This window comes from Pseudomonas sp. 43NM1 (genome assembly GCF_002836905.1).
Lineage (GTDB): Bacteria > Pseudomonadota > Gammaproteobacteria > Pseudomonadales > Pseudomonadaceae > Aquipseudomonas > Aquipseudomonas prosekii.
In genome coordinates, this window is record NZ_MKGS01000137.1 from 1 (window position 1) to 56300 (window position 56300).

Below are 56300 nucleotides of genomic sequence, written 5' to 3' on the forward strand. Positions count from 1 at the left end.
ACCCAATTTGCTGAAGCGAGGCCATCTGGCCACGGTTCGGTACCCGAATTTCTTGACGACCATAGAGCCTTGGAACCACCTGATCCCATCCCGAACTCAGTAGTGAAACGATGCATCGCCGATGGTAGTGTGGGGTTTCCCCATGTGAGAGTAGGTCATCGTCAAGATTAAATTCCGAAACCCCTATCTGCGTATGCAGGTAGGGGTTTTGTTTTGCCCGAAGAAAAATCCGACCATCAGGGTTTCTATGCAACGGCTCGGGGCATGGCTATCATTCGGGCCTCATTGTGAGGCGAGACTTGCATGCTGACGTTGTTAAAACTTCTGAAGGATGGGCGATTCCATTCCGGTCAGGCCTTGGGCGCAGCTCTTGGCATCAGTCGTACTGCCGTATGGAAACAGCTACAGCACCTGGAAGCAGAGTTGGGTCTTTCCATTCATAAGGTGCGCGGCCGCGGATACCAATTAGCTGCACCGCTGACGCTGTTGGATCCTGGAGAAATCGATGCCAAGCCTTCTGCCAATAGCTGGCCTGCGCAGGTCTTTGATTCCATCGACTCCACCAATGCCGAAGCCTTGCGCGCAATCGAGCGAGGCCAGGCTGCGCCATTTCTCATACTTGCGGAAAGACAGACTGCTGGTCGTGGCAGGCGAGGTCGCAAATGGGTTAGCCCGTTTGCAGAAAACCTCTATTACAGTCTGGTACTGCGCATTGAGGGCGGGATGCGTCAGTTGGAAGGTCTGAGCCTTGTTGTCGGGCTAGCGGTAATGCAGGCGTTGCGCAACCAGGGTGTTTCAGGCGTGGGGCTCAAATGGCCTAACGATTTGCTTGTTGGTCAAAAGAAGATCGCAGGCATATTGCTGGAGCTAGTCGGCGATCCGGCGGATGTGTGTCATGTGGTGTTAGGTCTTGGGATCAATGTGAACATGCAGACCGCCGACGAGGTTGATCAGCAATGGACGTCCATGCGGCTTGAGTCCGGCAAGGTGTTTGATCGCAACCTTCTGGTAGCAGAGCTTGGTGTGGTCCTCCAGGCTTACTTGAATCGCCATCAAAGCGAAGGATTTGCGGCTATCCATGCTGAGTGGGAGCAAAACCATTTGTGGCAGGGAAGGGCGGTTTCATTGATTGCCGGCGTCAATCGTATTGATGGGGTTGTTGCGGGTATCGACAGTCAGGGTGCTCTGCGCCTACAGGTGGACGGTGTGGAAAAAGTCTTTAGTGGTGGTGAGCTCAGCCTGAGGTTGCGTGATGATTCTTGAGCTTGACTGCGGAAACAGTTTTATCAAATGGCGCGTGCTGGGTGCTGATGTTCGGATCGTGGTCGCCGAAGGCGTTGTCGATTCGGATCTTGCGCTGCTGCAAGGTCTGAAGCAGCTCGATGGTCTGACTCTAAAGCGGTGTCGATTAGTCAGTGTCAGAACGGGGGATGAAACGAGTGCGTTGATTGCGCTTCTGACTGATGCTTTTGGAGTGTCGGTAACCTGTGCTGCTCCTGCTCGTGAAATGTCCGGCGTTCGTAACGGCTACGAAGATTATGAAAAGCTCGGTCTCGATCGCTGGCTGGCGATGCTGGGCGGGTTCCATCTCGCTGGCGGTCCGTGCCTGGTGCTGGATTTCGGCACGGCTGTCACGGCTGACTTCATTGCAGCTGATGGAGAGCATATTGGCGGATTCATTTGCCCTGGAATGCCTTTGATGCGCAATCAGTTGCGCACTCACACTCGTCGCATTCGCTACGGCGATGTTGCCGCCGAGCGCGCTTTGGAAAGTCTTGTGCCGGGTCGAACAACCGTTGAGGCTGTCGAGCGAGGTTGTTCCTTGATGCTTCAAGGATTCGTCCTCACCCAGCTTCAGTTGGCGCACAGCTATTGGGGGGATGGTTTCACGGTCTTCCTCACTGGTGGAGATGCAGACTTGGTCCGCGGAGTCGTGCCTGCCGCCAGAGTCGTTCCTGACCTAGTGTTTGTAGGTTTGGCCATGGCTTGTCCTTTGCCTTGAGGTTTTTATGCGTTGGTTGTTTCTGCTGTTGCTTGTTCTTAATGTGTTTTATTACATCTGGCATCAACAAGAGGCGCCGCTTCGTGCGAAAGACGTCACCCCTTTAAGTTTGTATCGAGGTTCTCAGCAGGATATTCGCTTGTTGAGTGAAACCAATGATGCCGTTCGAGGCAAAGAAAAGCCTCGGCAGGAAAGTGAGTGTCTATATATAGGTGGTTTTTCTGGCCAGGAAGCCATGCAAGCCGTAGAGCGTCGGTTGAGTGGCTTGCAGATCACTGTTCAGTCATTGCCGCGGGATTCGTTCGATTCCGCTGGATTCTGGGTTCGCGTGGTCCCTGAAAGCCGACGTTTGCTGGACGACTCGAAGCTGCAAAACCTTTCCAAAGAATTCAATGAGTTAAAACATAAAATAATGCCGTGCGAGGGGGTTGCACCCGCCGAATAGTTTGCATAGAATGGCGCCCGCTTCGCAGTGAAGACCTTTACCGGTGAGCAGTGAGAAGCGAGGTCAACGCAGCTAACCTCAGGTTTTTAATGAGAAAATGCTTGACAGAAGGCTGGCATGATATAGAATGCCGGCTCGCTTAGGAGGGGTTCCCGAGCGGCCAAAGGGATCAGACTGTAAATCTGACGTCTACGACTTCGAAGGTTCGAATCCTTCCCCCTCCACCATTTTTAGCGAGAGCTGCAAGCTCCGCGGGTATAGTTTAGTGGTAGAACCTCAGCCTTCCAAGCTGATGATGCGGGTTCGATTCCCGCTACCCGCTCCAAGTTTGCAGGTCCTGCAAAGTGTTTTGCTCTTGTAGCTCAGTTGGTAGAGCACACCCTTGGTAAGGGTGAGGTCAGCGGTTCAAATCCGCTCAAGAGCTCCATATAACAAGGCAGATATGAAAATATCTGCCTTTGTTTTAATGGCTGATGTTACTTGCTCAATTCTTCTGCTGGGGGTTGTTTCGATGGCTAAGGAAAAGTTCGAACGTAATAAGCCGCACGTCAACGTAGGCACTATTGGTCACGTAGACCACGGTAAAACTACTTTGACAGCAGCCCTGACCCGCGTTTGTTCCGAAGTTTTCGGTTCCGCGAAGGTCGACTTCGACAAAATCGATAGCGCCCCAGAAGAAAAAGCACGTGGCATCACCATCAACACCGCTCACGTTGAGTACGATTCGGCAGTGCGTCACTACGCACACGTTGACTGTCCAGGTCACGCTGACTACGTAAAAAACATGATCACCGGTGCTGCTCAGATGGATGGCGCAATCCTGGTTTGCTCGGCTGCTGACGGTCCGATGCCGCAAACCCGTGAGCACATTCTGCTATCTCGCCAGGTTGGCGTTCCGTACATCGTTGTCTTCCTGAACAAGGCTGACATGGTTGATGATGCTGAGCTGCTCGAGTTGGTTGAGATGGAAGTGCGCGATCTGCTGAGCACTTACGATTTCCCAGGTGATGACACTCCGATCATCATTGGTTCGGCGCTGATGGCGTTGAATGGTCAAGACGACAACGAGATGGGCACCACTGCCGTCAAGAAGTTGGTCGAGACCCTGGATAGCTACATTCCGCAGCCTGAACGCGCTATTGATAAGCCGTTCCTGATGCCGATCGAGGATGTGTTCTCGATCTCCGGTCGCGGTACTGTTGTGACTGGTCGTGTTGAGCGTGGCATTGTCCGCATTCAGGAAGAAGTTGAGATTGTTGGTCTTCGTGACACTGTCAAAACTACTTGCACTGGTGTTGAGATGTTCCGCAAGCTGCTCGACGAAGGTCGTGCTGGCGAGAACTGCGGCGTATTGCTGCGCGGTACCAAGCGTGATGATGTTGAGCGTGGCCAAGTATTGGTCAAGCCGGGCACCGTCAAGCCGCATACCAAGTTCACTGCAGAGGTTTACGTTCTGAGCAAGGAGGAGGGTGGTCGTCATACGCCATTCTTCAAGGGCTACCGTCCACAGTTCTACTTCCGTACTACGGATGTGACCGGTAACTGCGAATTGCCAGAAGGCGTCGAAATGGTAATGCCAGGTGACAACATCCAGATGACTGTCACTCTGATCAAAACCATCGCGATGGAAGATGGGCTTCGTTTCGCTATCCGTGAAGGCGGTCGTACCGTCGGCGCAGGTGTCGTAGCTAAAGTCATCGAGTAAGTTGTTGTAATGTCTTTTTCGGGCCGGCATAATGGTCGGCCTGATTTTGTTTTAGGTCAGTAGCTCAATTGGCAGAGCGACGGTCTCCAAAACCGTAGGTTGGGGGTTCGATTCCCTCCTGACCTGCCAGATTCACTTGGTGTGTCTGGCTTTCTTTTCACAGGATCTTCATAGATGACTCCTAAAGCTGAAGCTCAAGGCTCTCGCTTCGATCTGCTCAAGTGGCTAGTAGTAGTCGCTTTGGTGGTTGTTGGCGTTGTTGGCAATCAGTATTACTCTGCTTCGCCGATCCTGTACCGCGTACTAGCATTGCTCGCTCTTGCTGCTGCAGCTGCCTTTGTAGGCCTGCAAACAGTCAAGGGCAAGTCTTTCTTTGTACTGGTAAAGGAAGCTCGCACCGAGATTCGTAAAGTCGTATGGCCAACTCGCCAAGAAACCACGCAGACCACGTTGATCGTTGTGGCTGTTGTACTGGTTATGGCGTTGCTGTTGTGGGGGCTTGATTCCCTGCTCGGCTGGCTTGTTTCCTTGATTGTCGGCTAAGGGTGTCCCGTGGCTAAGCGTTGGTACGTTGTGCATGCTTACTCCGGTTACGAGAAGCATGTCATGCGCTCGTTGTTAGAGCGCGTAAAGCTGGCTGGCATGGAAGATGGCTTCGGCGAAATTCTGGTTCCCACTGAAGAAGTGGTTGAAATGCGTAATGGCCAGAAACGCAAAAGCGAGCGCAAGTTCTTCCCAGGTTATGTGCTGGTTCAGATGGACATGAACGAGGGTACTTGGCACTTGGTCAAGGATACTCCTCGGGTGATGGGCTTCATCGGCGGTACCGCTGATAAACCTGCACCGATCACAGATAAAGAGGCAGAAGCGATTCTGCGTCGTGTCGCTGATGGTAGTGACAAGCCGAAGCCGAAGACACTCTTCGAGCCAGGCGAGTCGGTACGCGTCAACGATGGGCCGTTTGCTGATTTCACCGGCACGGTTGAAGAAGTTAACTACGAAAAGAGCCGGATCCAAGTGGCGGTGCTCATTTTCGGTCGCTCTACTCCGGTAGAGCTAGAGTTCAGCCAGGTCGAAAAGGTCTAGCTGAGCAAGCATCCCAACCCCGCAGCCCTAGGCTGTGGGGTTTTGTCGTCACTGGGATAAACGCGCAAGTAACCGGGGAGCCTTTCGAGGCGTTCGAACCCGTAATTGGAGTGCCTCATGGCCAAGAAGATTACCGCTTACATCAAGCTGCAAGTGAAGGCCGCTCAGGCTAACCCAAGCCCACCTGTTGGTCCTGCTTTGGGTCAGCACGGCGTGAACATCATGGAATTCTGCAAGGCTTTCAACGCCCGTACTCAGGGTATTGAACCAGGTCTGCCGACTCCAGTGATCATCACTGTCTACAGCGACCGTAGCTTCACTTTCGAAACAAAATCCACACCTGCTTCGGTTCTGCTGAAGAAAGCTGCTGGTCTGACTAGCGGTTCCGCTCGTCCGAACACCGTTAAGGTTGGCACCGTGACCCGTGCTCAGCTGGAAGAAATCGCGAAAACCAAAAACGCGGATCTGACTGCAGCTGATATGGACGCAGCCGTGCGTACTATCGCCGGTTCTGCTCGTAGCATGGGCCTTAACGTGGAGGGTGTGTAATGGCTAAGTTGACCAAACGTCAAAAGGCTATCGCCGACAAAATCGAAGCTGGCAAGTCCTACAACTTTGTAGACGCTGCTGCTCTGTTGGCTGAGCTGTCGACTGTCAAGTTCAGCGAGTCCTTCGACGTTGCTGTAAACCTGGGCGTTGACCCGCGTAAATCTGATCAGGTCGTTCGTAGCGCTACTGTGCTGCCACACGGTACTGGCAAGACTGTTCGCGTTGCAGTGTTCACCCAGGGTCCAGCTGCTGAGGCCGCTCTGGCTGCCGGCGCTGACCGTGTAGGTATGGACGATCTGGCTGCCGAAATGAAAGGCGGCGACCTGAACTATGACGTAGTTATCGCATCCCCGGATGCAATGCGCGTTGTTGGTCAGTTGGGTCAGATCCTCGGTCCACGTGGCCTGATGCCTAACCCTAAAGTCGGCACCGTAACTCCAGACGTAGCTACCGCGGTTAAAAACGCCAAGGCTGGTCAGGTTCGTTATCGCACCGACAAAAACGGCATCATCCACACTTCCGTTGGCAAAGTCGGTTTCGACGCTGTCAAGCTGAAGGAAAACGTTGAAGCCCTGATCGCTGATCTGAAGCGTATCAAGCCAGCTTCCTCGAAAGGCATTTACGTCAAGCGCGTTACCCTGAGCACCACCATGGGTCCAGGTCTGGTCATCGACCAAGGCTCGCTCGACGCGTAAGACAAAGGTTGGCGCAAGTGATTGCGCCAATTGAAAGATTGGGGTCCCTGCCTGGCGGGGGCTATCCAAGACCGTAGGCGACGCAAGTCTTAAACCTCAAGCCTACGCAGATGGTGCTCCCGGTTCCTTACCGAATCAGACACCAAAACGACATCCGGCTTCGGTTGGATGAAACGGTAACAAGCAGGAGTTAAACCCGTGGCAATTAAACTCGAAGACAAGAAGGCCATCGTCGCTGAAGTCAACGAGGCTGCCAATGTTGCCCTGTCTGCTGTTGTGGCTGATGCCCGCGGCGTGACAGTTGGCGCTATGACCGGACTCCGTAAAGAGGCTCGTGAAGCTGGCGTTTACGTACGTGTTGTACGTAACACCCTGCTCAAGCGCGCCGTTGCTGGCACTCAATATGACGTGCTCAACGACGTGTTCACTGGCCCGACCTTGATTGCATTCTCCAAAGAACATCCGGGCGCTGCTGCTCGTATCTTCAAAGAGTTCGCAAAAGGTCAGGATAAGTTCGAGATCAAGGCAGCTGCGTTCGAGGGCAAGTTCCTCGCAGCTAATCAGATCGACGTACTGGCAAGTCTGCCGACCCGTGACGAAGCAATTTCTCAGCTGATGAGCGTGATTCAAGGCGCAACCAGCAAATTGGCTCGTACTCTGGCGGCCCTTCGCGACCAGAAAGAAGCTGCCGCAGCCTAAGGCTGAGCGACTCCTTTCAGCGTTTATTGTTTATTTCGATGGCCGCGTAGGCTGTCACCCCAATACAGGAATTTATAGTCATGTCTCTGACTAACGACCAAATCATCGAAGCAATCGGCGAAAAATCCGTTCTGGAAATCGTTGAGCTGATCAAGGCCATGGAAGAGAAGTTCGGCGTTTCCGCTGCCGCTGCTTCCGCTGGTCCAGCTGCTGTTGCTGCCGTTGCTGAAGAGCAAACTGAATTCAACGTCATGCTGCTGGAAGCTGGCGAGAAGAAAGTTAACGTGATCAAGGCAGTACGTGAACTGACCGGTCTGGGCTTGAAAGAAGCCAAGGCTGTAGTTGACGGCGCTCCTGGCGTGGTTCTGGAAGCTGTATCGAAAGACGCAGCTGACAAAGCCAAAGCCACTCTGGAAGAAGCAGGCGCTAAAGTCGAGCTGAAGTAAGCATCGACTTTGCGTCTCCAGCCCGAGCGTTAAGCGAAAGGCTGATGGCTGGTGGCTCTTGCCACCGGCCTTTTTCCGTTATTGGCAGCCGACTGGGTCGGTGCTGATAACGAGCTGTAACCACCCGATGCGGTGGGGCAAACCATGGGGTTTGCACGATTTTCTGGCTGCTCCCGTCGGGAGGGGCCAAACAAGCAGGTGACCAAGCTGGGGAACGCTGATGGCTTACTCATATACTGAGAAAAAACGTATCCGCAAGGACTTTAGCAAGTTGCCGGACGTCATGGATGTGCCGTACCTCCTGGCCATCCAGCTGGATTCGTATCGTGAATTCTTGCAAGCGGGAGCGACTAAAGATCAGTTCCGCGACGTGGGCCTGCATGCGGCCTTCAAATCCGTTTTCCCGATCATCAGCTACTCCGGCAATGCTGCGCTGGAGTACGTCGGTTATCGCCTGGGCGAACCGGCATTTGATGTCAAAGAATGCGTATTGCGCGGTGTAACTTACGCCGTACCTTTGCGGGTAAAAGTGCGCCTGATCATTTTCGACAAAGAATCGTCGAACAAAGCGATCAAGGACATCAAAGAGCAAGAAGTCTACATGGGTGAAATCCCCCTGATGACTGAGAACGGTACCTTCGTAATCAACGGTACCGAGCGTGTAATCGTTTCCCAGCTGCACCGTTCCCCGGGCGTGTTCTTCGACCACGACCGTGGCAAGACGCACAGCTCCGGTAAACTGCTGTACTCCGCGCGCATCATTCCTTACCGCGGTTCGTGGTTGGACTTCGAGTTCGACCCGAAAGACTGCGTGTTCGTGCGTATCGACCGTCGTCGCAAGCTGCCGGCATCCGTGCTGCTGCGCGCACTCGGCTATACCACCGAAGAAGTGCTGGACGCGTTCTACACCACCAACGTTTTCCACCTGAGCGGCGAAACCCTCAGTCTGGAACTGATTGCTTCGCGTCTGCGTGGTGAAATCGCTGTTCTTGATATTCAGGACGAGAAAGGCAAGGTCATCGTTGAGGCGGGTCGTCGTATTACTGCGCGCCACATCAACCAGATCGAAAAAGCCGGTCTCAAGACCTTGGAAGTGCCTCTGGACTACGTCCTGGGTCGCACTACCGCCAAGGCCATCGTGCATCCGGCAACCGGCGAAATCCTGGCAGAGTGCAACACCGAGCTGAACACCGAGATCCTGGCAAAAATTGCCAAGGCTCAGGTTGTTCGCATCGAAACTCTGTACACCAACGATATCGACTGCGGTCCGTTCGTCTCCGACACTCTGAAGATCGACTCCACCAGCAACCAATTGGAAGCGCTGGTCGAGATCTATCGCATGATGCGACCAGGCGAGCCGCCAACCAAAGACGCTGCCGAGACTCTGTTCAACAACCTGTTCTTCAGCCCTGAGCGCTATGACCTGTCTGCGGTCGGCCGGATGAAGTTCAACCGTCGTATCGGTCGTACCGAGATCGAAGGTTCGGGCGTGTTGTGCAAGGAAGACATCGTCGCGGTACTGAAGACTCTGGTCGACATCCGTAACGGTAAAGGCATCGTCGATGACATCGACCACCTGGGTAACCGTCGTGTTCGCTGCGTAGGCGAAATGGCCGAGAACCAGTTCCGCGTTGGCCTGGTACGTGTTGAGCGTGCGGTCAAAGAGCGTCTGTCGATGGCTGAAAGCGAAGGCCTGATGCCGCAAGACCTGATCAACGCCAAGCCAGTGGCTGCGGCGGTGAAAGAGTTCTTCGGTTCCAGCCAGCTTTCCCAGTTCATGGACCAGAACAACCCGCTGTCCGAGATCACCCACAAGCGTCGTGTGTCTGCACTCGGCCCTGGCGGTTTGACTCGTGAGCGTGCTGGCTTTGAAGTTCGTGACGTACACCCGACTCACTACGGTCGTGTATGCCCGATTGAAACGCCGGAAGGTCCGAACATCGGCCTGATCAACTCCCTGGCCGCTTATGCGCGCACCAACCAGTACGGCTTCCTCGAGAGCCCGTACCGTGTGGTGAAAGACGCTCTGGTCACCGACGAGATCGTGTTCCTGTCCGCCATCGAAGAAGCTGATCACGTGATCGCTCAGGCTTCGGCCACGATGAACGACAAGAAAATGCTGGTCGACGAATTGGTAGCTGTTCGTCACTTGAACGAGTTCACCGTCAAGGCGCCGGAAGACGTCACCCTGATGGACGTTTCGCCGAAGCAGGTTGTTTCTGTTGCAGCGTCGCTGATCCCGTTCCTCGAGCACGATGACGCCAACCGTGCGTTGATGGGTTCGAACATGCAGCGTCAAGCTGTACCAACCCTGCGCGCTGACAAGCCGCTGGTCGGTACCGGCATGGAGCGTAACGTAGCTCGTGACTCCGGCGTTTGCGTCGTGGCTCGTCGTGGCGGCGTTATCGATTCCGTCGACGCCAGCCGTATCGTGGTTCGTGTTGCTGATGATGAAGTTGAGACCGGTGAAGCTGGTGTCGACATCTACAACCTGACCAAATACACCCGCTCCAACCAGAACACCTGCATCAACCAGCGTCCGCTGGTGCGTAAAGGTGATCGGGTTCAGCGTAGCGACATCATGGCTGACGGCCCGTCCACCGACATGGGTGAACTGGCGCTGGGTCAGAACATGCGCATCGCGTTCATGGCCTGGAACGGTTACAACTTCGAAGACTCCATCTGCCTGTCGGAACGAGTTGTTCAAGAAGATCGCTTTACCACGATCCACATTCAGGAACTGACCTGTGTGGCACGTGACACCAAGCTTGGGCCAGAGGAAATCACTGCAGACATCCCGAACGTGGGTGAAGCTGCACTGAACAAGCTGGACGAAGCCGGTATCGTTTACGTAGGTGCTGAAGTTGGCGCAGGCGACATTCTGGTCGGTAAGGTCACTCCGAAAGGCGAGACCCAACTGACTCCAGAAGAGAAGCTGTTGCGTGCCATCTTCGGTGAAAAAGCCAGCGACGTTAAAGACACCTCCCTGCGCGTGCCTACCGGCACCAAGGGTACCGTCATCGACGTACAGGTCTTCACCCGCGACGGCGTTGAGCGTGATGCTCGTGCACTGTCGATCGAGAAGACTCAACTCGACGAGATCCGCAAGGACCTGAACGAAGAGTTCCGTATCGTTGAAGGCGCAACTTTCGAACGTCTGCGTTCCGCTCTGGTAGGCCACAAGGCTGAAGGCGGCGCCGGCCTGAAGAAAGGTCAGGACATCACCGACGAAGTTCTCGACGGTCTTGAGCATGGTCAGTGGTTCAAACTGCGCATGGCTGAAGATGCTCTGAACGAGCAGCTCGAGAAGGCTCAGGCCTACATCGTTGATCGCCGCCGTCTGCTGGACGACAAGTTCGAAGACAAGAAGCGCAAACTGCAGCAGGGCGATGACCTGGCTCCAGGCGTGCTGAAAATCGTCAAGGTTTACCTGGCAATCCGTCGCCGCATCCAGCCGGGCGACAAGATGGCCGGTCGTCACGGTAACAAAGGTGTGGTCTCCGTGATCATGCCGGTTGAAGACATGCCGCACGATGCCAATGGCACCCCGGTCGACGTCGTCCTCAACCCGTTGGGCGTACCGTCGCGTATGAACGTTGGTCAGATCCTTGAAACCCACCTCGGCCTCGCGGCCAAAGGTCTGGGCGAGAAGATCAACCGGATGATCGAAGAGCAGCGCAAAGTCGCCGAGCTTCGTAAATTCCTCGACGAGATCTACAACCAGATCGGCGGTCGTAACGAAGATCTGGATAGCTTCTCCGACCAGGAAATCCTGGATCTGGCGAAGAACCTGCGTGGCGGCGTTCCAATGGCCACTCCAGTGTTCGACGGTGCCAAGGAAAGCGAAATCAAGGCCATGCTGAAACTGGCTGACTTGCCAGAAAGCGGCCAGATGCAGCTGACCGACGGCCGTACCGGCAACAAGTTCGAGCGCCCGGTTACTGTTGGCTACATGTACATGCTGAAGCTGAACCACTTGGTAGACGACAAGATGCACGCTCGTTCTACCGGTTCGTACAGCCTGGTTACCCAGCAGCCGCTGGGTGGTAAGGCACAGTTCGGTGGTCAGCGTTTCGGGGAGATGGAGGTCTGGGCACTGGAAGCATACGGTGCTGCTTACACTCTGCAAGAAATGCTCACAGTGAAGTCGGACGATGTGAACGGCCGTACCAAGATGTACAAAAACATCGTGGACGGCGATCACCGTATGGAGCCGGGCATGCCCGAGTCTTTCAACGTGTTGATCAAGGAAATTCGTTCCCTCGGCATCGATATCGATCTGGAAACCGAATAACACGTGACGCGAATCGAGAGCGGGGCAGGATTGCCCGCTCTCTGCTCCGCCAGGAGGAAAGGCCTTGAAAGACCTACTGAATTTGCTGAAAAACCAGGGTCAAGTCGAAGAGTTCGACGCCATCCGTATTGGATTGGCATCGCCTGAGATGATCCGTTCGTGGTCGTTCGGTGAAGTTAAAAAGCCGGAAACGATCAACTACCGTACGTTCAAACCAGAACGTGACGGCCTGTTCTGCGCCAAGATCTTTGGCCCGGTAAAGGATTACGAGTGCCTGTGCGGTAAGTACAAGCGCTTGAAGCACCGTGGTGTGATCTGCGAGAAGTGTGGCGTTGAAGTCGCACTGGCCAAAGTTCGTCGTGAGCGCATGGCGCACATCGAACTGGCTTCGCCGGTTGCTCACATCTGGTTCCTGAAATCGCTGCCGTCGCGTATCGGTTTGCTGATGGACATGACCCTGCGTGATATCGAACGCGTTCTCTACTTCGAGAGCTACGTCGTTATCGACCCAGGCATGACCACCCTTGAAAAAGGTCAGCTGCTGAACGACGAGCAGTACTTCGAAGCGCTGGAAGAGTTCGGCGACGATTTCGATGCCCGCATGGGTGCCGAAGCTGTCCGCGAACTGCTGCACGCTATCGATCTGGAACACGAGATTGGCCGTCTGCGCGAAGAAATTCCGCAAACCAACTCCGAAACCAAAATCAAGAAGCTGTCCAAGCGTCTGAAGTTGATGGAAGCCTTCCAGGGTTCCGGCAACCTTCCAGAATGGATGGTGCTGACCGTTCTGCCGGTTCTGCCGCCAGATCTGCGTCCACTGGTCCCGCTGGATGGCGGTCGCTTCGCGACTTCCGACCTCAACGATCTGTATCGTCGAGTGATCAACCGTAACAACCGCTTGAAGCGCCTGCTTGATCTGTCCGCTCCGGACATCATCGTGCGCAACGAAAAGCGTATGTTGCAGGAAGCTGTCGATGCACTGCTCGATAACGGTCGTCGTGGCCGCGCTATCACCGGTTCGAACAAGCGTCCTCTGAAATCCCTGGCTGACATGATCAAGGGTAAACAAGGTCGTTTCCGTCAGAACTTGCTCGGTAAGCGTGTTGACTACTCCGGTCGTTCGGTAATTACCGTAGGTCCGACCCTGCGTCTGCACCAGTGCGGTCTGCCGAAGAAGATGGCTCTCGAGCTGTTCAAGCCGTTCATTTTCGGCAAGCTGGAAATGCGTGGTCTCGCGACCACCATCAAAGCTGCCAAGAAAATGGTCGAGCGCGAACTGCCAGAGGTTTGGGACGTTCTCGCTGAAGTGATCCGTGAACACCCGGTTCTCCTCAACCGTGCACCGACCCTTCACCGTCTGGGCATCCAGGCGTTTGAACCGGTACTGATCGAAGGTAAAGCTATCCAGCTGCACCCTCTGGTCTGTGCTGCGTACAACGCCGACTTCGACGGCGACCAAATGGCCGTTCACGTACCGCTGACACTGGAAGCCCAGTTGGAAGCGCGTGCGTTGATGATGTCGACCAACAACATTCTGTCGCCAGCCAACGGTGAGCCAATCATCGTTCCGTCGCAGGACGTTGTATTGGGTCTGTACTACATGACTCGTGAAGCGATCAACGCCAAGGGCGAAGGTCGTGTGTTCGCGGATCTGCAAGAAGTTGACCGTGTGTTCCGTGCCGGCGAAGCCGCACTGCACGCTAAAGTCAAAGTGCGGATCCACGAAACCGTTAACGATCGTGATGGCGGCAGCGTCAAGAACACTCGTATCGTCGACACCACTGTCGGCCGTGCGCTGTTGTTCCAGGTTGTTCCACCTGGCCTGTCGTACGACGTCGTCAACCAGCCGATGAAGAAAAAGGCGATCTCCAAGCTGATCAACCAGTGCTACCGCGTGGTTGGTTTGAAAGAGACCGTGATCTTCGCTGACCAGTTGATGTACACCGGTTTTGCCTATTCGACCATTTCTGGCGTTTCCATCGGCGTTAACGACTTCGTTATCCCGGATGAAAAAGCCCGCATCATCAATGCTGCTACTGATGAAGTGAAAGAGATCGAAAGTCAGTACGCCTCCGGCCTGGTAACCCAGGGCGAGAAGTACAACAAAGTGATCGACCTTTGGTCCAAGGCGAACGACGAAGTTTCCAAGGCGATGATGGCCAACCTCTCGAAAGAGAAAGTCATCGACCGTCATGGCGTCGAAGTCGATCAAGAGTCCTTCAACTCGATGTACATGATGGCCGACTCGGGCGCACGGGGTTCTGCTGCGCAGATCCGTCAGCTCGCCGGTATGCGTGGCCTGATGGCCAAGCCGGACGGTTCCATCATCGAAACGCCGATTACTGCGAACTTCCGTGAAGGTTTGAGCGTACTTCAGTACTTCATCTCTACTCACGGTGCTCGTAAAGGTTTGGCGGATACCGCGTTGAAAACTGCGAACTCCGGTTACCTGACTCGTCGTCTGGTAGACGTGGCGCAGGATCTGGTTGTGACCGAGATCGATTGCGGCACCGAGCACGGCCTGGTAATGACTCCGCACATTGAAGGCGGTGACGTTGTTGAGCCACTGGGTGAGCGCGTATTGGGTCGAGTTATCGCCCGTGACGTGTTCAAGCCAGGTACCGAAGAAATCATCGTTCCTGCCGGCACATTGGTAGACGAGAAGTGGGTCGAGTTCATCGAGCTGAACAGCATCGATGAAGTGATCGTGCGTTCGCCGATCAGCTGCGAAACCCGCTACGGCATCTGCGCCAAGTGCTACGGCCGTGACTTGGCTCGTGGTCACCAGGTGAACATCGGTGAAGCGGTCGGCGTTATCGCTGCCCAGTCCATCGGTGAGCCGGGTACCCAGCTGACCATGCGTACGTTCCACATCGGTGGTGCGGCAAGCCGGACCTCCGCTGCTGACAGCGTTCAGGTGAAGAATGGCGGTACTGTCCGTCTGCACAACCTGAAACACGTTGAGCGAGTGGATGGTTGCCTGGTTGCTGTGTCCCGTTCCGGTGAGCTGGCAATCGCTGATGACTTCGGTCGTGAGCGCGAGCGTTACAAGCTGCCGTACGGTGCTGTGATTTCGGTTAAAGAAGGTGACAAGGTCGACGCTGGCGCAATCGTGGCCAAGTGGGATCCGCACACTCACCCAATCGTTACCGAAATGAAAGGTACCGTGACCTACGTGGGCATGGAAGAAGGCATCACGATCAAGCGTCAGACAGACGAATTGACCGGTATGACCAACATTGAAGTACTCGACGCGAAAGATCGTCCAGCTGCCGGTAAAGACATCCGTCCTGCCGTGAAGATGGTTGGCGTCGATGGCAAGGATCTGCTGTTGCCAGGTACCGACGTACCGGCTCAGTACTTCCTGCCGGCTAACGCCTTGGTCGGTGTAGCGGATGGTGTGCAGGTTGCGATCGGTGATGTTATCGCCCGTATCCCGCAAGAAACTTCGAAGACCCGTGACATCACCGGTGGTCTGCCGCGTGTTGCCGACTTGTTCGAAGCCCGTCGTCCGAAAGAAGCCTCGATTCTGGCTGAAGTCAGCGGCACCATCGCGTTCGGTAAAGAGACCAAAGGCAAGCGCCGTCTGGTCATTACCCCGAACGACGGTAGCGATCCGTACGAAGAGCTGATTCCGAAGTGGCGTCACCTGAACGTCTTCGAAGGCGAACAGGTAAACCGCGGCGAAGTTATCTCCGACGGCCCGAGCGATCCACACGACATCCTGCGTCTGCTGGGTGTGAGTGCGCTGGCCAAGTACATCGTGAACGAGATCCAGGACGTTTATCGTCTGCAAGGCGTGAAGATCAACGATAAGCACATCGAGACCATCCTGCGTCAGATGCTGCGTAAAGTTGAAATCGCTGAATCCGGCGATTCCACTTTCATCAAGGGCGACCAGATGGAATTGACTCACGTTCTGGTAGAGAACGAGCGTCTGGCGGGCGACGAGAAGTTCGTTTCCAAGTTCACTCGCGTGCTGTTGGGTATCACCAAGGCGTCGTTGTCCACCGAATCGTTCATCTCGGCGGCTTCCTTCCAGGAAACCACCCGTGTACTGACCGAAGCGGCGGTAACCGGCAAGCGCGATTACCTGCGCGGCCTGAAAGAAAACGTAGTCGTGGGTCGTCTGATCCCGGCCGGTACCGGTCTGGCTTACCACAGCGAGCGCAAGCGTCGCCGTGATGCTGACAAACCGTTGCGCGTGAGCGCCAGTGAAGTGGAAGCTGCACTGACCGAAGCACTGAACTCGAGCGGTAACTGAGTTCTGCGGTAAATGAGCGTGGGGCCCCGGTCTAACCGTTCATCGAATCAAGACAATTTGTCGAGGTTGGATGAGCGGGGAGGTCGGGGCCTTGCCTTGACTGGGGACAAGATCCTCTTTAGACTCTTGTACCCCTAAATTTGGCGGGAATTCGTTCCTGCCATTTTGCTTTTCTTGCAAGACAATAGCGTCGCAAGACAACAGTGGAGCTAGTAGATGGCAACTATCAACCAGCTGGTACGTCAGCCGCGTAAGCGTATCGTCGAGAAATCCGACGTACCTGCGCTGCAGAACTGCCCGCAACGTCGTGGCGTATGCACCCGTGTGTATACCACCACGCCGAAAAAACCTAACTCGGCACTGCGTAAAGTATGCCGTGTGCGTCTGACCAACGGTTTCGAGGTTTCCTCGTACATCGGCGGTGAAGGCCACAACCTGCAAGAGCACAGCGTGGTACTGATCCGCGGCGGTCGTGTAAAAGACTTGCCAGGTGTTCGTTACCACACCGTACGCGGTTCTTTGGATACTTCCGGCGTTAAAGGTCGTAACCAGGGTCGTTCGAAGTACGGTACCAAGAAGCCTAAGTAGTAGCGGCTTTTTGTAAGAACTGATTTTCTATTTTTCTGAGTCGATAAGAGTAAGGTCGGAGGCGTCCCGAAAGGGCACCGATTCCGAGCGAACCTGAAGACCGTTTGAGGGCTTATCCATGCCAAGAAGACGCGTAGCAGCCAAGCGCGAAGTGCTTGACGATCCAAAATACGGAAGCCAAATTCTGGCCAAGTTCATGAACCACGTTATGGAAAGCGGCAAGAAAGCCGTTGCCGAGCGTATCGTTTATGGCGCGCTGGAAAAGGTTAAAGAACGCAAGAACAGCGACCCCCTGGAAATCTTCGAGAAAGCTCTCGACGCCATCGCTCCGCTGGTCGAAGTAAAGTCGCGCCGTGTAGGCGGTGCTACTTACCAGGTTCCGGTCGAAGTTCGTCCGTCCCGTCGTAACGCCCTGGCAATGCGCTGGTTGGTAGACTTCGCCCGCAAGCGCGGCGAGAAGTCTATGGCTCTGCGTTTGGCTGGCGAACTGTTGGACGCTGCTGAAGGTAAAGGTGCTGCTGTTAAGAAGCGTGAAGACGTGCACCGTATGGCCGAAGCCAACAAAGCTTTCTCGCACTACCGCTTCTAATTTCAGCTTCACTAATTTTGCGAGGGCTTTATGGCTCGTACTACTCCGATTAGTCGCTACCGTAACATCGGTATCGTCGCTCACGTGGATGCTGGTAAAACCACCACCACCGAGCGCGTCCTTTTTTACACTGGCAAAAGTCACAAGATGGGCGAGGTGCATGACGGCGCCGCGACCACAGACTGGATGGTTCAGGAGCAGGAGCGTGGTATTACCATTACTTCTGCTGCTATTACCGCCTTCTGGCAGGGTTCCGAGAAGCAGCACAAAGACCAATACCGCTTCAACGTAATCGATACCCCGGGCCACGTTGACTTCACTATTGAAGTTGAACGTTCCCTGCGTGTACTCGACGGCGCGGTCGTTGTGTTCTGTGGTACTTCGGGCGTTGAGCCTCAGTCGGAAACCGTATGGCGTCAAGCCAACAAATACGGCGTTCCACGTCTTGTTTACGTAAACAAGATGGACCGTGCTGGTGCGAACTTCCTGCGCGTGATCGGTCAGATCAAACAGCGTCTGGGTCACACCCCGGTGCCAATCCAGTTGGCTATCGGTTCCGAAGACAACTTCCAAGGTCAGATCGATCTGATGGCTATGGAAGCTGTTTACTGGAACGATTCCGACAAAGGTATGGTTCCAGTTCGTAAGCCTATCCCTGCTGAACTGCAGGAACTGGCTGACGAGTGGCGCGGCAACATGGTTGAGGCTGCGGCCGAAGCCAGCGAAGAGCTGATGAACAAGTACCTCGAAGGTGAAGAACTCACCAACGCGGAAATCAAGGCCGCTCTGCGTCAGCGTACTATCGCTGGTGAGATCGTCTTGGCTGTTTGCGGTTCTTCCTTCAAGAACAAGGGCGTTCCCCTGGTTCTCGACGCCGTTATCGATTACCTGCCTGCTCCAACTGATATTCCTGCCATCAAGGGTACTGACCCGGATGACGAGGAAAAGCAGATGGAACGTCATGCAAACGATGACGAGCCGTTCTCGGCTCTGGCGTTCAAGATCGCTACTGACCCATTCGTGGGTACCTTGACCTTCGTCCGCGTTTACTCGGGCGTGTTGAACTCCGGCGACGGCGTGATCAACTCGGTTAAAGGCAAGAAAGAGCGCGTGGGTCGTATGGTGCAAATGCACGCAAACGCCCGTGAAGAAATCAAGGAAGTACGCGCTGGTGACATCGCGGCCTTGATCGGCATGAAGGACGTCACCACTGGCGAAACCTTGTGCAGCGCTGACAAGCCAATCATCCTGGTTCGTATGGACTTCCCGGAGCCGGTTATTTCGGTTGCCGTTGAGCCTAAGACCAAGGATGACCAGGAAAAAATGGGTATCGCACTGGGCAAACTTGCTCAGGAAGATCCATCTTTCCGCGTCAAGACTGATGAAGAGACTGGTCAAACGATCATCTCCGGCATGGGCGAGCTTCACCTGGACATCCTGGTTGACCGGATGCGCCGTGAGTTCAACGTCGAAGCCAACATCGGCAAGCCTCAGGTTTCGTATCGTGAGCGCATCACGAAGAACTGTGAAATCGAAGGCAAGTTCGTTCGCCAGTCCGGCGGTCGTGGTCAGTTCGGCCACTGCTGGATCCGTTTTGCTCCTGCTGACGAAGGTCAGGAAGGTCTGCAATTCGTGAACGAAGTAGTGGGTGGTGTGGTTCCTAAGGAATACATCCCGGCTATCCAGAAGGGTATCGAAGAGCAGATGAAGAACGGCGTTGTTGCCGGCTATCCGCTGATCGGCCTGAAGGCTACTGTGTTTGATGGTTCCTACCACGACGTCGACTCCAACGAGATGGCGTTTAAGGTGGCTGCTTCCATGGCTACCAAGCAACTGGCCCAGAAGGGCGGTGGTGAGTTGCTTGAACCAATCATGGCAGTAGAGGTTGTTACACCTGAAGACTATATGGGTGACGTGATGGGCGACCTTAACCGTCGTCGCGGCATGATCCTGGGTATGGAAGACACGGTTTCCGGCAAAGTAATTCGTGCCGAGGTTCCGCTGGGTGAGATGTTCGGTTATGCGACCGACGTCCGTTCCATGTCCCAAGGTCGCGCAAGCTACTCTATGGAATTCAAAAAATACAATACGGCTCCGTCGCACATCGTCGAAACCGTTACCAAAAAACAAGGCTGATTCAGCCCCTTTAGGCTAGGAGTTAATTGTCGTGGCTAAAGAAAAATTTGACCGTACCCTCCCGCACGTCAACGTTGGCACCATTGGTCACGTTGACCACGGTAAAACCACGCTGACCGCTGCTCTGACTCGCGTCTGCTCCGAAGTTTTCGGTTCGGCTGTTGTTGCTTTCGATAAAATCGACAGCGCTCCAGAAGAAAAGGCTCGTGGTATCACCATCAACACCGCACACGTTGAATACAACTCGTTGATCCGTCACTACGCTCACGTTGACTGCCCAGGTCACGCTGACTATGTGAAGAACATGATCACCGGTGCTGCTCAAATGGACGGCGCTATCCTGGTTTGTTCGGCCGCTGATGGTCCGATGCCACAAACCCGTGAGCACATCCTGCTGTCCCGTCAGGTTGGCGTTCCGTACATCGTTGTCTTCCTGAACAAGGCTGACATGGTTGACGACGCTGAGCTGCTGGAACTGGTTGAGATGGAGGTGCGCGATCTGCTGAGCACTTACGACTTCCCAGGTGACGACACTCCGATCATCATCGGTTCGGCTCTGATGGCTCTGAACGGCCAAGACGACAACGAAATGGGCACCACTGCCGTTCGTAAACTGGTTGAGACTCTGGACAGCTACATCCCAGATCCAGTCCGTGTTATCGACAAGCCGTTCCTGATGCCAATCGAAGACGTATTCTCGATCTCCGGTCGCGGTACTGTTGTAACTGGCCGTATCGAGCGCGGTATCGTCAAGGTTCAGGATCCACTGGAAATCGTTGGTCTGCGTGACACTACCGTCACCACCTGCACCGGTGTTGAAATGTTCCGTAAGCTGCTCGACGAAGGTCGTGCTGGCGAGAACTGCGGCGTGCTGCTGCGCGGCACCAAGCGTGACGACGTTGAGCGTGGCCAGGTTCTGGTCAAGCCAGGTTCGGTTAAGCCGCACACTACCTTCGAAGCCGAAGTGTACGTGTTGAGCAAAGAAGAAGGCGGTCGTCACACCCCGTTCTTCAAAGGCTACCGTCCACAGTTCTACTTCCGGACCACTGACGTGACCGGTAACTGCGAACTGCCGGAAGGCGTTGAAATGGTAATGCCAGGCGACAACATCAAAATGGTTGTCACCCTGATCAAAACCATCGCAATGGAAGATGGTCTGCGTTTCGCTATTCGTGAAGGCGGTCGTACCGTCGGCGCTGGCGTCGTAGCCAAAATCATCGCTTAATAAGTGATGACTTGAAAAAGCCCCCGCCTAGCGGGGGCTTTTTTATTGGGTTGACACTGTAGTAGCCCGTCTATAGAATTGCGCCTCCTTTTAACGGGCGTATTGCGCTCGCTGGGAATAGCAGCCGGAGTCTGAAATCCAATGCAAAATCAGCAAATCCGTATCAGGTTGAAGGCTTTTGACCATCGCCTGATCGACCAATCCACCCAGGAAATCGTGGAAACCGCGAAACGTACTGGTGCTCAAGTGCGTGGTCCTATTCCACTGCCTACCCGCAAAGAGCGGTTCACCGTTCTGGTCTCCCCGCACGTCAACAAAGACGCGCGTGACCAGTACGAGATCCGTACTCACAAGCGCGTTCTGGACATCGTCCAGCCAACGGATAAAACCGTTGACGCTCTTATGAAGCTCGACCTTGCGGCCGGTGTGGAAGTACAGATCAGCCTCGGCTAAGACTCGGTCTTAGTCGTGTAACGCTCTGAAATGGGCGGCCATAGCGGGTGAAAGCCCCGTACACTCATGAGGTTTACAACATGACTATTGGTGTAGTCGGTCGTAAATGCGGTATGACCCGTATTTTCACCGAAGAAGGTGTCTCCATTCCGGTCACGGTCATTGAGATCGAACCGAATCGCGTCACCCAGTTCAAAACTGAAGAGACCGATGGCTATCGTGCAGTGCAAGTCACTGTAGGTGAGCGTCGTGCCTCGCGTGTTACAGCTGCTCAAGCTGGCCACTTCGCTAAAGCGAACGTTGCCGCTGGTCGTACCGTAATGGAATTCCGTCTTGAAGAAGGCGAGTACCAGGCCGGCGATCTGATCAACGCTGAAATCTTCGCCGCTGGTCAACTGGTTGATGTAACCGGTCAGTCCAAGGGTAAAGGCTTCCAGGGTACGATCAAGCGTTGGAACTTCCGCGGGCAAGATAATACGCACGGTAACTCCGTGTCCCACCGCGTTCCAGGCTCTATCGGCCAGTGCCAGACTCCTGGTCGTGTATTCAAGGGCAAAAAAATGTCCGGTCATATGGGCGCTGAGCGCGTGACCGTGCAGTCCCTCGAAGTAGTGCGCGTGGACGCTGAACGCAATCTGTTGTTGGTCAAGGGCGCTGTTCCTGGCGCTACTGGCGGCAACTTGGTTGTACGTCCAGCAGCCAAGGCTCGCGGTTAAGGGGAAGCTGACATGCAATTAAATGTAAATGACGCTCAAGCGATCGAAGTTTCCGAACTGACATTTGGCGGCGAATTCAACGAGACGCTCGTTCACCAAGCAGTCGTGGCCTACATGGCCGGCGGCCGTCAAGGTAGCAAGCAGCAAAAGACCCGTTCCGACGTTCGTGGTGGCGGTAAGCGCCCTTGGCGTCAGAAAGGTACTGGCCGTGCTCGTGCCGGTACTATCCGTAGCCCAATCTGGCGTGGCGGCGGTACCACTTTCGCAGCTCGTCCTCAGGATCACACCCAGAAGCTGAACAAGAAGATGTATCGCGCAGCAATGCGTTCCATCCTTGCTGAGCTGGTGCGTACTGATCGTCTGGTTGTGGTTCAGGACTTCGCTGTTGATGCACCGAAGACCAAAGATCTGCTGAACAAACTGACCGGCATGGGCCTGACTGACGTCTTGATCGTGTCCGAAGTTGTTGATCAGAACCTGTACCTGGCTGCTCGTAACCTGCCACACGTTGATGTACGTGACGTGCAAGGTTCCGATCCAGTTAGTCTGATCGCATACGACAAGGTGTTGATCACCGTGTCGGCCGTGAAGAAATTCGAGGAGCTGCTGGGATGAACCAGGAACGCGTATTTAAAGTTCTGCTTGGCCCGCACGTTTCCGAAAAGGCTACGGTTCTGGCTGACAAGAAAGGCCAGTTCGTTTTCAAGGTTGCAACTGACGCAACCAAGCTGGAAATCAAGAAGGCCGTCGAAAGCCTGTTCAGCGTGAAAGTAGAGCGTGTTACTACCCTGAATGTTTTGGGTAAAAGCAAGCGCACTGCTCGCGGTCTGGGCAAGCGTAATGACTGGAAGAAGGCAGTTATCTCCCTTCAGCCAGGCCAAGATCTCGATTTCAGCAGCAGTGCTGAGTAAGGAAGGGGTGCATCATGGCAATCGTTAAATGCAAACCGACTTCCCCTGGCCGCCGTTTTGTGGTCAAGGTGGTCAACCAGGAGCTGCATAAAGGCGCTCCTCACGCACCGCTGCTCGAGAAAAAATCGAAGACTGGTGGTCGTAACAACAATGGTCGCATTACCACTCGTCACATCGGTGGTGGCCATAAGCAGCATTATCGTCTGGTCGATTTCCGTCGCAACGACAAAGATGGCATCTCTGCCACTGTCGAGCGTATTGAATACGATCCAAACCGTACTGCTCACATTGCTCTGCTGCTGTACGCAGATGGCGAGCGCCGCTACATCATCGCCCCTAAAGGCGTGAGTGCTGGCGACCAGCTGATCGCAGGTGCTTTGGCACCGATCAAGCCGGGCAACGCTCTTCAACTGCGTAACATTCCAGTTGGTAGCACCGTACACGGCATCGAATTGAAGCCAGGTAAAGGCGCGCAAATCGCTCGTTCCGCTGGTGCTTCGGCTCAGCTGATCGCTCGTGAAGGTGTCTACGTGACCCTGCGTCTGCGTTCTGGTGAGATGCGTAAAGTGCTGGCTGAATGCCGCGCGACCCTGGGTGAAGTCTCGAACTCCGAGCACAGCCTGCGTTCGCTGGGTAAAGCTGGTGCCAAACGCTGGCGTGGCGTTCGCCCAACCGTTCGTGGTGTTGCCATGAACCCGGTTGACCACCCACATGGTGGTGGTGAAGGTCGTACCTCTGGTGGTCGTCATCCGGTATCGCCATGGGGCTTCCCGACTAAGGGCGCGAAGACTCGTGGTAATAAGCGTACCGACAAAATGATCGTCCGTCGTCGCAAGTAAATAGAGGGATACGACAGTGCCACGTTCTCTGAAAAAAGGTCCTTTTATTGATCTTCACCTACTGAAGAAGATCGAAGTGGCGGCGGAAAAGAACGATCGCAAACCGGTGAAAACCTGGTCGCGTCGTTCGATGATCCTGCCACAAATGGTCGGTTTGACCATTGCAGTGCATAACGGTCGTCAACATGTTCCAGTTCTCGTGAACGAAGACATGGTCGGCCACAAACTAGGCGAGTTTGCCGGTACCCGCACATATCGTGGGCACGTGGCAGACAAGAAAGCCAAGCGTTAAGGGGTAAGGAACGATGGAAGTAGCCGCTAAGTTGTCGGGCGCTCGAATCTCCGCCCAGAAAGCCCGCTTGGTCGCCGACCAGATCCGCGGGAAGAAGGTGGGCGAAGCGCTCAACCTGTTGGCTTTCAGCAGTAAGAAAGCCGCCGAGATCATGAAGAAAGTGCTGGAGTCGGCCGTAGCCAACGCCGAGCATAACGAAGGCGCAGACGTTGATGACCTTAAAGTCAGCACCGTTTTCGTCAACGAAGGGCGTTCGCTGAAGCGAATCATGCCACGTGCCAAAGGCCGTGCTGATCGCATCGTCAAGCGGTCTTGCCATATCACTGTCAAGGTTGCTGACAAGTAACGGAGTCGAAGAGATGGGTCAGAAAGTACATCCCATTGGCATTCGCCTGGGAATCGTCAAGGAGCACACCTCCGTCTGGTACGCAGACGGTCGGACTTATGCGGACTATTTGTTCGCTGATCTGAAGGTGCGTGAGTATCTCCAAGACAAACTAAAAAGCGCGTCCGTAAGCCGTATCGATATCCATCGTCCGGCTCAAACTGCACGTATCACCATCCACACCGCTCGTCCAGGTATCGTTATCGGGAAGAAAGGTGAAGATGTTGAGAAACTGCGTCAGGACCTGACCAAGCAAATGGGTGTGCCTGTGCACATCAATATCGAAGAAATCCGCAAGCCGGAACTCGACGGTATGTTGGTTGCGCAGAGCGTAGCTCAGCAGCTGGAGCGCCGCGTAATGTTCCGTCGCGCTATGAAGCGCGCTGTACAGAACGCCATGCGCATTGGTGCCAAAGGCATCAAAATCCAAGTGAGCGGTCGTCTCGGCGGTGCTGAAATCGCACGTACTGAATGGTATCGCGAAGGTCGTGTGCCACTGCACACCCTGCGTGCCGACATCGACTATGCCAACTACGAAGCTCACACCACTTATGGTGTGATCGGTGTAAAGGTTTGGATCTTCAAGGGCGAAGTAATTGGTGGTCGCCAAGAAGAACTGAAACCACAAGCACCAGCGCCTCGTAAAAAAGCTGCTAAGTAAGGGGTACGCCAAATGTTGCAACCAAAGCGTACGAAGTTCCGCAAGCAGATGACAGGCCACAACCGTGGTCTGGCACAGCGCGGTAGCAAAGTCAGCTTCGGCGAGTTCGCGCTGAAGTCTGTAGCTCGTGGTCGTCTCACCGCTCGTCAGATCGAGTCAGCGCGTCGTGCACTGACCCGTCACGTTAAACGTGGCGGCAAGATCTGGATCCGTGTATTCCCGGACAAGCCTATTTCCAAGAAGCCACTCGAAGTTCGGATGGGTAAAGGTAAGGGTAGTGTGGAGTACTGGGTTGCCCAGATTCAGCCAGGCAAAGTCCTGTATGAAATCGAGGGCGTTTCTGAAGAGCTGGCGCGTGAGGCTTTTGCCCTGGCTGCTGCAAAGCTGCCGCTCGCCACCGCCTTTGTTAAACGGACGGTGATGTGATGAAAGCGAACGAACTTCGTGAAAAAGACGCGCCGCAGCTTAACGAGCAACTGCTCGGCCTGCTGCGCGACCAGTTCAATCTGCGCATGCAGAAAGCAACTGGCCAGTTGGGGCAGTCTCACCTGCTCCGGCAAGTTAAGCGTGACATCGCTCGCGTGAAGACTGTGCTCAAACAGCAGGCAGGTAAGTAATCATGGCTGAAGCCGAAAAAACCGTCCGTACGCTGACTGGCCGTGTTGTCAGCGACAAAATGGACAAGACCATCACCGTTCTGATCGAGCGTCGCGTTAAGCACCCGATCTACGGTAAATACGTTAAGCGTTCGACTAAGCTGCACGCGCACGACGAAACCAATCAGTGCCACATCGGCGACAAAGTCACTATTCGTGAAACTCGTCCTTTGGCCAAGACTAAGTCTTGGGCGCTGGTTGATGTTCTCGAACGCGCTGTGGAAGTCTAAGGACTAGGGGTCGGAGAAATTATATGATTCAGACTCAATCCATGCTCGATGTGGCCGATAACAGCGGCGCACGCCGCGTTATGTGCATCAAGGTGCTGGGTGGCTCCCATCGTCGTTACGCTGGTATCGGTGACATCATCAAAGTTACCGTCAAGGAAGCAATTCCTCGCGGTAAAGTGAAAAAAGGCCAAGTGATGACTGCTGTTGTAGTCCGCACTCGTCACGGCGTACGTCGTGCTGATGGCTCCATTATCCGCTTTGATGGCAACGCTGCTGTTCTTCTGAACAACAAGCAAGAGCCGATCGGCACCCGTATCTTTGGGCCAGTGACCCGTGAACTTCGTACTGAGAAGTTCATGAAGATCGTCTCGCTCGCCCCAGAAGTGCTGTAAGGAGATCCGACATGCAAAAGATTCGTCGTGACGACGAGATCATCGTGATCGCCGGCAAAGACAAAGGTAAGCGCGGTAAGGTGCTTAAGGTTCTCGCTAATAACCGTCTGGTTATCGGCGGTCTGAACCTGGTCAAGCGTCATACCAAGCCTAACCCGATGTCGGGCGTACAAGGCGGTATCGTCGAAAAAGAAGCTCCACTGGACGCTTCTAACGTCGCCATTTTCAACGGCGAAACCAACAAGGCTGATCGCGTTGGTTTCAAAGTAGAAGACGGCAAGAAAATTCGTGTCTTCAAGTCGACCCAAAAAGCGGTTGATGCTTGAACACTGCTAGGTAGAAGACCATGGCACGACTAAAAGAGATTTACTGGAAGGAAATCGCACCGAAACTTAAGGAAGAACTTAAGCTTTCGAACGTGATGGAAGTTCCACGCGTTACCAAAATCACCCTGAACATGGGTCTGGGCGAAGCGGTCGGTGACAAAAAAGTCATCGAGCACGCTGTTGCCGACCTGGAAAAGATCACCGGTCAGAAAGTCGTTGTGACTTACGCTCGGAAATCCATCGCTGGCTTTAAAGTCCGTGAAGGTTGGCCGATCGGCGTCAAAGTGACCCTGCGCCGTGAGCGTATGTACGAATTCCTGGATCGTCTGCTGTCGATCTCCCTGCCTCGGGTTCGCGACTTCCGCGGCCTGAATGCCAAGTCCTTCGATGGTCGTGGTAACTACAGCATGGGCGTTAAAGAGCAGATCATCTTCCCGGAAATCGACTACGACAAGATCGATGCTCTCCGCGGTCTGGACATTACCCTGACCACCACTGCCAAGAACGATGATGAAGGTCGCGCCCTGTTGCGTGCTTTCAAATTCCCGTTCCGCAACTGATTGGAGTAGGAAAATGGCCAAGATGAGCATGAAAAACCGCGAGCTGAAGCGTCAGCTCACGGTTGCCAAGTACGCCAAAAAGCGTGCAGCACTGAAAGCTATCATCGTTGATCTGAACGCAAGTCCAGAAGCGCGTTGGGAAGCTACAGTAGCTCTGCAGAAGCAGCCACGTGACGCAAGCGCCTCGCGCATGCGTAACCGCTGCCGCCTGACCGGTCGTCCACACGGCGTTTACCGCAAGTTCGGCCTCGGCCGTAACAAATTGCGTGAAGCTGCAATGCGTGGTGACGTACCTGGTCTGGTTAAAGCCAGCTGGTAAGCACTATCAAAGTCTCGGCGTTCGGTTTCGCAAGATACTGACCGCCGGTGACCTTGAACTTGAATCAAGCCCCTTTTGGGGCTTGATTCATTTGTGGGGTGTGTCTAGAATACCCGGCTCGCCTGAGCCCGTGCTTTTTTCGCGCGGAGGTTCTCGGCGAAGGTAGTAGCCGCAAGGCTTATTTTTTTGTATTAGGAGCGTCTAGCCCATGAGTATGCAGGACCCGTTAGCGGACATGCTAACTCGAATCCGTAATGCCCAGATGGCTGAAAAGTCCGTCGTAAGCATGCCATCTTCTACGTTGAAGGTAGCTGTTGCCAAAGTCCTGAAGGACGAAGGTTACATTGCGGGTTATCAGATCAGCAGCGAAACAAAACCACTGCTGTCTATCGAGCTGAAATACTTCGAAGGCCGTCCGGTTATCGAAGAAGTGAAGCGCGTTAGCCGTCCAGGCCTGCGTCAGTACAAGTCCGTCGATGATCTGCCAAAAGTTCGTGGCGGTCTCGGTGTGTCTATCGTCTCCACCAACAAAGGTGTGATGACGGATCGTGCTGCGCGCGCTGCCGGTGTCGGCGGCGAAGTTCTTTGCACTGTGTTCTAAGGGGGGATAAGCATGTCACGCGTCGCTAAGAACCCCGTTAAGCTGCCGGCCGGTGTCGAAGTAAAATTCGCAGGCCAACAGCTTTCGGTGAAGGGTGCCAAGGGCACTCTCGAACTGAACATCCATTCGTCCGTTGAGATTGTTGAAGAAGCTGGTGAGTTGCGTTTCGCTGCTCGCAATGGCGATCAACAAACTCGCGCAATGGCTGGTACCACTCGTGCGTTGGTAAACAACATGGTCCAAGGCGTAAGCCAAGGCTTCGAGCGCAAGCTCCAGCTGGTCGGTGTTGGTTACAAAGCGCAAGCAAAAGGCACAGTGCTGAACCTGGCTCTTGGCTTCTCGCACCCAGTGGATTATGAACTGCCGGAAGGCATCACCGCTGAGACTCCTAGCCAAACCGATATCCTGATCAAGGGCATCGATAAGCAGCTGGTAGGTCAAGTGGCCGCCGAGATCCGCGACTTCCGTCCACCAGAGCCGTACAAAGGCAAAGGTGTGCGCTACGCGGACGAAGTCGTCCGTCGTAAAGAAGCCAAGAAGAAGTAGGGCATAGCAAATGACCGACAAAAAAGTTACTCGACTGCGTCGCGCTCGCAAAGCACGCCTGAAAATGCACGAACTCGAAGTCGTGCGTCTCTGCGTGTTCCGCTCGTCGCAGCACATCTACGCCCAGGTCATTTCGGCCGACGGCAACAAAGTCCTGGCATCTGCCTCGACTTTGGATAAAGAACTGCGTGATGGCGCCACTGGCAACATCGACGCGGCCACTAAGGTTGGCCAGCTGGTCGCTACGCGTGCAAAAGCCGCTGGCGTCTCGCAGGTGGCTTTCGACCGCTCTGGCTTCAAGTACCATGGCCGCGTCAAGGCGCTGGCTGATGCTGCTCGTGAAGCTGGGCTGGAGTTCTAAGTTATGTCAAATAACGACCAAAAGCGCGACGAAGGCTACATTGAGAAGCTGGTTCAAGTTAACCGCGTAGCCAAAACCGTTAAAGGCGGCCGTATCTTCACTTTCACCGCGTTGACCGTGGTTGGTGATGGTAAAGGGCGTGTTGGCTTCGGCCGTGGCAAGTCACGTGAAGTGCCTGCTGCGATCCAGAAGGCAATGGAAGCTGCTCGTCGCAACATGATCCAAGTTGATCTGAACGGCACCACTCTGCAGTACGCAATGAAGTCCGGTCACGGCGCTTCGAAGGTGTACATGCAGCCTGCTTCTGAAGGTACCGGTATCATCGCTGGCGGCGCTATGCGTGCTGTCCTCGAAGTTGCTGGCGTTCAGAACGTTCTGGCCAAGTGCTACGGCTCGACTAACCCGGTAAACGTGGTTCACGCCACTTTCAAAGGTTTGAAAGCTATGCAGTCTCCTGAATCCATTGCCGCCAAGCGTGGCAAAAGCGTCAAGGAGATCTTCTGATCATGGCTACCGTAAAAGTTACGCTGATCAAAAGCATGACCGGCCGCATCCCTAACCACAAATTGTGCGTTAAGGGTTTGGGTCTGCGTCGCATCGGTCACACTGTAGAAGTACTTGATACTCCCGAGAATCGCGGGATGATCAACAAGGCTTACTACATGCTGCGTGTCGAGGGTTAATCGATGAAACTCAATGATCTGAGTCCAGCGCCGGGTTCCCGTCGCGAAAAGCATCGTCCGGGCCGTGGTATCGGTAGTGGTTTGGGCAAGACCGGTGGCCGTGGCCACAAAGGTCAGTCCTCCCGCTCCGGTGGCACCATTGCACCAGGCTTTGAAGGCGGTCAACAGCCGCTGCATCGTCGTCTGCCGAAGTTCGGTTTCGTTTCCCTGAAAGCCATGGATCGCGCAGAAGTGCGTTTGTCCGAGCTGGCCAAAGTGGAAGGCGACATCGTTACCGTGCAGTCCCTGAAAGATGCCAACGTAATTAACGTCAACGTACAGCGTGTGAAAATCATGTTGTCCGGCGAAGTTACTCGCGCTGTCACCATCGGAAAGGGAATCGGCGCCACCAAAGGTGCGCGTTCGGCTATCGAAGCAGCTGGCGGCAAGTTCGAGGAATAAATGGCTAAGCAAGGTGCTCTCTCTGCGCTCGGCAAAGGCGGTATGTCTGAACTCTGGGCTCGTCTGCGTTTTCTGTTCCTGGCGATTATCGTCTACCGAATAGGCGCACACATCCCGGTTCCAGGTATTAACCCGGACCGACTCGCGGACCTGTTTCGACAGAATGAGGGGACCATTCTTAGCTTGTTCAACATGTTTTCCGGTGGCGCGCTGGAACGGATGAGCATCTTTGCACTGGGGATCATGCCGTACATTTCGGCATCGATCATCATGCAACTGATGACCGCCGTCAGCCCGCAGCTGGAACAGTTGAAGAAGGAAGGTGAAGCTGGCCGTCGCAAGATAAGCCAGTACACCCGCTACGGCACTGTCATCCTCGCTCTCGTTCAGGCTATTGGCATGTCCATAGGTCTGGCGGGGCAGGGTGTTGCGTTCAATGGTGACTTTGGCTTCCATTTCGTCGCGGTATCCACTTTTGTGGCTGGTGCGATGTTCATGATGTGGCTGGGTGAGCAGATTACTGAGCGTGGTGTTGGCAACGGTATCTCGATGTTGATTTTTTCGGGTATCGTCGCCGGTCTTCCGAGAGCGATCGGGCAGTCTTTCGAGTCTGCACGTCAGGGCGATATCAACATCTTCGCTTTGGTAGCCATCGGTTTGCTGGCAGTAGCGATTATCGGTTTCGTGGTGTTCATTGAGCGTGGTCAGCGTCGTATTGCTGTTCACTACGCCAAGCGTCAGCAGGGCCGCAAGGTTTTTGCTGCGCAGACTAGCCACTTGCCGCTGAAGGTGAACATGGCCGGTGTTATTCCGGCTATTTTCGCGAGCAGCATTTTGCTGTTCCCGGCTTCGTTGGGTGCCTGGTTTGGTCAGTCTGAAGGTATGGGCTGGTTGCAGGACATCTCGCAGTCGATCGCTCCTGGTCAGCCGTTGAATATTCTGCTGTTTAGTGCAGGGATTATTTTCTTCTGCTTCTTCTATACGGCGTTGATGTTCAATCCGAAAGACGTAGCGGAAAACCTGAAGAAGTCCGGTGCCTTTATTCCGGGCATCCGTCCAGGCGAGCAGTCTGCGCGCTACATTGATGGCGTTCTGACTCGTTTGACCATGTTCGGTGCTCTTTACATGACGGCCGTGTGCCTGCTGCCCCAGTTCCTGGTGGTTGCAGCAAACGTACCGTTCTACCTTGGCGGGACCTCGTTGCTGATCGTCGTCGTGGTTGTGATGGACTTCATGTCCCAAGTACAATCGCACCTCGTTTCGCACCAGTACGAATCCCTGATGAAGAAAGCCAACCTGAAGGGTTACGGCAGCGGCATGTTGCGCTGAGTACCCATAAGGTTCGAGGAGTTGGTGATGAAAGTTCGTGCATCGGTGAAAAAGCTGTGCCGTAACTGCAAGATTATTCGCCGCGAAGGTGTTGTTCGAGTAATTTGCAGCGCGGAACCGCGTCACAAACAGCGCCAAGGCTGAGTGTGATTGTGCTTCAAGCCCGGTAGCTAGTGCGCTACCGGGTTGATTATTTGTTATTACAGCGATATTATCTCGCGCCCTATTTCTTGGCTTCCGGGGCGTAGGTAGCTGTCAATTGGAGTCCCACTGAATGGCCCGTATTGCAGGCGTTAACATTCCAGATAACAAGCATACTGTTATCTCGCTGACCTACATCTATGGTGTTGGTCGCACTACTGCACAGAAGATCTGTGCAGTGACTGGGGTAAACCCAGCAGCAAAGATCAAAGATCTGAGCGACGAGCAGATTGAACAGCTGCGTGGCGAAGTGGCGAAGTTCACCACTGAAGGTGACCTGCGTCGCGAAATCAACATGAAAATCAAGCGTTTGATGGACCTCGGTTGCTATCGCGGTCTGCGTCATCGTCGTGGTCTTCCAGTACGCGGTCAGCGTACCAAGACTAACGCGCGTACCCGTAAAGGTCCGCGTAAGCCGATCCGCAAGTAATCGCCCCAGCGAATCGACAGGAAAATTATCATGGCAAAACCTGCTGCTCGTCCTCGTAAAAAAGTTAAAAAGACAGTGGTTGATGGCATCGCCCACATCCATGCTTCTTTTAACAACACAATCGTGACCATTACCGACCGTCAAGGTAACGCGCTTTCTTGGGCTACCTCCGGTGGTTCGGGTTTCCGCGGTTCCCGCAAGTCCACCCCGTTTGCTGCTCAAGTAGCTGCTGAACGTGCTGGTCAAGCTGCGCTGGAATACGGCCTGAAAAACCTCGACGTTAACGTCAAAGGTCCAGGTCCAGGTCGTGAGTCTGCTGTCCGTGCTTTGAACGGCTGTGGCTATAAGATCGCCAGCATCACCGACGTGACGCCAATCCCGCACAACGGGTGCCGTCCGCCGAAGAAGCGCCGCGTGTAATCCAGGAGATTGTAAAGAATGGCTCGTTACATTGGTCCAAAATGCAAACTCGCTCGTCGCGAAGGCACCGATCTCTTCCTGAAGAGCGGCGTGCGCGCGATCGAATCGAAGTGCAACATCGAAGCAGCACCTGGTATCCACGGCCAACGCCGCGGTCGCCAGTCCGATTACGGCACCCAACTGCGTGAAAAGCAGAAGGTCCGTCGTATCTACGGCGTTCTCGAGCGTCAATTCAGCGGCTACTACAAAGAAGCTGCTGGCAAGAAAGGTGCAACTGGCGAAAACCTGTTGCAACTGCTCGAATGCCGTCTGGACAACGTTGTATACCGTATGGGTTTTGGCTCTACTCGTGCCGAATCTCGTCAGCTGGTATCGCACAAATCCGTAAGCGTTAACGGTCAGACCGTAAACGTGCCGTCGTACCAGGTTCGTGCTGGTGACGTGGTCGCGATTCGCGAGAAAGCAAAGAACCAACTTCGCATTGTCCAAGCTCTCGATCTGTGTGCCCAACGTGGCCGCGTAGAATGGGTAGAAGTAGACACTGAGAAGAAGTCGGGCGTTTTCAAGAACGTTCCTGCTCGCAGTGATCTGTCCGCCGACATCAACGAAAGCCTGATTGTCGAGCTCTACTCCAAGTAAGGGCTAGAAAATAGGTGCATCCATGCAGATTTCGGTAAATGAGTTCCTGACACCCCGCCATATTGATGTGCAGGTTGTCAGTCCAACCCGCGCCAAGATCACTCTCGAGCCTCTCGAGCGTGGTTTCGGCCACACCCTGGGCAACGCGCTGCGACGCATCCTGTTGTCCTCAATGCCCGGCTGCGCAGTAGTCGAGGCCGAGATTGACGGTGTGCTCCATGAGTACAGCGCCATCGAAGGTGTACAGGAAGACGTAATTGAAATCCTGTTGAACCTTAAAGGTCTGGCTATCAAGCTGCACGGCCGTGACGAAGTTACGCTGACCTTGTCGAAGAAGGGTTCGGGGGTGGTTACCGCTGCCGATATTCAGCTGGATCATGATGTCGAGATCGTTAATCCCGATCACGTAATCGCTAACCTGGCGTCTAACGGCGCCCTGAACATGAAGCTCACCGTAGCTCGTGGTCGTGGTTATGAACCGGCAGACTCGCGTCAGAGCGATGAAGACGAAAGCCGCAGCATTGGTCGCTTGCAGCTTGACTCTTCGTTCAGCCCGGTTCGCCGTATCGCATACGTGGTGGAAAACGCCCGTGTCGAGCAGCGTACTAACCTGGACAAGCTGGTTATTGATCTGGAAACCAACGGTACCCTGGATCCTGAAGAGGCTATCCGCCGCGCTGCAACCATTCTGCAACAGCAGTTGGCTGCGTTCGTCGATCTCAAAGGTGACAGTGAGCCAGTGGTTGTCGAGCAGGAAGACGAGATCGATCCGATCCTGCTTCGCCCGGTTGACGATCTGGAACTGACTGTACGTTCGGCTAACTGCCTTAAGGCGGAAAACATCTACTACATCGGTGACCTGATTCAGCGCACCGAAGTAGAGCTGTTGAAGACTCCGAACCTTGGCAAGAAATCCTTGACTGAAATCAAGGACGTTCTGGCCTCCCGCGGTCTGTCCCTCGGCATGCGCCTCGACAACTGGCCGCCTGCAAGTCTTAAGAAGGACGACAAGGCGACTGCCTGATCGTCGTAATCACCGAACGTTGTGTTTGGTAAGGAATGAACCATGCGTCATCGTAAAAGTGGTCGTCACCTGAGCCGCACTAGCTCGCACCGCAAGGCCATGTTTCAAAACATGGCAGTGTCGCTGTTCGAGCACGAGCTGATCAAAACTACACTGCCGAAAGCTAAAGAACTGCGTCGCGTTGCTGAGCCGCTGATCACTTTGGCCAAGACAGACAGCCTGGCTAACCGCCGTCTGGCTTTCGACCGTACTCGTTCGAAAGCTATCGTTGGCAAGCTCTTCAACGACCTGGGCAAGCGTTACGCTACCCGTGAGGGTGGCTACCTGCGCATCCTCAAGTGCGGTTTCCGCACTGGCGACAACGCGCCTATGGCGTACGTCGAGTTGGTTGATCGTCCAGTTGGCGGTGAAGCTGTATCCGCTGAGTAAGACGTCAGTCTGAAACGAAGAACCGGGCCTAGTGCCCGGTTTTTTGTGCCTGTAAGAAATGCGCGGTTCGTACAAGCTTCTTTGCGGTCGATGCCATCACTATGTGCGCGGGATTGTTGTTAGTAATTTTCTATTGATCGACACAAATTAATGAATTTGTAAGCAGCCCGATCAGTGGTCAATACTCCTCCCACGCCGATTAGCCGGCAGTTCAAGACTGACTGAGGAAGAGATCGCATGAGCCAAAATAAAACGCTGACCACCGCCAGTGGCGCGCCCGTCGCCGATAACCAGAATTCCCGCTCCGCCGGCCCGCGTGGCCCGCTGCTCCTCGACGATTTCCACCTGCTCGAGAAGCTGGCTCACTTCAATCGTGAAAACATTCCGGAACGCCGCGTCCACGCCAAGGGCTCGGGTGCTTACGGTACTTTCACCGTAACGCGCGACATTACTCAGTACACCAGCGCCAAGTTGTTTGAATCCATTGGCAAGCAAACACCTACCTTCCTGCGTTTTTCCACCGTCGGTGGCGAGCGCGGTTCGGCTGATACCGAGCGCGATCCACGTGGCTTCGCCCTGAAGTTCTACACCGAAGAAGGCAACTGGGACATTGTTGGTAACAACACGCCGGTGTTCTTCATTCGCGATCCGCTGAAATTCCCCGACTTTATCCACACACAGAAGCGCCTGCCGCAAAGCAACCTGAAAAGTGCGCAGATGATGTGGGACTTCTGGTCGCATTCCCCAGAGGCGCTGCACCAGGTCACGATCCTGTTTTCGGATCGCGGCATCCCTGACGGCTACCGGCACATGCACGGTTTCGGCAGCCACACCTACAGCCTGATCAGCGCGACGGGCGAGCGTCACTGGGTAAAATGGCACTACAAGACCCAGCAAGGGATCAAGAACCTGGCGCCGGCAGAAGCTGCTCGCTTGGCCGGGACCGATCCGGACTACGCGCAGCGCGACCTGTTTGGTGCGATCGAGCGCGGTGATTTCCCGAAATGGCGGGTCTGCATCCAGATCATGACCGAGGCTCAGGCTGCAGCGCATTACGAGAATCCGTTCGATGTGACCAAGACTTGGTCGCAGAAGGAATTCCCGTTGATTGAAGTGGGTGAATTGGAACTCAACCGTAATCCGCAAAACTACTTTGCCGAAGTCGAGCAAGCCGCGTTCGGCCCGAGCAACATGGTCCCGGGCGTTGGCCTGTCTCCGGATCGCATGTTGCAGGGGCGCGTATTTGCTTACGCCGATGCGCACCGCTATCGCGTTGGCACCAATCACCAGCAACTGCCGGTGAATGCGCCGCGCAACCCGGTCAACACCTATCAGCGCGATGGTTCGATGGCGTTCGGCAGCAACGGTGGTGCAGCGCCAAATTACGAGCCGAATAGCTACATCGAATCGCCAAAACAGGCGCCGCGTTACGCCGAACCGGCGTTGCCCTTGAGTGGTGCGGCTGATCGCTACGATCACCGCGAAGATACCGATTACTACAGCCACGCCGGTGCGCTGTTCCGGTTGATGAATGATGAGCAGAGAACTTTGCTCATCAACAACATCGCCAGTGCGATGGCTGGCGTTACGCCGGACGTGATTGATCGTCAACTGCAGCATTTCTACCGCGCCGACCCGGCGTATGGAGAAGCAATCGCGAAGGCGTTGGGCGTACAGCTTAACGAAGTCTAAACGAGAAGCAGAACCGCCCTCATTTGGGCGGTTTTTGCGTTATTTAAGCCACTTTTCTCTGAATATCTTCGCTTTTATCGCGCGTGCAGGGTGACCAATCAGTCCGGTTGGTTCAAACTACAGACTTTCAAGCAGGGAGATGTAGGGCGATGCAAGGCCACCCAGACGTAATCGATTACCTCAACACGTTGCTGACCGGCGAACTGGCCGCGCGTGACCAATATTTCGTTCACTCGCGGATGTATGAGGACTGGGGTTTCACCGAGCTCTACGTACGTATCAACCACGAGATGGAAGAAGAGGCGCAGCACGCTGACGCCTTGATGCGCCGCATCCTGATGCTCGAAGGCACGCCGCGCATGCGTCCTGACGACCTCGATGTTGGCACCACGGTGCCGGAAATGCTGGCTGCCGACCTGCGACTGGAATACAAAGTCCGCGCCGCACTCTGCAAAGGCATCGAGCTTTGCGAGTTGCACAAAGACTACGTCAGCCGCGAGATCCTGCGCGTTCAGCTGAACGACACCGAAGAAGATCACACCTACTGGCTGGAGAAGCAGTTGGGCCTGATCAAGCTGATCGGTCTGGAGAATTACCTGCAATCGCAGTTCTGATCCCCAGATACCACAGCAGAAATAAAACACCCGCATACAAAAAAGCCCCTGGCACTGATGAAGTGACAGGGGCTTTTTCGTGGGCCTTACTCAGGCCTTGTCGCGAGCCAGCAGCGGCTTGAGGTAGAAGCCGGTGTGAGACTGCTTCATCTCCGAGACTTCTTCCGGCGTACCGACGGCAATGATCTGCCCGCCTTTCGAACCACCTTCCGGGCCAAGGTCCACCAACCAGTCGGCGGTCTTGATCACGTCCAGGTTGTGCTCGATCACCACCACAGTGTTGCCGTGGTCGCGTAGTCGATGCAGGACGTCGAGCAATTGCTGAATATCGGCGAAGTGCAAACCAGTGGTTGGCTCATCGAGGATGTACAGCGTCTTGCCGGTATCGCGCTTGGACAGCTCACGGGACAGTTTCACCCGTTGCGCCTCGCCGCCAGACAAGGTTGTCGCCGATTGCCCGAGTTTGATGTACGACAGGCCGACGTCCATCAGCGTCTGTAGCTTGCGCGCCAGTGCCGGGACTGCATCGAAGAACACCCGTGCTTCCTCGATAGTCATCTCGAGGGTTTCGTGGATGTTCTTGCCCTTGTACTTGATCTCGAGCGTTTCGCGGTTGTAGCGCTTGCTCTTGCAAACGTCGCACGGCACATAGATGTCCGGCAAAAAGTGCATTTCAACCTTGATCAGGCCATCGCCCTGGCAGGCTTCGCAGCGTCCGCCCTTGACGTTGAAGGAGAAACGCCCCGGGCCATAACCGCGCGAGCGCGACTCAGGCACGCCGGCGAACAGTTCGCGGATCGGCGTGAACAAACCGGTGTAGGTCGCCGGGTTGGAACGCGGCGTCCGACCGATCGGGCTCTGGTCGATGTCGACAACCTTGTCCAGATGCTCCAGGCCCTTGATGCTGTCATGCGCGGCGGCTTCGAGGGTGGTTGCACCGTTGAGTGCAGTAGCGCTCAGCGGGAACAGGGTGTTGTTGATCAGCGTCGATTTGCCCGAACCGGAAACGCCGGTCACGCAGGTCAGCAGCCCGATCGGAATATCCAGATCGACATTGCGCAAGTTGTTGCCGCGAGCGCCCTTGAGCGACAGCGACAGCTTTTTGTTGCGCGGTGTGCGCTTCGCCGGGACAGCAATCTTCACGCGGCCCGACAAATATTTGCCGGTCAACGAGTCCGGGTGCGCCATGACCTCGGCCGGTGTGCCTTCGGCGACGATGTGGCCGCCGTGGACGCCTGCGCCCGGGCCGATGTCCACGACATAATCGGCAAGGCGAATGGCATCTTCGTCATGCTCGACCACGATCACCGTGTTACCGATGTCGCGCAAATGCTTGAGCGTGCCAAGCAGCCGGTCGTTGTCGCGTTGATGCAGACCAATCGACGGTTCGTCGAGGATGTACAAAACCCCAACCAGACCGGCGCCGATCTGGCTGGCCAGACGAATTCGCTGCGCTTCACCGCCGGACAAGGTGTCCGCGCTGCGATCCAGCGACAGATAATCCAGACCGACGTTAACCAGGAACTGCAGGCGCTCGCGGATTTCCTTGAGAATCTTGTCGGCAATTTCGCCGCGACGGCCAGTCAGCTTCAATACACCGAAGTACTCACAGGCATCGCCGATCGGCAGATTGGTCACCGCCGGCAAGGTCTTCTCGCCAACCCACACGTGCCGCGCTTCACGACGCAGACGCGTGCCACGGCAATCCGGGCAAGGCTGGGTGCTGAGGAACTTGGCCAGCTCTTCACGCACCGAGGCGGACTCGGTTTCGCGATAACGACGTTCCAGGTTCGGCACGATGCCTTCGAACGGGTGCGAGCGTTTGACGATGTCGCCACGGTCGTTCAGGTATTTGAAGTCGACGTTCTGCGAACCGCTGCCGTGCAGGATGAATTTCTGCTGGTCGGCCGGCAGTTCGTTGAACGGCACTTCAAGGCTGAACTTGTAATGGGACGCCAACGACCCGAGCATCTGGAAGTAATAGACGTTACGCCTGTCCCAGCCGCGTATCGCGCCCTCGGCCAGGGTCAGTTCGCCATTGACCAGACGCTTGATGTCGAAGAACTGCTTCACGCCCAGGCCATCGCACGTCGGGCAGGCACCGGCCGGGTTGTTGAAGGAAAACAGCTTCGGTTCCAGTTCGCTGATCGCGTGGCCGCAAATCGGGCAAGCGAAGCGCGCGGAGAAAATGATCTCTTCGCCGGGTTCGTCGTCCATCGGCGCAACCAGCGCGATGCCGTCCGCCAGCTTCAGCGCCGTCTCGAAGGATTCGGCGAGGCGCTGCTGCAGATCGGCGCGGACCTTGAAGCGGTCGACCACAACATCAATCGAATGCTTCTTCTGTTTATCCAGCTTCGGCAACTCGTCCAGCTCGCACAGCCGGCCGTTGACCCGCGCGCGCACAAAACCCTGGGCGCGCAGTTCTTCGAAGACTGACAGATGCTCGCCCTTGCGCTCGCGAATCACCGGCGCCAGCAACATCAATTTGCTGCCTTCGGGCTGCGCGAGGACCAGGTCGACCATCTGGCTGACGGTCTGCGCTTCCAGCGGAATATCGTGATCCGGGCAACGCGGAATACCGACGCGGGCATAAAGCAAGCGCAGGTAATCGTAGATTTCGGTGATGGTGCCGACGGTCGAGCGCGGGTTATGCGAGGTCGACTTCTGTTCGATGGAAATCGCCGGCGACAAACCTTCAATGGTGTCGACGTCAGGTTTTTCCATCATCGACAGGAACTGCCGGGCGTAGGCCGACAGCGATTCGACGTAGCGGCGCTGGCCTTCAGCGTACAACGTGTCAAATGCCAGGGACGACTTGCCGGATCCGGACAGGCCGGTGATGACGATCAGTTTGTCCCGTGGCAGGGTCAGGTCGATGTTCTTCAGGTTGTGGGTTCGGGCCCCACGAATCAGGATCTTGTCCAAAGTGGCCTCGCTTGGCGGGCGTCGAAAACGTAGGAGTATACGGCCAAATACTGGATGGATGCACACTATCAAATCGGGGCAACGCGGGCTTACATGAAGACTGCGTCATCTATGCGCGTCATAGCGTCGCGATATACCCCGTCAATCGATGGGACTGGTAGAATCGCCGCCGGTTCACATGAGGTTTTTCCATGCACGATCCCCACAGCGAACGCATGAGTGGCAGTGAGACCCGCGCAGCCAGCGGTCTGGCCCTGGTGTTCGCCTTCCGTATGCTTGGCATGTTCATGGTGTTGCCGGTATTGGCGACCTATGGGATGGATCTGGCGGGAGCGACCCCGGCCCTTATCGGGCTGGCGATTGGCGCTTACGGCCTGACCCAGGCGCTGTTTCAGATTCCGTTCGGGTTCATTTCCGACCGCATTGGCCGGCGCCCGGTGATTTATCTGGGGCTGATTGTCTTTGCATTGGGCAGCGTGCTGGCGGCCAATGCCGATTCGATCTGGGGCGTCATCGCCGGGCGAATCCTGCAGGGCGCCGGGGCGATTTCTGCGGCGGTGATGGCGCTGCTGTCAGACCTGACCCGCGAACAGCATCGGACCAAAGCCATGGCCATGATCGGCATGACCATCGGTCTGTCGTTCGCTGTCGCCATGGTCGTCGGCCCGTTGCTGACCAGTGCTTTCGGCTTGTCCGGGTTGTTCTACGCCACGGGCGGCATGGCACTGCTCGGTATCGTCATCGTGATGTTCATGGTGCCGCGCGCCACCGGGCCGTTGCAGCATCGCGAGTCCGGCGTCGCGCGCCAGGCGCTGATTCCGACACTCAAGCATCCCGACCTGCTGCGCCTGGACCTGGGCATTTTTGTGTTACATGCGATGTTGATGTCGAGCTTCGTCGCATTGCCCCTGGCCCTGGTCGAAAAAGCCGGACTGCCCAAGGAGCAGCACTGGTGGGTGTACCTGACCGCGCTGCTGATTTCTTTCTTCGCCATGATCCCGTTCATCATCTATGGCGAGAAGAAACGCAAAATGAAACGAGTTTTATTGGGCGCCGTCGCGACGCTGATGCTCACTGAGCTATTCTTCTGGCAGTTCGGTGACAGCTTGCGGGCTCTGGTGATCGGGACGGTGGTGTTCTTCACCGCGTTCAACTTGCTCGAAGCTTCATTGCCATCACTGATCAGCAAGGTTTCACCAGCAGGCGGCAAAGGCACGGCAATGGGGGTCTATTCCACCAGCCAGTTCCTCGGTTCGGCGCTGGGTGGCATCCTCGGCGGCTGGCTTTTCCAGCATGGCGGTTTGTCGGTTGTGTTCCTTGGATGCGCCGGCCTGGCTGCACTTTGGCTGGTCTTTGCTGTTACCATGCGCGAACCTCCTTACGTCACAAGCCTGCGCTTGCCGTTGTCTCCCGAGGCAATCCGCGAAGCGGGTCTGGTCGAGCGCCTCAAGGCTGTCGTAGGGGTAACAGATGCAGTGGTCGTTGCTGATGAAGCGGCGATTTACATCAAATTGGACACAGAACTATTGGATCGCACGACCCTTGAGCGCCTGGTGAACGACCCGGCCGAGGCAGCGTGCGTAGCCTAGGAGAACGTTATGGCCCGTGGGGTTAACAAAGTCATATTGGTCGGTACTTGCGGCCAGGATCCCGAAGTTCGCTACTTGCCTAACGGTAACGCCGTGACCAACCTGAGTCTGGCGACCAGCGAACAGTGGACCGACAAGCAAACCGGTCAGAAGGTCGAGAAGACCGAATGGCACCGTGTGTCGATGTTCGGCAAGGTTGCGGAAATCGCCGGCGAATACCTGCGTAAAGGTTCGCAGGTCTACATCGAAGGCAAACTGCAAACCCGCGAGTGGGAAAAAGACGGTATCAAGCGTTACACCACTGAAATCGTGGTCGACATGCAAGGCACCATGCAACTGCTCGGCGGCCGTCCACAACAGGGCGACCAGCAGCAGGGCGGCGGCAACAACTACCAGCAGTCCGCGCCGGCACCACGCCAGCAACAGGCTCCGCGTCCGCAGCAGCAATCCGCTCCGCAACAGCGCCAGGCACCTGCTCCACAGCAGGCCGCTCCGCAACCGGCTCCGGATTTCGACAGCTTTGATGACGATATCCCGTTCTGATCTGTAGCTCTTTTTCAGAACCGCAAGACAAAAAAAAGCGAAGCCATCGGGCTTCGCTTTTTTTATGGGCGTTATTCAGCTTTATGAAACCGTCACATTCGCCCGTGCCGAATGCAATTTCTTGTAGCTGTCGATCAGTCGCAGGTGTCGGTCGAGTCCTTCGAGTTTCATGCTGGTCGGCGTCAAGCCGTAGAAGCGCACGCTACCGTCCACCGAGCCGATGGCGGCCTCGGTTCGCTCGTTGCCGAACATCCGGCGGAAGTTGGCTTCGTAGTCTTCCAGTTCGAGGTCTTCGTCCAGTTTCATTTCCAGCACCACGTTGACCGCCTGGTAGAACAAGCCGCGCTCAACTGTGTTGTCGTTGTACTGCAGGAACATTTCCACCGCTTCCTTCGCTTCTTCATATTGCTGCAGGGCGAGGTAAATCAGCAGTTTCAATTCCAGAATGGTCAGCTGACCCCACGCCGTGTTGTCGTCGAATTCAATGCCGATCAGCGAAGTAATGTCGGTGTAGTCGTCCAGTTCGCTTTCGACCAGGCGCTCGACCAGCGATTGCAGTTCTTCTTCGTCGAGACGATGCAGGTTGAGAATGTCGGCGCGGAAGAACAACGCTTTGTTGGTGTTATCCCAGATCAGATCGTCGGCAGGATAGATTTCCGAATAGTCCGGCACGAGGATGCGGCAGGCCTTCGCGCCGATGTGCTCGTAAACCGCCATGTACACTTCTTTGCCCATGCCTTTGAGGATGCCGAACAAGGTTGCGGCTTCCTCGGCATTCGAGTTTTCACCTTGGCCGGAGAAGTCCCACTCGACGAATTCGTAATCCGACTTGGAGCTGAAGAAACGCCACGAGACCACGCCGCTCGAGTCGATGAAGTGCTCGACGAAGTTGTTCGGCTCGGTCACCGCGTGGCCTTCAAAGGTCGGCTGCGGCAAGTCGTTGAGGCCTTCGAAGCTGCGGCCCTGGAGCAGTTCGGTGAGGCTGCGTTCCAGCGCCACTTCCAGGCTCGGATGCGCGCCGAACGAGGCGAACACGCCGCCAGTGCGCGGGTTCATCAAGGTCACGCACATCACCGGGAATTCGCCGCCCAGCGACGCATCCTTGACCAGTACCGGGAAGCCTTGTGCTTCCAGTGCTTCAATTCCGGCGAGAATCCCCGGGTATTTGGCCAACACCTCGGCCGGGACGTCCGGCAGGGCAAATTCGCCTTCGATGATTTCGCGTTTCACCGCGCGCTCGAAAATCTCCGACAAGCATTGCACCTGAGCTTCTTCCAGGGTGTTGCCGGCGCTCATGCCGTTGCTGAGGAACAGGTTTTCGATCAGGTTGGACGGGAAATACACCACTTCGCCGTCCGACTGGCGCACGTAGGGCAGCGAGCAGATGCCGCGTTCTTCATTGCCCGAGTTGGTGTCGATCAGGTGCGAGCCGCGCAGTTCGCCGTCGCGGTTGTAAATCTTCAGGCAGTACGCGTCGAGGATTTCCGTCGGCAATGCGTCTTTACGGCCAGGCTTGAACCAGCGTTCGTCCGGGTAATGCACAAACGGCGCATTGGCGATGTCTTCGCCCCAGAACTGATCGTTGTAGAAGAAATTGCAGTTGAGTCGCTCGATAAACTCGCCCAGCGCCGAGGCCAATGCGCCTTCTTTGGTCGCGCCTTTGCCGTTGGTGAAACACATCGGCGAGTGCGCGTCGCGGATGTGCAGCGACCACACGTTGGGCACGATATTGCGCCACGAGGCGATTTCGATCTTCATGCCCAGGTCCGCCAGAATCGCCGACATGTTGGCGATGGTCTGCTCCAGCGGCAGGTCTTTGCCGGCGATGAAAGTGTGCGCCGCTGAACTGGACGCCGGCATCAACAACGCTTGGGCATCGGCGTCGAGGTTTTCCACTTCTTCGATGACAAACTCAGGCCCGGCCTGCACCACTTTCTTTACGGTGCAGCGATCGATCGAACGCAGGATGCCTTGGCGATCCTTGTCGGAAATGTCCGCAGGCAACTCGACCTGAATCTTGAAAATCTGGTTGTAGCGGTTTTCCGGATCAACAATGTTGTTCTGCGACAGGCGAATGTTGTCGGTGGGAATGCTGCGAGTGTCGCAGTACAGCTTGACGAAATACGCCGCACACAGCGCCGACGAAGCCAGGAAATAATCGAACGGGCCTGGCGCCGAGCCATCGCCCTTGTAGCGGATTGGTTGATCGGCCACCACCGTGAAGTCATCGAACTTTGCTTCAAGCCGAAGGTTGTCGAGAAAGTTGACCTTGATTTCCATGGGGGATTACCAGAATAACGGGATAGACGAAATGGCCGTCATTATCCGGCTTTTCAATCGTATGTCTTGTCGTTGTCTGGTTCTGAGCCTGAATGAAAGCCGTTTCGTGCAAAAGCCCGATGCACGGCACCGGGCTTTGTTTGTTCAGCGCTGCACCGACTCAGCGCTTGCCGGCGAGAAATTCCTCGGCAGAAACCACGCTCGCGTAAGCAAAACCCAGCGCCGACATGAACGCCGCGTGAACGTGGGCGGCTGGCACGCTGACGCCGTTGAATTCCAGGTCGCGGGTGGCGCAGGCGTCGTGGATGACCGTGACCGTGTAGCCCAAATCGGCGGCGGCGCGGGTGATGCCGTCGATGCACATGTGGCTCATGCTGCCGACCACCACCAGATGCTTGATGCCTTGCTTATCGAGAATGGCCTGGAGGTCGGTTTCGCGGAACGAGTTGACGAAGTGCTTGAGCACCACCGGCTCGTCGGCGCGATTCGTCACTTTGGGATGCAGCTTCGCGCCTTCGGAATTCGGCGTGAAGAACGGCGCATCGTCAGAGGTGAATTCGTGGCGGATGTGCACCACCGGATTACCGGCCTCGCGGAAGGCGTCGAGCAGCCGAACCGCGTTGTCCGCTGCCGCCTCGGCGCCGACCAGGGGCCATTTGCTTTGGGGGAAGTAGTCGTTCTGGATATCGACTACGATGAGCGCTTGCTTGGCCATGGGTGTGTCCTTGAAGTGGTTGGGTTTGAGATCGGTGGTTGGCTGATCGTTGCTGTGGCGGGAAGTATTGGCGCTGGTCGACGTTTCGGGGATTGGCCGCACCGACAATTGAAGGGGGAAAACTGACAATGGCTGTAGAAAGGGCCGTCGCCGAACTCGGTGTGTTGATCTATCCCGGCGCGCAAATGGCTGCGGTGCATGGTTTGACCGACCTGTTCGGTGTGGCCAACCGGATTGCCGCCGAACATCAAATGGCGCAATTGCCTTTGCTGCGGGTCAGTCACTGGCAGGTCGACAATGCTCAGGCGCCCGCGCGCTGCTACGACAGCCACCCCGGCGCGGATCGCGCATTGGTTGCGGTGCTGATCCCGCCGTCGATTGGCGGATTTACCGAAGGCCAGTCGCCGGCGGGATTGATCCCTTGGCTGCGTCAGCAACATGCGCGAGGCGCGACGCTTGGCGGTGTTTGCGTCGGTTCGATTCTGCTGGCCGAAAGTGGTTTGCTCGACGGCCGCAGCGCGACCACGCATTGGACTTCGGCAAAATCTTTTGCCGAACGCTACCCGGCGATCAAGCTGTTGGCGGATACGCCGATCGTCGATGACGGCGACCTGATCACCACGGCGGGGTTGATGGCGTGGTCCGAACTGGGTTTGCGCATGGTTGATCGCTTGCTCGGCCCGAGCATCGCCGCCAGCACTGCGCGGTTTCTGGTGATTGAGCACAGCGACAGCGCCAGCCAGTGCGGCAGCAACTTTGCGCCGATCCTCAGCCATGGCGATGCGTCGATTCTCAAGGTCCAGCACTGGCTGCAAAGCACCGGCGCCACCGATGTGTCGCTGACGGCGATGGCCGAGCGCGCCGGGCTGGAGGAGCGCACATTCCTGCGCCGTTTTCGCGCGGCGACCGGGCTCAAACCGACCGAGTACTGCCAGCATCTGCGGGTCGGCAAGGCGCGGGAAATGCTTGAATTCACCAACGGCACCATCGACCACATTGCCTGGACAGTGGGCTATGCCGACGCCAGCGCATTTCGCGCCACGTTCAAGAAAATCACCGGGCTGGCGCCAAGTGACTACCGCACGCGCTTCGGTGTGACGCCGCCTCGCCAGTGATGGCGCTCGCGAAGGCGGTTATCCAGTCAATGAATATGCCAACTGACCGACCGCCATCGCGAGCAAGCTCAGCTCCCACAGGGGATTTTTGTGGATGCACCGCCGACCCTGTGGGAGCAAAGCTTGCTCGCGAAGGCGGTTATTCAGTCAATGAATATGCCAACTGACCCACCGCCATCGCGAGCAAGCTCAGCTCCCACAGGGGATTTTTGCTGGATGCACCGCCCACCCTGTGGGAGCAAAGCTTGCTCGCGAAGGCGGTTATCCAGTTAATGAATATGCCAACCGACCCACCGCTATCGCGAGCAAGCTCAGCTCCCACAAAGGATTTTTGCTGGATACACCTTTGGCGTCCGACCGTAATTGATGTAGGAGCGAGGCTTGCCCGCGAAGACGTCGGCACATCCAACATCAATGTCTACTGACTCGGCGCTTTCGCGGGCAAGCCTCGCTCCTACAGGTACGCGTTGCCTCATCCGCCCTGTGCGCAGCCGGTTTCGTGCAAAGTGCTAGAGTCATCAAACACGTCGTGCAGAATAAAACAGGCGCAAAGCCATCACGGCTTTGGCAAATGCCTGATCTGCAAGTCATTTGTTTTCAATGGACGATTGGCCTGATCCCTGCACCTTCAGGCTAAACCCATCAGCGCAAATTGAAGGGGGATGCATGACCCCACCAGGCCGCAAGAAACTGGTCGTCGCTCACTCCGTGCGGCCCGAAGCGCCGCTGCACGAAGTCGAAACCAATCGCGCGCTGGCCCGGCGGCTGGCGCAGATTCTCGGTTTCAAATTTGGCGGCAGTTACGATGCGGGCCAGCACAGCGGCCGAGAACTTTACGTGCTGCCAACGCAGACTCTAGTCGGCGTCGCAGCCGCTCGGCAACTGGGCGTCAAAGGCCCGGAAGATCTGTGGGGCGGCTATGTCGACCACGACTTCATCTGCACCAAAGCCATCAGCCACGGCTTGCTCGGGCCTTACGCGCAAGCGCCGGAAGGCTGGTCAACGCTGTTTTCCGAACGCGTCAGCAAAGTCGTGCTCGACGGCTTCAGCGTGTTTTCCATCGATGATGCGCGCGAGGCGGCGGAGCGCTTGCTGGAAAATGGGCCGATTCGCCTCAAGCCGATTCACGCCTGCGCCGGGCGTGGTCAGGAACTGATCAAAAGTCCCAACCAGTTCGGCGCCATTCTCGCGCGCCCCGACGCCGCGCAGTTGTTCGCTGAAGGCGTGGTGCTGGAGCAACATCTGGAAAACGTCGTGACCCACAGCGTCGGCCAGGCGTTTATCGGCGACCACGTCTTGAGCTACTGCGGTGATCAATATTTGACCGAAGACAGCCACGGCGAGGAAGTCTACGGCGGTTCGAACCTGTTGGTGGTGCGCGGCTATTACGAGGATTTGCTCGAACTCGACTTGCCCGACGACGTACGTCTGGCGATCCAGCAAGCGCAGGTTTTCGACAGCGCCGCCGACGAAGCCTATCCGGGTTTCTACGCGTCGCGGCGCAACTACGACATCGCCCAAGGGCTCGACAGCAACGGCCAGCAACGCAGCGGCGTGCTCGAACAATCATGGCGCATGGGCGGCGCCAGCAGCGCCGAAGTGGCGGCGTTGCAGAGCTTCGTCAACGACCCGGCGATGCGCGCGATTCGCGTGTCGTCGGTGGAAACCTACACCGAACAAGCGCTGCCGGCGGACGCCATCGAGGTGTATCGCGGGCCAGCGGAAAACGGTGATTTTCTTCTCAAGTACGTAACGGTCAAATCTTATGACGGCTAGAAGCGAAACCATTGAAATCGACATCGACGGCGAGCAGATGACCGGGCATTTCCTCAGCCCCAAATCGAAAGTCCCGGGCGTGCTGTTTGTGCACGGCTGGGGTGGCAGTCAGGAACGCGATCTGGAACGCGCCAAAGGCATCGCCGGTCTGGGTTGTGTCTGCCTGACCTTCGACCTGCGCGGGCACACGGGCGGCAAGGGGATTTCGTTGTCGCAGGTCACCCGTGAAGACAACCTGCGCGACCTGCTGGCGGCGTACGACCGCTTGCTCGCGCACCCGGCGCTCGACACCTCGGCGATTGCCGTGGTCGGCACCAGTTATGGCGGTTACCTGGCGGCGATTCTTACCTCGTTGCGTCCGGTGCGCTGGTTGGCGCTGCGCGTGCCGGCGCTGTACCGCGACGAACAATGGCATACGCCAAAACGCCAGTTGGACAAGGTCGATCTGCTTGATTACCGCAGCACGCTGGTGCACTCGGCGAACAACCGCGCGCTGCATGCCTGCTCGGAATTTACTGGCGATGTGTTGCTGGTGGAATCGGAAACCGACGATCACGTGCCGCACGCAACGATCATGAGCTACCGCGCGGCCTGCCAGAAAACCCACTCGCTGACGCACCGGATCATCGACGGCTCTGACCATTCGCTGAGTGATCCGGTTTCGCAGCAGGCCTATACCTCGATCCTGGTGGACTGGATTACCGAAATGGTCGTGGGCGAGCGGTTGAGCATTATTCAGTCGAGCTGATTCCGCGGTGCTTAGGCGATTCGCGGGCAAGTCTCGCTCCTACAGGTTTTGCGCACTCCCTGTAGGAGCGAGGCTTGCCCGCGAAGACGTCAGAGGCCCAGCACTTTATTCAGCCGGTTTCTTCTTGATCCGCAGCGACTTGGCTTTAGCCTCAACCGCCAGATACATCACCAGCGCAATCAGCAGCGGCAAGATGAAATAAATCGCCCGATACGCCAACAAACCCGCGACCAGACTGCCGCGCGAGGTCTCGTGTTGCAGCAGCGCGACAAACACCGCTTCCAACACCCCAAGCCCGGCCGGAATGTGCGTGATGACCCCGGCAATCGCGCTGATCAACAGCACGCCCAGCACCAGCGGATAGTCGAGTTTGCTCGGCAATAAAGTGAAAATCACCGCCGCCATCAGCGACCAGTTCAAGGCGCCGAGCGCCAATTGCAGCACGGCCATGCGCAGCGATGGCAGGTCGATTTCGACGCCGCGTATCGACCACTCGCGGCGTTTGGCAAACCGGCACGCCAGCAGGTAACCGGCGCTCACCAGCAGCAACACCACGCCGACAATTTGCAAGGCGTCGCTGCTCAACTTCCAGCCCGGTGGCATGCGCACCAGTCCGCTGGCGAACACTGCGCCGGAAATCGTCATGTAGCCGAACCAGTTGGTCGCCAGGCTCAAACCGAGGATCTTCGCGATGTTGCCCTTACTCACGCCAAGCCGCGAATACAAGCGATAACGCATGGCAATGCCGCCGACCCACGCACTCAAATTGAGGTTGAACGCGTAGCTGATGATGCCGACCGGGAGGATCTGTTTCCATGTCAGATCCTGGCGAATATAGGTGCGGCCGATCAGGTCGAACGAGGCATAGACCAGAAAACTCACCAAGGTGATGCCCGAGGCAATGATCAGCGTGCGCACCTTGAAATCGGCCAAGGTGTCGAACACCTCGTTCCATTCCAGACGTTGCGCGAGCATGGTCAGCAAGACGATCAAGGCGAGGAAAAACAGCATGGTCAGCGGTTTTTTCCAGCGGCTCCAACGCGACTTTTCAGGGCTTTCGGCATGCGCGGCCGGGGCGTCAGACTGGCTCATGGGTGATCGCTCCCGGTTTTATGAATGAAAGGTTTGAGTCGCGGTTTGTGCGCCGGCAGCCACCCGGCCCACGCCGGGAAATGCCGCAGGAAGTGGAACACCAGAAAACCCACGGTCATGTGCCAGACCCGCCCGCGCGGCGCTTTCTCCGGGGACATGGCTTTGCAATGGTTATTGCTCAGTTCTTCGAGGCGCTCGAACAGGTCGCGGTTGAACGCGCGATCACGGATCAGCACGTTGGCTTCCAGATTCATCGACAGGCTCAACGGATCGAGGTTGCTCGAGCCGACAGTGCTCCAGTCCTCGTCAACCAACGCGACTTTGCCGTGCAGTGGTCGGTCGCAATATTCGTAGATCTGCACGCCAGCCTTGAGCAGATAGTCATAGGTCATGCGCGCGGCGAGTTTCGCCACCAGCATGTCCGGTTGACCTTGCAGAATCAGCCGCACATCGACGCCCCGGCGCGCGCAATTGCGGATCTCGCGCAGCAGCCGATAGCCGGGGAAAAAGTAGGCATTGGCGATGATCACGCGGCGCTGGGCGCTGCGCAGCACTTGGCGATAAACCTCTTCGATGTCGGTGCGATGGTCGCCGTTGTCGCGATAGACCAGCCGCACCTGGCCGTCGTGGTCACTGAACGCCAGTTCCGAACGCCTCTGCCGGCGCCGCTGCCACCAGTATTTGGCGCGCGCCGGACGACCGGCTTGCAGCAGCGCGAAGTGATGAATGTCAGCGACGGTCGGGCCCTGGATTTCCACCGAGTAATCCTGTTTTGCCTCGGGGCCGAAGTCGGCCAAGTGGTCGCCGGAAAAGTTGATCCCGCCGATAAACGCGATGGTGCCGTCGACCACCACGATCTTGCGGTGCAAGCGCCGGAACCAGTTGGTGCGAAAGCCCAGACGCTTCGGCGCCGGGTCGAACATCTGGATGCGCACGCCGGCCTCGCTCAACGCGGTGAGGTAACCGGTGCTCAGCTCGCCACAACCAAAACCGTCGAGGCTGGCGGTGACGCGCACGCCACGCTGGGCGGCTTCGATCAGCACTTGTTGCAGCTCGTGGCCGACTTTGTCCTCGAAGACGATAAAGGTTTCCAGGAGGATTTCAGTCTTGGCCTCGCGCATCGCCTCGAACACCCGAGGAAAATACGCCTCGCCGTTCTCGAGCATTTTCACCAGGTTATTGCCCTGCCAACCGTACTCGACGTCAACCACGCCGGGCTCGCGCACGGTTGGCGGGGTGGCGATTGGTGCAGCTAAAGGCTCCACGCTGGTTTTTTCCATCGATGGACTGCTCATAACTCGATCTCCACCGAAAGCGGTGCGTGGTCGGAAAGGTGTGACCAGGGCCGTGCCGCCAATACTTGCGGACGGCTGGCCTTGAGGTTGCGTACGTAAATTCTGTCCAGGCGTAACAGCGGCAAACGCGCGGGAAAACTGCGCGCCGGTTTGCCATGATGCTCGGCGAATACTTCGCGCAAGCCGCAGGGTTTAAGCAAAGCATCAGCGCGCTGGCGCCAGTCATTGAAGTCGCCGGCGACAATGACCGGGGCATCGCTGGGCAGCTCTTTCAAGCGTTCGGCCAATAACCGTAACTGCTCGGTGCGATGGGTTTCGTGCAGCCCGAGGTGCACGCAAATCGCGTGCACTTCCAGGCCATCGCCCGGCAGGCGCAGCACGCAATGCAAGATGCCGCGGTTTTCGTGGCCGCTGATCGAGACGTCGAGGTTGTCGTGACGAATGATCTGGAATTTCGACAGCAACGCGTTGCCATGATCGCCGTCCGGGTACACCGCGTTGCGCCCGTAGGCGAACTGCGGCCACAAGGTGTCGGCGAGGAATTCGTATTGCGGCATCGTCGGCCAGTTGCTGTAGCGCTGCGGATGTTGTTCGTGGGTGCCGTGCACTTCCTGCAAAAACACCACGTCGGCCGATACGCTGCGCACCGCGTCACGCAATTCCGGGAGGATGAAACGCCGGTTGAGCGCGGTGAAACCTTTGTGGGTGTTGACCGACAGCACGGTAAAGCGGCGCACGGCAGTGAGCACGGTTTGCTGCTCGTCGGTGCTGCCGAGCGGTTCGGTAATGCTCATGCCAGGACTCCTTCAGCGACGGGTTCGCCGGGGCGGGTGGCGAGCGTCTGGTCGAGGTCGAAGCGTTCCAGCAGGCTGCGCGCGTCGAAAGGCGCGCGGACTTTGATGTCGTTGTCGAAATAGCAGAACACTTCGCGGGATTTGCGCGCCTTGGGCTTTTGCTTGGGCGCAATCAGTTGCGGGTCGCCGGGTTGGCTGCCGTGGTTCCACGCCTCGATGCGGTCGCCCCAGCGTTTCAGCGCTTGTGGGGTGTAGCCGCTGGCGTAGAGCTCCTCGGCGCCGTGCAGGCGCAGGTAAACGAAATCGCTGGTGACGTCTTCGCGATACGGCCATTTGCCGCCGGTGTCGGCGATTACCAGCGCAACGTTATGGCGCTTGAGCAGGCGCACGAAGGCTGGGTCGACAAAGCTTTCATGACGGATTTCTACGGCGTGGCGCAATGCGCGTTTGCCGTGGGCCTTGAGGCTGGCGGGGCCGTGCAAGTGTGAATCGTGTTGGCGGGCGAGGGCGGCGGCTTGGGCAGTGGTGTGGGGCAATTGTTCGAGGAAATGTTCAAACAGCTCGGCGTCGAATTTGAAACTCGGCGGGAACTGCCAGAGGATAGGGCCGAGTTTTTCCTTGAGTTCCAGCACACCGGAGGCAAAGAAATTCGCCATGGGAATGTGCACGTCGCGCAGACGCTTGATGTGGGTGATGAAGCGCGGCGCCTTGACGCTGAAAACAAAGCCCGGCGGGGTTTCGTTGTACCACTGCACATAGCGCTCGGGCCGTTGCAGGGCGTAGAACGATCCATTGATTTCGATGCTGTTGACGGCCCGTGAAGCGAATTGCAGTTCGCGCTTCTGGGTCAAACCCTTCGGGTAAAACCCCCCGCGCCACGGTGTGTAGCGCCAACCTGAAATACCAATATGAATCGCCGCCATGTGTGCTCCCGTCGAGTGCCCTCCGTCTTTTGCTGACTGCCGGGCAAACCAGAAGTTTCGACGGGGCTACGGACGGTCAGCGACAACCCGCATCCCCTTGCAGGAGCAAGACTTGCCCACGAAAGCATCTAATGTAGGAGCGAGGCTTGCCCGCGAAGGCGTCGGCACATTCAGCATTTATGCGACTGACCCACCGCCATCGCGAGCAAGCTCAGCTCCCACATTTGCTCAGGGTTGAATCAGATAGCAATGAATCACCCCGGCCCCTGTGGGAGCCGAGCTTGCTCGCGATGGCGGTGGGTCAGGCACCGCGATGCTGGGTGTGCCGACGCCTTCGCGGGCAAGCCTCGCTCCTACAGGGGTTGGCGGTGATTGATTTTTATCTGATTCAACCTTGAACAAATGTGGGAGCCGAGCTTGCTCGCGATGGCGGTGGGTCAGGCACCGCGATGCTGGGTGTGCCGACGCCTTCGCGGGCAAGCCTCGCTCCTACAGGGGTTGGCGGTGATTGATTTTTATCTGATTCAACCTTGGACAAATGTAGGAGCCGAGCTTGCTCGCGATGGCGGTGGGTCAGTCGCATCAATGTTGCGAGTGCCGATGCTGTCGGGGGTTATATCTGGGGGAAACCGAACTTGCCGGGCATTTGCCGATCAGTTCCTTACAGACCCTTTTCGAGGAGTTCGGTGTTTTGCTCAAGTTCAAGACTGCGATTTTACTGGGGGCGTTGCTGATTCTGGGCAGCAACGAGTTGGAAGCCGCCGCGTTGCCGGGTATGCCGGCCGCGACAGAAGAGGCCGAAAAACCTGAGCCGCTGGTGCAGGGTGGATTGCTCGGCGCCATCAGTTCGAGCATCGATGATGTGCAGGACAAACTCGATCTCAACGAAAACCTCGTCGATGCCTGGCGCCTGCGCGCCGATCGCGCTGCTGATGAAGTCGACAAACTGGTCAACCAGCATTCGGCGCGTTCCGGTTGGAGCGTGGCCGGCGATTTCATGATGTTGTCCGGTGTCTGGCTCGGCACGTTTGCCTTGCTTACCGTACTCGGCGGGCTCGCGGCCAGCCGCTTGAGCCAGGGCAAATGGCTGCGCACCCGACAACGCAGCCAGGATCTGCTCGGCTACTTGATGCCGTACACCTTGCCGGCCATCGCCTGCCTGCCGCTGACGCTATACGTCAGCCACTTTCTCCCCGCTTCAGTAGGCCGCGCGCTGGCGCTGTGTTTTGCCTACGCGACCAGCAGCGGCATCTTTTCAACGTCGATATTGCTGTGCGTCATCGTCATGTTCAACACCGGCCATAAACGCCCGGCGGTGCGGATTATCCGCGACTATTGCCCGAAACCGCTGTTCCTGATCGGCTTCCTCGCCGCGCTCAGCGACGCCTTGACCAGCCCGCAAATCGCCCGGCAACTGGGCGGCAACATCACCAGCAGCGTCGCGGTGTTCACCGGGCTGTTCGCCTCGATCATCTTCGGATTGCTGGTGATTCGCCTGCGACGCCCGGTCGCGCACCTGATCCGCAACCGTCCGCTGAGCCAACGCCTGAAACAGCCGTCATTGCAGGAGTCGCTGCGAATCTTTTCCGGCCTCTGGTATTGGCCAATCCTGCTGATGGTGATGGTCTCGGCGATCAACCTGATCGGCGTCGGCGAGGACAACCAGAAAGCCCTGCGCTGCGCGTTGTTCACCACCATTTTGCTGATTGCCACGGTGTTCCTCAGCACGATTTTCCAGCACCTGTTCAAGTCGCGAAAAGCCGAGCGGTTGCAGCGCAGCAGTGCCTACAAAGAACGTTTTCTCAGTTTGCTCCACGCCTTGCTGCGCATCGTCATGGCCGTGGCGTTTATCGAGATTCTCGGGCGAATCTGGGGCGTGTCGCTGTTTGAATTCGCCGAGCAGAATTCGATTGGCCGGGCGATCAGCAATTCGCTGAGCAGCATCGGTTTGATCCTGTTGGTGACGTGGCTGTTCTGGGTGGTGCTCGACACCGCGATCCAGGAAGCGCTGAAACCGCCGGTCAACAAACGCTCGGCGCGTCAGCCGAGTACGCGGGTCAAAACCATCCTGCCGCTGCTGCGCAACGCGATCAAAATCATCCTCGTGGTGATTTGCGCGATCACCACCATGGCCAATCTGGGAATCAACGTCGCGCCGCTGCTGGCCGGTGCCGGGGTGGTTGGTCTGGCAATCGGTTTCGGTTCGCAGCAGTTGGTTCAGGACGTGATCACCGGCCTGTTCATCATCATCGAAGACACACTGTCGATTGGTGATTGGGTGGTGCTCGATTCCGGCCACGCCGGCACCGTGGAAGGGCTGACCATTCGCACCCTGCGCCTGCGCGACGGCAAGGGCTTTGTGCATTCGGTGCCGTTCGGCCAGATCAAGGCTGTGACCAACCAATCGCGGCAGTTTGCCTATGCGTTCTTCTCGGTGCAGTTCACTTATGACACCGACGTCGACAAGGCCATCGAGCTGATTCGCGAGGCCGGGGATTCGATCCGCGACGACACGTTCCTCAAGTACAACCTGCAAGGGCCGCTCGATGTGTTCGGCGTCGACAAGATGGACCTGAATGGCGTGGTGCTGACGGCGCAATTCCGGACTGTGTCGGGTGGCCAATATGCGGTGAGCCGCGCGTTCAATCAGCGCTTGAAGAAGCTTGTGGATAACAGCCCGTGGGTACACTTCGCGCAGACTTATCCACAGCAGGTTTTGCTCCCGCATCGGCCGGCTGGCGAACAGGTCGAGCCAGCGACGGAAAACTCCGCGGTGCTGCTGCCAGAACAACCGCGCCCGCAATGAGTTGTATTGACGCTGCCGGCCTCATCGCGAGCGAGCTCGCTCCCACATTGATTCGCTGGCGATCACCAAACCTGTGGGAGCGAGCTTGCTCGCGATAGGGCCAGCCCCGCCAACATCAATGACGGGTCAGTTTGCTGTGCACCTGCGCCGCTGCCGGCAGGTCCAGTTCCAGCCAATTGATTTGCTTGCCGGCAATCACCGCCGCCGCTGGCAAGCCGTCGCGGTACACCAGCCGATTGCTCGCCAGCGCCGGGACTTTCGCGCCGGGCAGTAACGTGCCGGCGAGGTTCAGCGGATCGACTCCGCACACCGCCACCAGGCTGCCGTCATGCGGGCGGCGGCGCACTTCGCGCAGCAGCGGAATGGCCTCCGGCAGCGCAAATTGTTCGCCGGCCAAACCACTGACAAAGCGCCCGCCACGAATCTCGCCGCGCGCCTCCAGTCGATGAAAAGTACGCAGCAATTCCCGCCAACTCGGCAGCCAATCCGCTTCGCGCTCGAGCAAACGCCAGAACACCACGCCATAGCGGCGCAGCAATGTCATGGCGATATGTTCCAGCGTCTCGTGCGGCATCGGTGCCGGGCGTTGGTTGTCGATAATCGGCGCCGGCGCGCCACGTCGCAGCAAGGCCCAGCGCCCGGCGTCGTCCATGCCGCCGACAAACGCGCCGCGCCCTCGACGACTGCTGCGCTGCTGACGTTTGCTCGCCGGAGTGATCAATGCGCGGAGGCCGGCAAAACTGTCGGCATTCACCAGCCCGGCGCCGACCAGTTCCTGCAAGGCGATTTCCAGTTCCGCGCGCAACAAGTGCGCTTCGTGAATCAA

Annotated in this window: 60 protein-coding genes, 4 tRNA genes and 1 rRNA gene (1 of these 65 running past the window's edge); 57 read left to right on the forward strand and 8 right to left on the reverse strand. The window is 56.5% G+C overall.

The features are described 5' to 3' along the window. Window positions 1-51 precede the first annotated feature (51 nt). The 51 genes from rrf to bfr all read left to right on the forward strand — a co-directional run bounded on the left by rrf (window position 52) and on the right by bfr (window position 36873). Window positions 52-167, forward strand: a 5S ribosomal RNA gene (gene rrf / locus BI292_RS13180). A 136-nt stretch (window positions 168-303) separates the two neighbouring features. Continuing rightward, window positions 304-1263 carry a bifunctional biotin--[acetyl-CoA-carboxylase] ligase/biotin operon repressor BirA gene (birA, locus tag BI292_RS13185; protein ID WP_101208141.1) on the forward strand — a complete coding sequence of 320 codons (960 nt, stop codon included), beginning with the start codon at window positions 304-306 and terminating at the stop codon, window positions 1261-1263. After that, window positions 1253-2002, forward strand: coding sequence for a pantothenate kinase (locus tag BI292_RS13190; protein WP_101208142.1), 750 nt, complete (start codon window positions 1253-1255; stop codon window positions 2000-2002). Before birA ends, BI292_RS13190 begins: the two co-directional genes overlap by 11 nt. Before the next feature lie 7 nt (window positions 2003-2009). Further along, a complete protein-coding gene (locus BI292_RS13195) occupies window positions 2010-2447 on the forward strand; it encodes a hypothetical protein (protein WP_101208143.1) in 438 nt (145 codons plus the stop codon). 142 nt (window positions 2448-2589) lie between these two features. Beyond that, window positions 2590-2674: transfer RNA gene (locus BI292_RS13200), tRNA-Tyr, on the forward strand. 24 nt (window positions 2675-2698) lie between these two features. Next, window positions 2699-2772: transfer RNA gene (locus tag BI292_RS13205), tRNA-Gly, on the forward strand. Between the two features lie 26 nt (window positions 2773-2798). After that, window positions 2799-2874: transfer RNA gene (locus BI292_RS13210), tRNA-Thr, on the forward strand. A gap of 84 nt (window positions 2875-2958) precedes the next feature. Further along, entirely contained in the window at window positions 2959-4152 is a 1194-nt protein-coding gene (tuf, locus tag BI292_RS13215; protein ID WP_092277391.1) for an elongation factor Tu, read from the forward strand. Window positions 4153-4205: 53 nt separating this feature from the next. Then, window positions 4206-4281 (forward strand) — tRNA-Trp (locus BI292_RS13220). A 45-nt stretch (window positions 4282-4326) separates the two neighbouring features. Beyond that, window positions 4327-4695, forward strand: a complete 369-nt coding sequence (gene secE, locus BI292_RS13225; RefSeq protein ID WP_092277394.1) for a preprotein translocase subunit SecE — start codon at window positions 4327-4329, stop codon at window positions 4693-4695. A gap of 9 nt (window positions 4696-4704) precedes the next feature. After that, a complete protein-coding gene (gene nusG, locus BI292_RS13230) occupies window positions 4705-5238 on the forward strand; it encodes a transcription termination/antitermination protein NusG (RefSeq protein WP_054052239.1) in 534 nt (177 codons plus the stop codon). Window positions 5239-5355: 117 nt separating this feature from the next. Next, window positions 5356-5787 carry a 50S ribosomal protein L11 gene (gene rplK / locus BI292_RS13235; RefSeq protein WP_003210097.1) on the forward strand — a complete coding sequence of 144 codons (432 nt, stop codon included), beginning with the start codon at window positions 5356-5358 and terminating at the stop codon, window positions 5785-5787. Next, window positions 5787-6482, forward strand: a complete 696-nt coding sequence (gene rplA, locus BI292_RS13240) for a 50S ribosomal protein L1 (protein ID WP_028621538.1) — start codon at window positions 5787-5789, stop codon at window positions 6480-6482. Before rplK ends, rplA begins: the two co-directional genes overlap by 1 nt. Window positions 6483-6680: 198 nt before the next feature. Beyond that, on the forward strand, window positions 6681-7181 hold the full coding sequence (gene rplJ, locus BI292_RS13245; protein WP_007896629.1) for a 50S ribosomal protein L10: 501 nt from the start codon (window positions 6681-6683) through the stop codon (window positions 7179-7181). An 80-nt stretch (window positions 7182-7261) separates the two neighbouring features. Further along, window positions 7262-7627, forward strand: coding sequence for a 50S ribosomal protein L7/L12 (gene rplL, locus BI292_RS13250; protein ID WP_092277397.1), 366 nt, complete (start codon window positions 7262-7264; stop codon window positions 7625-7627). Window positions 7628-7847: 220 nt separating this feature from the next. Next, complete coding sequence (gene rpoB, locus BI292_RS13255; protein ID WP_092277400.1) at window positions 7848-11921, forward strand: DNA-directed RNA polymerase subunit beta; 4074 nt, start codon at window positions 7848-7850, stop codon at window positions 11919-11921. Window positions 11922-11985: 64 nt separating this feature from the next. Then, window positions 11986-16185 (forward strand): DNA-directed RNA polymerase subunit beta', encoded by a 4200-nt coding sequence (gene rpoC, locus BI292_RS13260; protein WP_092277403.1) that lies wholly within the window; start codon window positions 11986-11988, stop codon window positions 16183-16185. A 216-nt stretch (window positions 16186-16401) separates the two neighbouring features. After that, a complete protein-coding gene (gene rpsL, locus BI292_RS13265; RefSeq protein WP_002555494.1) occupies window positions 16402-16773 on the forward strand; it encodes a 30S ribosomal protein S12 in 372 nt (123 codons plus the stop codon). A 118-nt stretch (window positions 16774-16891) separates the two neighbouring features. Continuing rightward, a complete protein-coding gene (gene rpsG / locus BI292_RS13270) occupies window positions 16892-17362 on the forward strand; it encodes a 30S ribosomal protein S7 (RefSeq protein ID WP_002555493.1) in 471 nt (156 codons plus the stop codon). Between the two features lie 30 nt (window positions 17363-17392). Next, entirely contained in the window at window positions 17393-19498 is a 2106-nt protein-coding gene (gene fusA / locus BI292_RS13275) for an elongation factor G (protein WP_092277406.1), read from the forward strand. Window positions 19499-19529: 31 nt separating this feature from the next. Next, window positions 19530-20723 (forward strand): elongation factor Tu, encoded by a 1194-nt coding sequence (tuf, locus tag BI292_RS13280; RefSeq protein ID WP_008145495.1) that lies wholly within the window; start codon window positions 19530-19532, stop codon window positions 20721-20723. Between the two features lie 141 nt (window positions 20724-20864). Next, a complete protein-coding gene (gene rpsJ, locus BI292_RS13285) occupies window positions 20865-21176 on the forward strand; it encodes a 30S ribosomal protein S10 (RefSeq protein WP_003186070.1) in 312 nt (103 codons plus the stop codon). Between the two features lie 80 nt (window positions 21177-21256). Further along, the gene (gene rplC, locus BI292_RS13290; protein ID WP_003186059.1) at window positions 21257-21892 is read left to right on the forward strand and encodes a 50S ribosomal protein L3; all 636 of its coding nucleotides are present in this window, start codon (window positions 21257-21259) and stop codon (window positions 21890-21892) included. Window positions 21893-21904: 12 nt separating this feature from the next. After that, complete coding sequence (gene rplD / locus BI292_RS13295; RefSeq protein ID WP_007896707.1) at window positions 21905-22507, forward strand: 50S ribosomal protein L4; 603 nt, start codon at window positions 21905-21907, stop codon at window positions 22505-22507. Beyond that, window positions 22504-22803, forward strand: coding sequence for a 50S ribosomal protein L23 (gene rplW, locus BI292_RS13300; RefSeq protein ID WP_002555488.1), 300 nt, complete (start codon window positions 22504-22506; stop codon window positions 22801-22803). The genes rplD and rplW overlap by 4 nt, the downstream gene beginning before the upstream one ends. A 14-nt stretch (window positions 22804-22817) precedes the next feature. Beyond that, the gene (rplB, locus tag BI292_RS13305; RefSeq protein ID WP_003176423.1) at window positions 22818-23642 is read left to right on the forward strand and encodes a 50S ribosomal protein L2; all 825 of its coding nucleotides are present in this window, start codon (window positions 22818-22820) and stop codon (window positions 23640-23642) included. 16 nt (window positions 23643-23658) lie between these two features. Next, window positions 23659-23934: a 30S ribosomal protein S19 gene (gene rpsS, locus BI292_RS13310; protein ID WP_002555486.1), complete on the forward strand. Its 276-nt coding sequence runs from the start codon at window positions 23659-23661 to the stop codon at window positions 23932-23934. Between the two features lie 13 nt (window positions 23935-23947). Next, entirely contained in the window at window positions 23948-24280 is a 333-nt protein-coding gene (rplV, locus tag BI292_RS13315) for a 50S ribosomal protein L22 (RefSeq protein WP_003103908.1), read from the forward strand. Between the two features lie 13 nt (window positions 24281-24293). Continuing rightward, the gene (gene rpsC, locus BI292_RS13320) at window positions 24294-24980 is read left to right on the forward strand and encodes a 30S ribosomal protein S3 (RefSeq protein ID WP_003176422.1); all 687 of its coding nucleotides are present in this window, start codon (window positions 24294-24296) and stop codon (window positions 24978-24980) included. 12 nt (window positions 24981-24992) lie between these two features. Next, a complete protein-coding gene (rplP, locus tag BI292_RS13325) occupies window positions 24993-25406 on the forward strand; it encodes a 50S ribosomal protein L16 (RefSeq protein ID WP_007896757.1) in 414 nt (137 codons plus the stop codon). After that, window positions 25406-25597 carry a 50S ribosomal protein L29 gene (gene rpmC, locus BI292_RS13330; RefSeq protein ID WP_008030901.1) on the forward strand — a complete coding sequence of 64 codons (192 nt, stop codon included), beginning with the start codon at window positions 25406-25408 and terminating at the stop codon, window positions 25595-25597. The genes rplP and rpmC overlap by 1 nt, the downstream gene beginning before the upstream one ends. Window positions 25598-25599: 2 nt before the next feature. Then, window positions 25600-25866 carry a 30S ribosomal protein S17 gene (gene rpsQ / locus BI292_RS13335; protein ID WP_003176419.1) on the forward strand — a complete coding sequence of 89 codons (267 nt, stop codon included), beginning with the start codon at window positions 25600-25602 and terminating at the stop codon, window positions 25864-25866. 23 nt (window positions 25867-25889) lie between these two features. Further along, window positions 25890-26258, forward strand: coding sequence for a 50S ribosomal protein L14 (rplN, locus tag BI292_RS13340; protein ID WP_002555479.1), 369 nt, complete (start codon window positions 25890-25892; stop codon window positions 26256-26258). A gap of 11 nt (window positions 26259-26269) precedes the next feature. Further along, complete coding sequence (gene rplX, locus BI292_RS13345; RefSeq protein ID WP_003176416.1) at window positions 26270-26584, forward strand: 50S ribosomal protein L24; 315 nt, start codon at window positions 26270-26272, stop codon at window positions 26582-26584. Between the two features lie 20 nt (window positions 26585-26604). Continuing rightward, complete coding sequence (rplE, locus tag BI292_RS13350; protein ID WP_003176415.1) at window positions 26605-27144, forward strand: 50S ribosomal protein L5; 540 nt, start codon at window positions 26605-26607, stop codon at window positions 27142-27144. Window positions 27145-27157: 13 nt separating this feature from the next. Further along, window positions 27158-27463: a 30S ribosomal protein S14 gene (gene rpsN, locus BI292_RS13355; protein WP_003176414.1), complete on the forward strand. Its 306-nt coding sequence runs from the start codon at window positions 27158-27160 to the stop codon at window positions 27461-27463. Between the two features lie 208 nt (window positions 27464-27671). Next, window positions 27672-28064: a 30S ribosomal protein S8 gene (gene rpsH / locus BI292_RS13360; RefSeq protein ID WP_008065722.1), complete on the forward strand. Its 393-nt coding sequence runs from the start codon at window positions 27672-27674 to the stop codon at window positions 28062-28064. A 12-nt stretch (window positions 28065-28076) separates the two neighbouring features. Continuing rightward, the gene (gene rplF, locus BI292_RS13365; RefSeq protein WP_003176412.1) at window positions 28077-28610 is read left to right on the forward strand and encodes a 50S ribosomal protein L6; all 534 of its coding nucleotides are present in this window, start codon (window positions 28077-28079) and stop codon (window positions 28608-28610) included. Between the two features lie 10 nt (window positions 28611-28620). Next, entirely contained in the window at window positions 28621-28971 is a 351-nt protein-coding gene (gene rplR / locus BI292_RS13370) for a 50S ribosomal protein L18 (RefSeq protein ID WP_003186037.1), read from the forward strand. A gap of 3 nt (window positions 28972-28974) precedes the next feature. Next, window positions 28975-29475, forward strand: a complete 501-nt coding sequence (gene rpsE, locus BI292_RS13375) for a 30S ribosomal protein S5 (RefSeq protein WP_007943782.1) — start codon at window positions 28975-28977, stop codon at window positions 29473-29475. Window positions 29476-29477: 2 nt separating this feature from the next. Next, entirely contained in the window at window positions 29478-29654 is a 177-nt protein-coding gene (gene rpmD, locus BI292_RS13380; protein WP_003186033.1) for a 50S ribosomal protein L30, read from the forward strand. 3 nt (window positions 29655-29657) lie between these two features. Further along, on the forward strand, window positions 29658-30095 hold the full coding sequence (rplO, locus tag BI292_RS13385; RefSeq protein WP_010467269.1) for a 50S ribosomal protein L15: 438 nt from the start codon (window positions 29658-29660) through the stop codon (window positions 30093-30095). Next, window positions 30096-31424 (forward strand): preprotein translocase subunit SecY, encoded by a 1329-nt coding sequence (gene secY, locus BI292_RS13390; RefSeq protein ID WP_092277409.1) that lies wholly within the window; start codon window positions 30096-30098, stop codon window positions 31422-31424. It abuts the gene before it with no gap. A gap of 27 nt (window positions 31425-31451) precedes the next feature. Further along, window positions 31452-31568 carry a 50S ribosomal protein L36 gene (rpmJ, locus tag BI292_RS13395; protein WP_002555468.1) on the forward strand — a complete coding sequence of 39 codons (117 nt, stop codon included), beginning with the start codon at window positions 31452-31454 and terminating at the stop codon, window positions 31566-31568. Between the two features lie 130 nt (window positions 31569-31698). Next, window positions 31699-32055, forward strand: coding sequence for a 30S ribosomal protein S13 (gene rpsM / locus BI292_RS13400; protein ID WP_003186020.1), 357 nt, complete (start codon window positions 31699-31701; stop codon window positions 32053-32055). A gap of 30 nt (window positions 32056-32085) precedes the next feature. Then, on the forward strand, window positions 32086-32475 hold the full coding sequence (gene rpsK / locus BI292_RS13405; RefSeq protein ID WP_002555466.1) for a 30S ribosomal protein S11: 390 nt from the start codon (window positions 32086-32088) through the stop codon (window positions 32473-32475). A gap of 18 nt (window positions 32476-32493) precedes the next feature. Next, on the forward strand, window positions 32494-33114 hold the full coding sequence (rpsD, locus tag BI292_RS13410) for a 30S ribosomal protein S4 (protein WP_003210056.1): 621 nt from the start codon (window positions 32494-32496) through the stop codon (window positions 33112-33114). Between the two features lie 22 nt (window positions 33115-33136). After that, the gene (gene rpoA / locus BI292_RS13415) at window positions 33137-34138 is read left to right on the forward strand and encodes a DNA-directed RNA polymerase subunit alpha (RefSeq protein WP_003186012.1); all 1002 of its coding nucleotides are present in this window, start codon (window positions 33137-33139) and stop codon (window positions 34136-34138) included. 42 nt (window positions 34139-34180) lie between these two features. Further along, the gene (rplQ, locus tag BI292_RS13420) at window positions 34181-34567 is read left to right on the forward strand and encodes a 50S ribosomal protein L17 (protein ID WP_007896790.1); all 387 of its coding nucleotides are present in this window, start codon (window positions 34181-34183) and stop codon (window positions 34565-34567) included. A 237-nt stretch (window positions 34568-34804) separates the two neighbouring features. Beyond that, window positions 34805-36259 (forward strand): catalase, encoded by a 1455-nt coding sequence (locus tag BI292_RS13425; protein WP_101208144.1) that lies wholly within the window; start codon window positions 34805-34807, stop codon window positions 36257-36259. Between the two features lie 149 nt (window positions 36260-36408). After that, the gene (bfr, locus tag BI292_RS13430) at window positions 36409-36873 is read left to right on the forward strand and encodes a bacterioferritin (protein WP_092277415.1); all 465 of its coding nucleotides are present in this window, start codon (window positions 36409-36411) and stop codon (window positions 36871-36873) included. A gap of 90 nt (window positions 36874-36963) precedes the next feature. On the opposite strand, the gene uvrA is transcribed toward bfr, so the two are convergent. Beyond that, the gene (gene uvrA, locus BI292_RS13435; RefSeq protein ID WP_092277418.1) at window positions 36964-39798 is read right to left on the reverse strand and encodes an excinuclease ABC subunit UvrA; all 2835 of its coding nucleotides are present in this window, start codon (window positions 39796-39798) and stop codon (window positions 36964-36966) included. A gap of 191 nt (window positions 39799-39989) precedes the next feature. Here uvrA and BI292_RS13440 point away from each other — a divergent pair, with 191 nt between their 5' ends. After that, window positions 39990-41387 carry an MFS transporter gene (locus BI292_RS13440; RefSeq protein WP_101208145.1) on the forward strand — a complete coding sequence of 466 codons (1398 nt, stop codon included), beginning with the start codon at window positions 39990-39992 and terminating at the stop codon, window positions 41385-41387. Window positions 41388-41396: 9 nt separating this feature from the next. Then, window positions 41397-41930, forward strand: coding sequence for a single-stranded DNA-binding protein (locus BI292_RS13445; RefSeq protein ID WP_092277424.1), 534 nt, complete (start codon window positions 41397-41399; stop codon window positions 41928-41930). Between the two features lie 81 nt (window positions 41931-42011). Here the strand turns inward: BI292_RS13445 and BI292_RS13450 are convergent, their stop codons facing one another. Both BI292_RS13450 and BI292_RS13455 read right to left on the reverse strand, forming a co-directional pair. Next, window positions 42012-44210, reverse strand: coding sequence for an OsmC domain/YcaO domain-containing protein (locus tag BI292_RS13450; RefSeq protein WP_101208146.1), 2199 nt, complete (start codon window positions 44208-44210; stop codon window positions 42012-42014). A 160-nt stretch (window positions 44211-44370) separates the two neighbouring features. Continuing rightward, the gene (locus tag BI292_RS13455; protein WP_101208147.1) at window positions 44371-44925 is read right to left on the reverse strand and encodes a cysteine hydrolase family protein; all 555 of its coding nucleotides are present in this window, start codon (window positions 44923-44925) and stop codon (window positions 44371-44373) included. 128 nt (window positions 44926-45053) lie between these two features. Between BI292_RS13455 and BI292_RS13460 the strand changes: the two genes are divergently transcribed. The 3 genes from BI292_RS13460 (at window position 45054) to BI292_RS13470 (ending at window position 48564) form a co-directional block, all read left to right on the forward strand. After that, window positions 45054-46040: a GlxA family transcriptional regulator gene (locus BI292_RS13460; RefSeq protein WP_101208148.1), complete on the forward strand. Its 987-nt coding sequence runs from the start codon at window positions 45054-45056 to the stop codon at window positions 46038-46040. 666 nt (window positions 46041-46706) lie between these two features. Continuing rightward, entirely contained in the window at window positions 46707-47816 is a 1110-nt protein-coding gene (locus tag BI292_RS13465; protein ID WP_101208149.1) for a DUF3182 family protein, read from the forward strand. Then, window positions 47806-48564, forward strand: a complete 759-nt coding sequence (locus BI292_RS13470) for a S9 family peptidase (protein WP_092277440.1) — start codon at window positions 47806-47808, stop codon at window positions 48562-48564. The genes BI292_RS13465 and BI292_RS13470 overlap by 11 nt, the downstream gene beginning before the upstream one ends. A 105-nt stretch (window positions 48565-48669) precedes the next feature. Here the strand turns inward: BI292_RS13470 and BI292_RS13475 are convergent, their stop codons facing one another. From BI292_RS13475 to BI292_RS13490, 4 genes are read right to left on the reverse strand one after another with little or no spacing between them, the layout of a single operon-like run. Further along, a complete protein-coding gene (locus BI292_RS13475) occupies window positions 48670-49656 on the reverse strand; it encodes a lysylphosphatidylglycerol synthase domain-containing protein (protein ID WP_101208150.1) in 987 nt (328 codons plus the stop codon). Then, a complete protein-coding gene (gene clsB / locus BI292_RS13480) occupies window positions 49653-50951 on the reverse strand; it encodes a cardiolipin synthase ClsB (protein WP_101208151.1) in 1299 nt (432 codons plus the stop codon). The genes BI292_RS13475 and clsB overlap by 4 nt, the downstream gene beginning before the upstream one ends. Further along, entirely contained in the window at window positions 50948-51745 is a 798-nt protein-coding gene (locus BI292_RS13485; protein WP_092277449.1) for an endonuclease/exonuclease/phosphatase family protein, read from the reverse strand. Before BI292_RS13485 ends, clsB begins: the two co-directional genes overlap by 4 nt. Continuing rightward, complete coding sequence (locus BI292_RS13490; protein WP_092277452.1) at window positions 51742-52668, reverse strand: DUF72 domain-containing protein; 927 nt, start codon at window positions 52666-52668, stop codon at window positions 51742-51744. Before BI292_RS13490 ends, BI292_RS13485 begins: the two co-directional genes overlap by 4 nt. Window positions 52669-53359: 691 nt before the next feature. Between BI292_RS13490 and BI292_RS13495 the strand changes: the two genes are divergently transcribed. Beyond that, the gene (locus BI292_RS13495; RefSeq protein ID WP_101208152.1) at window positions 53360-55474 is read left to right on the forward strand and encodes a mechanosensitive ion channel family protein; all 2115 of its coding nucleotides are present in this window, start codon (window positions 53360-53362) and stop codon (window positions 55472-55474) included. A gap of 115 nt (window positions 55475-55589) precedes the next feature. On the opposite strand, the gene BI292_RS13500 is transcribed toward BI292_RS13495, so the two are convergent. Beyond that, window positions 55590-56300: part of a DEAD/DEAH box helicase coding region (locus tag BI292_RS13500; RefSeq protein WP_101208153.1), annotated on the reverse strand (this coding region is incomplete at its 5' end). Its footprint extends 3599 nt past the window's final position; the window shows 711 of its 4310 annotated nt.

Bases quoted from the DNA above. Each gene is read 5' to 3' on its own strand.
- BI292_RS13465 (WP_101208149.1), top strand. From the start codon at position 46,707: ATGACCCCACCAGGCCGCAAGAAACTGGTCGTCGCTCACTCCGTGCGG.
- rplW (WP_002555488.1), top strand. From the start codon at position 22,504: ATGAACCAGGAACGCGTATTTAAAGTTCTGCTTGGCCCGCACGTTTCC.
- secY (WP_092277409.1), top strand. From the start codon at position 30,096: ATGGCTAAGCAAGGTGCTCTCTCTGCGCTCGGCAAAGGCGGTATGTCT.
- rpmC (WP_008030901.1), top strand. From the start codon at position 25,406: ATGAAAGCGAACGAACTTCGTGAAAAAGACGCGCCGCAGCTTAACGAG.
- rpsC (WP_003176422.1), top strand. From the start codon at position 24,294: ATGGGTCAGAAAGTACATCCCATTGGCATTCGCCTGGGAATCGTCAAG.
- rplE (WP_003176415.1), top strand. From the start codon at position 26,605: ATGGCACGACTAAAAGAGATTTACTGGAAGGAAATCGCACCGAAACTT.
- bfr (WP_092277415.1), top strand. From the start codon at position 36,409: ATGCAAGGCCACCCAGACGTAATCGATTACCTCAACACGTTGCTGACC.
- birA (WP_101208141.1), top strand. From the start codon at position 304: ATGCTGACGTTGTTAAAACTTCTGAAGGATGGGCGATTCCATTCCGGT.
- rplX (WP_003176416.1), top strand. From the start codon at position 26,270: ATGCAAAAGATTCGTCGTGACGACGAGATCATCGTGATCGCCGGCAAA.
- rpsN (WP_003176414.1), top strand. From the start codon at position 27,158: ATGGCCAAGATGAGCATGAAAAACCGCGAGCTGAAGCGTCAGCTCACG.
- rpsQ (WP_003176419.1), top strand. From the start codon at position 25,600: ATGGCTGAAGCCGAAAAAACCGTCCGTACGCTGACTGGCCGTGTTGTC.
- rplN (WP_002555479.1), top strand. From the start codon at position 25,890: ATGATTCAGACTCAATCCATGCTCGATGTGGCCGATAACAGCGGCGCA.
- rpmD (WP_003186033.1), top strand. From the start codon at position 29,478: ATGGCTACCGTAAAAGTTACGCTGATCAAAAGCATGACCGGCCGCATC.
- rpoB (WP_092277400.1), top strand. From the start codon at position 7,848: ATGGCTTACTCATATACTGAGAAAAAACGTATCCGCAAGGACTTTAGC.
- BI292_RS13445 (WP_092277424.1), top strand. From the start codon at position 41,397: ATGGCCCGTGGGGTTAACAAAGTCATATTGGTCGGTACTTGCGGCCAG.
- rpsJ (WP_003186070.1), top strand. From the start codon at position 20,865: ATGCAAAATCAGCAAATCCGTATCAGGTTGAAGGCTTTTGACCATCGC.
- BI292_RS13455 (WP_101208147.1), bottom strand. From the start codon at position 44,925: ATGGCCAAGCAAGCGCTCATCGTAGTCGATATCCAGAACGACTACTTC.
- rplA (WP_028621538.1), top strand. From the start codon at position 5,787: ATGGCTAAGTTGACCAAACGTCAAAAGGCTATCGCCGACAAAATCGAA.
- BI292_RS13475 (WP_101208150.1), bottom strand. From the start codon at position 49,656: ATGAGCCAGTCTGACGCCCCGGCCGCGCATGCCGAAAGCCCTGAAAAG.
- rplK (WP_003210097.1), top strand. From the start codon at position 5,356: ATGGCCAAGAAGATTACCGCTTACATCAAGCTGCAAGTGAAGGCCGCT.
- rpsE (WP_007943782.1), top strand. From the start codon at position 28,975: ATGTCAAATAACGACCAAAAGCGCGACGAAGGCTACATTGAGAAGCTG.
- rplV (WP_003103908.1), top strand. From the start codon at position 23,948: ATGGAAGTAGCCGCTAAGTTGTCGGGCGCTCGAATCTCCGCCCAGAAA.
- rplO (WP_010467269.1), top strand. From the start codon at position 29,658: ATGAAACTCAATGATCTGAGTCCAGCGCCGGGTTCCCGTCGCGAAAAG.
- secE (WP_092277394.1), top strand. From the start codon at position 4,327: ATGACTCCTAAAGCTGAAGCTCAAGGCTCTCGCTTCGATCTGCTCAAG.
- BI292_RS13440 (WP_101208145.1), top strand. From the start codon at position 39,990: ATGCACGATCCCCACAGCGAACGCATGAGTGGCAGTGAGACCCGCGCA.
- BI292_RS13470 (WP_092277440.1), top strand. From the start codon at position 47,806: ATGACGGCTAGAAGCGAAACCATTGAAATCGACATCGACGGCGAGCAG.
- rpmJ (WP_002555468.1), top strand. From the start codon at position 31,452: ATGAAAGTTCGTGCATCGGTGAAAAAGCTGTGCCGTAACTGCAAGATT.
- BI292_RS13195 (WP_101208143.1), top strand. From the start codon at position 2,010: ATGCGTTGGTTGTTTCTGCTGTTGCTTGTTCTTAATGTGTTTTATTAC.
- BI292_RS13425 (WP_101208144.1), top strand. From the start codon at position 34,805: ATGAGCCAAAATAAAACGCTGACCACCGCCAGTGGCGCGCCCGTCGCC.
- BI292_RS13460 (WP_101208148.1), top strand. From the start codon at position 45,054: ATGGCTGTAGAAAGGGCCGTCGCCGAACTCGGTGTGTTGATCTATCCC.
- rplR (WP_003186037.1), top strand. From the start codon at position 28,621: ATGACCGACAAAAAAGTTACTCGACTGCGTCGCGCTCGCAAAGCACGC.
- rpsG (WP_002555493.1), top strand. From the start codon at position 16,892: ATGCCAAGAAGACGCGTAGCAGCCAAGCGCGAAGTGCTTGACGATCCA.
- rplB (WP_003176423.1), top strand. From the start codon at position 22,818: ATGGCAATCGTTAAATGCAAACCGACTTCCCCTGGCCGCCGTTTTGTG.
- fusA (WP_092277406.1), top strand. From the start codon at position 17,393: ATGGCTCGTACTACTCCGATTAGTCGCTACCGTAACATCGGTATCGTC.
- rpsH (WP_008065722.1), top strand. From the start codon at position 27,672: ATGAGTATGCAGGACCCGTTAGCGGACATGCTAACTCGAATCCGTAAT.
- clsB (WP_101208151.1), bottom strand. From the start codon at position 50,951: ATGAGCAGTCCATCGATGGAAAAAACCAGCGTGGAGCCTTTAGCTGCA.
- rplC (WP_003186059.1), top strand. From the start codon at position 21,257: ATGACTATTGGTGTAGTCGGTCGTAAATGCGGTATGACCCGTATTTTC.
- rpsD (WP_003210056.1), top strand. From the start codon at position 32,494: ATGGCTCGTTACATTGGTCCAAAATGCAAACTCGCTCGTCGCGAAGGC.
- BI292_RS13450 (WP_101208146.1), bottom strand. From the start codon at position 44,210: ATGGAAATCAAGGTCAACTTTCTCGACAACCTTCGGCTTGAAGCAAAG.
- rplP (WP_007896757.1), top strand. From the start codon at position 24,993: ATGTTGCAACCAAAGCGTACGAAGTTCCGCAAGCAGATGACAGGCCAC.
- rplF (WP_003176412.1), top strand. From the start codon at position 28,077: ATGTCACGCGTCGCTAAGAACCCCGTTAAGCTGCCGGCCGGTGTCGAA.
- BI292_RS13190 (WP_101208142.1), top strand. From the start codon at position 1,253: ATGATTCTTGAGCTTGACTGCGGAAACAGTTTTATCAAATGGCGCGTG.
- rpsL (WP_002555494.1), top strand. From the start codon at position 16,402: ATGGCAACTATCAACCAGCTGGTACGTCAGCCGCGTAAGCGTATCGTC.
- rpsK (WP_002555466.1), top strand. From the start codon at position 32,086: ATGGCAAAACCTGCTGCTCGTCCTCGTAAAAAAGTTAAAAAGACAGTG.
- BI292_RS13490 (WP_092277452.1), bottom strand. From the start codon at position 52,668: ATGGCGGCGATTCATATTGGTATTTCAGGTTGGCGCTACACACCGTGG.
- rpsM (WP_003186020.1), top strand. From the start codon at position 31,699: ATGGCCCGTATTGCAGGCGTTAACATTCCAGATAACAAGCATACTGTT.
- tuf (WP_092277391.1), top strand. From the start codon at position 2,959: ATGGCTAAGGAAAAGTTCGAACGTAATAAGCCGCACGTCAACGTAGGC.
- rplD (WP_007896707.1), top strand. From the start codon at position 21,905: ATGCAATTAAATGTAAATGACGCTCAAGCGATCGAAGTTTCCGAACTG.
- BI292_RS13485 (WP_092277449.1), bottom strand. From the start codon at position 51,745: ATGAGCATTACCGAACCGCTCGGCAGCACCGACGAGCAGCAAACCGTG.
- rpoA (WP_003186012.1), top strand. From the start codon at position 33,137: ATGCAGATTTCGGTAAATGAGTTCCTGACACCCCGCCATATTGATGTG.
- rplL (WP_092277397.1), top strand. From the start codon at position 7,262: ATGTCTCTGACTAACGACCAAATCATCGAAGCAATCGGCGAAAAATCC.
- rplQ (WP_007896790.1), top strand. From the start codon at position 34,181: ATGCGTCATCGTAAAAGTGGTCGTCACCTGAGCCGCACTAGCTCGCAC.